The sequence below is a fragment of the Streptomyces sp. NPDC049687 genome, assembly GCF_044465285.1.
In the GTDB taxonomy this organism is placed as follows: Bacteria; Actinomycetota; Actinomycetes; order Streptomycetales; family Streptomycetaceae; genus Streptomyces.
On record NZ_JBITLN010000009.1, the window covers coordinates 286,867 to 343,931 of the forward strand.

General features: G+C 71.7%; 48 protein-coding genes and 1 tRNA gene (2 of these 49 only partly in view). 30 read left to right on the forward strand and 19 right to left on the reverse strand.

What is annotated here, in order from left to right; all coding sequences use genetic code 11:
• The 3 genes from ACIBVL_RS27585 to ACIBVL_RS27595 all read right to left on the reverse strand — a co-directional run.
• Positions 1-1,502, reverse strand: partial view of a hypothetical protein gene (locus ACIBVL_RS27585; protein WP_399100903.1) — the 5' portion only. Its footprint begins 913 nt before the window's first position; the window shows 1,502 of its 2,415 coding nt (coding positions 1-1,502); its start codon is at positions 1,500-1,502; its stop codon lies off the left edge, out of view.
• A 271-nt stretch (positions 1,503-1,773) separates the two neighbouring features.
• The gene (locus tag ACIBVL_RS27590) at positions 1,774-4,038 is read right to left on the reverse strand and encodes an MMPL family transporter (RefSeq protein WP_399100906.1); all 2,265 of its coding nucleotides are present in this window, start codon (positions 4,036-4,038) and stop codon (positions 1,774-1,776) included.
• A gap of 108 nt (positions 4,039-4,146) precedes the next feature.
• On the reverse strand, positions 4,147-4,776 hold the full coding sequence (locus tag ACIBVL_RS27595) for a TetR/AcrR family transcriptional regulator (protein ID WP_399100908.1): 630 nt from the start codon (positions 4,774-4,776) through the stop codon (positions 4,147-4,149).
• An 80-nt stretch (positions 4,777-4,856) separates the two neighbouring features.
• On the opposite strand from ACIBVL_RS27595, the gene ACIBVL_RS27600 reads away from it, so the two are divergent.
• The 3 genes from ACIBVL_RS27600 (at position 4,857) to ACIBVL_RS27610 (ending at position 8,121) form a co-directional block, all read left to right on the forward strand.
• Positions 4,857-6,056 carry an MFS transporter gene (locus ACIBVL_RS27600; protein WP_399100910.1) on the forward strand — a complete coding sequence of 400 codons (1,200 nt, stop codon included), beginning with the start codon at positions 4,857-4,859 and terminating at the stop codon, positions 6,054-6,056.
• 62 nt (positions 6,057-6,118) lie between these two features.
• Positions 6,119-6,889, forward strand: a complete 771-nt coding sequence (locus tag ACIBVL_RS27605; RefSeq protein WP_399100912.1) for a thioesterase family protein — start codon at positions 6,119-6,121, stop codon at positions 6,887-6,889.
• 2 nt (positions 6,890-6,891) lie between these two features.
• Positions 6,892-8,121, forward strand: a complete 1,230-nt coding sequence (locus ACIBVL_RS27610; protein ID WP_399100914.1) for a sugar ABC transporter permease — start codon at positions 6,892-6,894, stop codon at positions 8,119-8,121.
• 162 nt (positions 8,122-8,283) lie between these two features.
• On the opposite strand, the gene ACIBVL_RS27615 is transcribed toward ACIBVL_RS27610, so the two are convergent.
• The 4 genes from ACIBVL_RS27615 to ACIBVL_RS27630 all read right to left on the reverse strand — a co-directional run bounded on the left by ACIBVL_RS27615 (position 8,284) and on the right by ACIBVL_RS27630 (position 15,171).
• The gene (locus ACIBVL_RS27615; RefSeq protein WP_399100916.1) at positions 8,284-9,519 is read right to left on the reverse strand and encodes an acyl-CoA dehydrogenase family protein; all 1,236 of its coding nucleotides are present in this window, start codon (positions 9,517-9,519) and stop codon (positions 8,284-8,286) included.
• Between the two features lie 120 nt (positions 9,520-9,639).
• Complete coding sequence (locus tag ACIBVL_RS27620; protein WP_399100918.1) at positions 9,640-11,292, reverse strand: class I adenylate-forming enzyme family protein; 1,653 nt, start codon at positions 11,290-11,292, stop codon at positions 9,640-9,642.
• Complete coding sequence (locus ACIBVL_RS27625; protein ID WP_399100920.1) at positions 11,289-13,124, reverse strand: CoA transferase; 1,836 nt, start codon at positions 13,122-13,124, stop codon at positions 11,289-11,291. The genes ACIBVL_RS27620 and ACIBVL_RS27625 overlap by 4 nt, the downstream gene beginning before the upstream one ends.
• Positions 13,125-13,410: 286 nt before the next feature.
• Entirely contained in the window at positions 13,411-15,171 is a 1,761-nt protein-coding gene (locus tag ACIBVL_RS27630; protein WP_399100922.1) for an AMP-binding protein, read from the reverse strand.
• 277 nt (positions 15,172-15,448) lie between these two features.
• Here ACIBVL_RS27630 and ACIBVL_RS27635 point away from each other — a divergent pair, with 277 nt between their 5' ends.
• The 6 genes from ACIBVL_RS27635 to ACIBVL_RS27660 all read left to right on the forward strand — a co-directional run bounded on the left by ACIBVL_RS27635 (position 15,449) and on the right by ACIBVL_RS27660 (position 21,958).
• Positions 15,449-16,906 carry an MFS transporter gene (locus ACIBVL_RS27635; RefSeq protein ID WP_399100924.1) on the forward strand — a complete coding sequence of 486 codons (1,458 nt, stop codon included), beginning with the start codon at positions 15,449-15,451 and terminating at the stop codon, positions 16,904-16,906.
• 105 nt (positions 16,907-17,011) lie between these two features.
• Positions 17,012-18,040 carry an N-acetyl-gamma-glutamyl-phosphate reductase gene (gene argC, locus ACIBVL_RS27640; RefSeq protein ID WP_399100926.1) on the forward strand — a complete coding sequence of 343 codons (1,029 nt, stop codon included), beginning with the start codon at positions 17,012-17,014 and terminating at the stop codon, positions 18,038-18,040.
• Between the two features lie 88 nt (positions 18,041-18,128).
• The gene (gene argJ, locus ACIBVL_RS27645; protein ID WP_399100927.1) at positions 18,129-19,307 is read left to right on the forward strand and encodes a bifunctional glutamate N-acetyltransferase/amino-acid acetyltransferase ArgJ; all 1,179 of its coding nucleotides are present in this window, start codon (positions 18,129-18,131) and stop codon (positions 19,305-19,307) included.
• Complete coding sequence (argB, locus tag ACIBVL_RS27650) at positions 19,304-20,212, forward strand: acetylglutamate kinase (protein WP_399100929.1); 909 nt, start codon at positions 19,304-19,306, stop codon at positions 20,210-20,212. The genes argJ and argB overlap by 4 nt, the downstream gene beginning before the upstream one ends.
• Positions 20,212-21,405 carry an acetylornithine transaminase gene (locus ACIBVL_RS27655; protein WP_399100931.1) on the forward strand — a complete coding sequence of 398 codons (1,194 nt, stop codon included), beginning with the start codon at positions 20,212-20,214 and terminating at the stop codon, positions 21,403-21,405. The genes argB and ACIBVL_RS27655 overlap by 1 nt, the downstream gene beginning before the upstream one ends.
• Before the next feature lie 7 nt (positions 21,406-21,412).
• The gene (locus ACIBVL_RS27660) at positions 21,413-21,958 is read left to right on the forward strand and encodes an arginine repressor (protein ID WP_031114708.1); all 546 of its coding nucleotides are present in this window, start codon (positions 21,413-21,415) and stop codon (positions 21,956-21,958) included.
• Positions 21,959-22,161: 203 nt separating this feature from the next.
• On the opposite strand, the gene ACIBVL_RS27665 is transcribed toward ACIBVL_RS27660, so the two are convergent.
• Genes ACIBVL_RS27665 through ACIBVL_RS27685 form a run of 5 tightly spaced genes read right to left on the reverse strand, consistent with a single transcriptional unit; the run spans position 22,162 to position 27,379 of the window.
• Entirely contained in the window at positions 22,162-22,902 is a 741-nt protein-coding gene (locus tag ACIBVL_RS27665) for an FAD:protein FMN transferase (protein ID WP_399100934.1), read from the reverse strand.
• Positions 22,903-22,957: 55 nt separating this feature from the next.
• The gene (locus ACIBVL_RS27670; protein WP_399100936.1) at positions 22,958-24,061 is read right to left on the reverse strand and encodes an FMN-binding protein; all 1,104 of its coding nucleotides are present in this window, start codon (positions 24,059-24,061) and stop codon (positions 22,958-22,960) included.
• Positions 24,062-24,118: 57 nt separating this feature from the next.
• Positions 24,119-25,501: a ferric reductase-like transmembrane domain-containing protein gene (locus ACIBVL_RS27675; RefSeq protein ID WP_399100938.1), complete on the reverse strand. Its 1,383-nt coding sequence runs from the start codon at positions 25,499-25,501 to the stop codon at positions 24,119-24,121.
• A 59-nt stretch (positions 25,502-25,560) separates the two neighbouring features.
• Positions 25,561-26,016 (reverse strand): FMN-binding protein, encoded by a 456-nt coding sequence (locus tag ACIBVL_RS27680; protein WP_399100941.1) that lies wholly within the window; start codon positions 26,014-26,016, stop codon positions 25,561-25,563.
• A 10-nt stretch (positions 26,017-26,026) separates the two neighbouring features.
• Positions 26,027-27,379 carry a ferric reductase-like transmembrane domain-containing protein gene (locus ACIBVL_RS27685; RefSeq protein WP_399100943.1) on the reverse strand — a complete coding sequence of 451 codons (1,353 nt, stop codon included), beginning with the start codon at positions 27,377-27,379 and terminating at the stop codon, positions 26,027-26,029.
• Between the two features lie 158 nt (positions 27,380-27,537).
• Between ACIBVL_RS27685 and ACIBVL_RS27690 the strand changes: the two genes are divergently transcribed.
• The gene (locus ACIBVL_RS27690; protein ID WP_399100945.1) at positions 27,538-28,278 is read left to right on the forward strand and encodes a response regulator transcription factor; all 741 of its coding nucleotides are present in this window, start codon (positions 27,538-27,540) and stop codon (positions 28,276-28,278) included.
• Entirely contained in the window at positions 28,275-29,753 is a 1,479-nt protein-coding gene (locus ACIBVL_RS27695; protein ID WP_399100947.1) for a sensor histidine kinase, read from the forward strand. Before ACIBVL_RS27690 ends, ACIBVL_RS27695 begins: the two co-directional genes overlap by 4 nt.
• 52 nt (positions 29,754-29,805) lie before the next feature.
• On the opposite strand, the gene ACIBVL_RS27700 is transcribed toward ACIBVL_RS27695, so the two are convergent.
• On the reverse strand, positions 29,806-30,390 hold the full coding sequence (locus ACIBVL_RS27700; RefSeq protein WP_399100949.1) for a pyridoxamine 5'-phosphate oxidase family protein: 585 nt from the start codon (positions 30,388-30,390) through the stop codon (positions 29,806-29,808).
• 156 nt (positions 30,391-30,546) lie between these two features.
• Positions 30,547-31,437, reverse strand: coding sequence for a hypothetical protein (locus tag ACIBVL_RS27705; RefSeq protein ID WP_399100951.1), 891 nt, complete (start codon positions 31,435-31,437; stop codon positions 30,547-30,549).
• Between the two features lie 190 nt (positions 31,438-31,627).
• Between ACIBVL_RS27705 and argH the strand changes: the two genes are divergently transcribed.
• From argH to ACIBVL_RS27725, 4 genes are all read left to right on the forward strand, one after another.
• Positions 31,628-33,055, forward strand: a complete 1,428-nt coding sequence (argH, locus tag ACIBVL_RS27710; RefSeq protein ID WP_399100953.1) for an argininosuccinate lyase — start codon at positions 31,628-31,630, stop codon at positions 33,053-33,055.
• A gap of 145 nt (positions 33,056-33,200) precedes the next feature.
• Positions 33,201-34,172 carry an aldo/keto reductase gene (locus ACIBVL_RS27715; protein ID WP_399100955.1) on the forward strand — a complete coding sequence of 324 codons (972 nt, stop codon included), beginning with the start codon at positions 33,201-33,203 and terminating at the stop codon, positions 34,170-34,172.
• An 82-nt stretch (positions 34,173-34,254) separates the two neighbouring features.
• Complete coding sequence (locus ACIBVL_RS27720) at positions 34,255-34,806, forward strand: TetR/AcrR family transcriptional regulator (protein ID WP_399100956.1); 552 nt, start codon at positions 34,255-34,257, stop codon at positions 34,804-34,806.
• Positions 34,803-36,413 (forward strand): MFS transporter, encoded by a 1,611-nt coding sequence (locus tag ACIBVL_RS27725; protein WP_399100958.1) that lies wholly within the window; start codon positions 34,803-34,805, stop codon positions 36,411-36,413. The genes ACIBVL_RS27720 and ACIBVL_RS27725 overlap by 4 nt, the downstream gene beginning before the upstream one ends.
• Here ACIBVL_RS27725 and ACIBVL_RS27730 read toward each other — a convergent pair.
• Complete coding sequence (locus tag ACIBVL_RS27730; RefSeq protein ID WP_399101249.1) at positions 36,410-37,081, reverse strand: lysophospholipid acyltransferase family protein; 672 nt, start codon at positions 37,079-37,081, stop codon at positions 36,410-36,412. The two genes, ACIBVL_RS27725 and ACIBVL_RS27730, sit on opposite strands and share 4 nt — an antisense overlap.
• Before the next feature lie 523 nt (positions 37,082-37,604).
• Here ACIBVL_RS27730 and ACIBVL_RS27735 point away from each other — a divergent pair.
• The 3 genes from ACIBVL_RS27735 (at position 37,605) to ACIBVL_RS27745 (ending at position 39,907) form a co-directional block, all read left to right on the forward strand.
• Entirely contained in the window at positions 37,605-38,789 is a 1,185-nt protein-coding gene (locus ACIBVL_RS27735) for a glycerophosphodiester phosphodiesterase (RefSeq protein WP_399100961.1), read from the forward strand.
• A gap of 68 nt (positions 38,790-38,857) precedes the next feature.
• Positions 38,858-39,364, forward strand: coding sequence for a sigma-70 family RNA polymerase sigma factor (locus tag ACIBVL_RS27740; RefSeq protein WP_399100964.1), 507 nt, complete (start codon positions 38,858-38,860; stop codon positions 39,362-39,364).
• Between the two features lie 45 nt (positions 39,365-39,409).
• Positions 39,410-39,907, forward strand: a complete 498-nt coding sequence (locus ACIBVL_RS27745) for a GNAT family N-acetyltransferase (RefSeq protein WP_399100966.1) — start codon at positions 39,410-39,412, stop codon at positions 39,905-39,907.
• Between the two features lie 36 nt (positions 39,908-39,943).
• Here ACIBVL_RS27745 and ACIBVL_RS27750 read toward each other — a convergent pair whose 3' ends face one another.
• The gene (locus ACIBVL_RS27750; RefSeq protein ID WP_399100969.1) at positions 39,944-40,363 is read right to left on the reverse strand and encodes a hypothetical protein; all 420 of its coding nucleotides are present in this window, start codon (positions 40,361-40,363) and stop codon (positions 39,944-39,946) included.
• 1 nt (position 40,364) lies between these two features.
• Positions 40,365-40,724 carry a hypothetical protein gene (locus ACIBVL_RS27755; protein ID WP_399100971.1) on the reverse strand — a complete coding sequence of 120 codons (360 nt, stop codon included), beginning with the start codon at positions 40,722-40,724 and terminating at the stop codon, positions 40,365-40,367.
• Positions 40,725-41,154: 430 nt separating this feature from the next.
• Between ACIBVL_RS27755 and ACIBVL_RS27760 the strand changes: the two genes are divergently transcribed.
• The 8 genes from ACIBVL_RS27760 to ACIBVL_RS27795 all read left to right on the forward strand — a co-directional run bounded on the left by ACIBVL_RS27760 (position 41,155) and on the right by ACIBVL_RS27795 (position 52,949).
• The gene (locus ACIBVL_RS27760) at positions 41,155-42,189 is read left to right on the forward strand and encodes a methionine ABC transporter ATP-binding protein (protein WP_399100973.1); all 1,035 of its coding nucleotides are present in this window, start codon (positions 41,155-41,157) and stop codon (positions 42,187-42,189) included.
• Positions 42,186-42,923, forward strand: coding sequence for a methionine ABC transporter permease (locus tag ACIBVL_RS27765; protein ID WP_399100975.1), 738 nt, complete (start codon positions 42,186-42,188; stop codon positions 42,921-42,923). The genes ACIBVL_RS27760 and ACIBVL_RS27765 overlap by 4 nt, the downstream gene beginning before the upstream one ends.
• 66 nt (positions 42,924-42,989) lie before the next feature.
• Positions 42,990-43,826, forward strand: coding sequence for a MetQ/NlpA family ABC transporter substrate-binding protein (locus ACIBVL_RS27770; protein ID WP_399100977.1), 837 nt, complete (start codon positions 42,990-42,992; stop codon positions 43,824-43,826).
• A gap of 166 nt (positions 43,827-43,992) precedes the next feature.
• On the forward strand, positions 43,993-44,631 hold the full coding sequence (locus ACIBVL_RS27775; protein ID WP_399100979.1) for a GNAT family N-acetyltransferase: 639 nt from the start codon (positions 43,993-43,995) through the stop codon (positions 44,629-44,631).
• A gap of 150 nt (positions 44,632-44,781) precedes the next feature.
• A complete protein-coding gene (gene cbiE, locus ACIBVL_RS27780) occupies positions 44,782-45,996 on the forward strand; it encodes a precorrin-6y C5,15-methyltransferase (decarboxylating) subunit CbiE (protein ID WP_399100981.1) in 1,215 nt (404 codons plus the stop codon).
• A 368-nt stretch (positions 45,997-46,364) separates the two neighbouring features.
• Positions 46,365-50,675 (forward strand): nicotinate-nucleotide--dimethylbenzimidazole phosphoribosyltransferase, encoded by a 4,311-nt coding sequence (gene cobT, locus ACIBVL_RS27785; protein ID WP_399100983.1) that lies wholly within the window; start codon positions 46,365-46,367, stop codon positions 50,673-50,675.
• Positions 50,676-50,815: 140 nt separating this feature from the next.
• Entirely contained in the window at positions 50,816-52,048 is a 1,233-nt protein-coding gene (gene cobA / locus ACIBVL_RS27790) for a uroporphyrinogen-III C-methyltransferase (RefSeq protein ID WP_399100985.1), read from the forward strand.
• Positions 52,049-52,112: 64 nt separating this feature from the next.
• On the forward strand, positions 52,113-52,949 hold the full coding sequence (locus ACIBVL_RS27795) for a TrmH family RNA methyltransferase (protein ID WP_399100987.1): 837 nt from the start codon (positions 52,113-52,115) through the stop codon (positions 52,947-52,949).
• Between the two features lie 228 nt (positions 52,950-53,177).
• Here ACIBVL_RS27795 and ACIBVL_RS27800 read toward each other — a convergent pair whose 3' ends face one another.
• Positions 53,178-54,560, reverse strand: coding sequence for a protein kinase (locus tag ACIBVL_RS27800; protein WP_399101251.1), 1,383 nt, complete (start codon positions 54,558-54,560; stop codon positions 53,178-53,180).
• 196 nt (positions 54,561-54,756) lie between these two features.
• Here ACIBVL_RS27800 and ACIBVL_RS27805 point away from each other — a divergent pair, with 196 nt between their 5' ends.
• From ACIBVL_RS27805 to ACIBVL_RS27820, 4 genes are all read left to right on the forward strand, one after another.
• Positions 54,757-55,032: a hypothetical protein gene (locus ACIBVL_RS27805; RefSeq protein WP_399100989.1), complete on the forward strand. Its 276-nt coding sequence runs from the start codon at positions 54,757-54,759 to the stop codon at positions 55,030-55,032.
• Positions 55,033-55,229: 197 nt separating this feature from the next.
• Positions 55,230-55,409: a hypothetical protein gene (locus tag ACIBVL_RS27810; RefSeq protein ID WP_358994867.1), complete on the forward strand. Its 180-nt coding sequence runs from the start codon at positions 55,230-55,232 to the stop codon at positions 55,407-55,409.
• A gap of 264 nt (positions 55,410-55,673) precedes the next feature.
• Complete coding sequence (locus tag ACIBVL_RS27815; RefSeq protein WP_399100991.1) at positions 55,674-56,615, forward strand: phosphotransferase family protein; 942 nt, start codon at positions 55,674-55,676, stop codon at positions 56,613-56,615.
• Between the two features lie 81 nt (positions 56,616-56,696).
• A complete protein-coding gene (locus ACIBVL_RS27820) occupies positions 56,697-56,996 on the forward strand; it encodes a zf-TFIIB domain-containing protein (RefSeq protein ID WP_399100993.1) in 300 nt (99 codons plus the stop codon).
• A gap of 52 nt (positions 56,997-57,048) precedes the next feature.
• Here the strand turns inward: ACIBVL_RS27820 and ACIBVL_RS27825 are convergent.
• A tRNA-Val gene (locus tag ACIBVL_RS27825) sits at positions 57,049-57,065 on the reverse strand; it runs 55 nt beyond the window's last position.

The window sequence follows — 57,065 nt, forward strand, 5'->3', positions numbered from 1 at the left end:
CGGGGCGAGAACGGGGTCGCCGCCTCCGCGATGCGGCTCTTGAGGAAGAACACGGCCAGCTCGTCGCGCGGGCGCAGCCGTCCGCGCCGGTGCAGAAAAGTGTGGACGCGGGCCGAATAGCCGTACAGCCCCAGGCTGCCGAGGTACTCGTCCACTTTCTGGCCGTCCCGGTACGCGGCCACCGTGCCGGGGCGGGTCAGCGAGTCGGCGAGAGCGACGCCCGCGCGGGACGCTATCTCATGGACGAGGTCGGACTCCTCGCCGTCGAGCCACCCGCACTGCCACAGCAGCCTGGCGGGCCCGGAGTTGACGAGGTCGACGACGGGCGCGAGCTGATCCTCCTGGACGTGGAGCGCGGGGCGTGCGGGCTCAGTCGGCCGGGGGAACTCGATCGGAGCGGAGGACGAGAGAACCGAGGGAGTCGCCAGCAGCACGACGGGCCCGTTGCCCTCGTGGTAAGCGGCGTACGCGGCTGACAGGTCCTCCTGAAGCGCGGCGGGGTCCTCCAGGTACACATGAGGAATGCCGCGGGCGTCCAGTACCGCCCGCGAGTCCTCGGCCGCGTGGACCGTGCCCTGGAAGGGGAACCACGCCTCGCGCGGGGAGTCGGCGCAGACGATGAAGCCTCGCGCCCCTGCCTGCCGCAGATTGGCGAGGGTGCCCCGGAACTCGTCGACCATCCCGCTGGTGACGACGATCAGGAACGGTGCCTCGTCCAGCTGCCAGCGCGCCAACGCACCGCAGGCAAGGCTGTGTTCGCTCGGGCCGCGCAGCACGGGGTTGCCCTGCCCGGCGGCGAGGCGGTCGAGTTCGTCGATGAGCCCCGAGACGACTGAGCCGGTGTAGTAGTGCAAACCCCAGGCGGCGCCGGCCCGTTCGGTGAGGAAGTCGTACAGCGCCCGCGCCAGCGCCGGGGGCCCGGTGCGCGAGGCCGACCGCAGTGCCGAGTGGCCGTGGGCCTGCTGGACGTGGTCAGTGAACCGGCGAACCACGTCGGCCCTCAATACCCAGTCCTCATCAGGCAGTTGGAGCACCTCGTGCTCTTGGGCGACGCGGACGGACTGCGGTGGGCCTTCGGCGTACACGGCCATGTGGCGCACGGGCACGGCTTCGGTGACCGTGGTGTCGAGCGGGGCGGTGCCGAGGCCGGCCCCCGCCGCGTCGACGAGCAGGAGGGGCGGTGCGGTCATGGCGCTGTGCGACTGTTCGTTGAGCACCTCGGCGGCGCGGGGCAGCGTCTCGGTGGTGATCAGCCGGATCTCGGCCTGCGGCAGTGCCTCGGCCAGGAAGCGCCGTGCCTTGGCGAGCAGGTTCTGACAAGCGGGAGGCTGTGCCCGATCGGCGTCGGAATTGATCTCCGCGGGCAGTTCTCCCGCACATAACGTCGCGGACAGTGCGCGTTCGGAGCCGGCGGCCACGTCGGTCAGTGCCTGGCGCACCGTCGCGTGGAAACCAGGACGCTTGCCCACGGACATGACGAGGAGCTGGGGCGGACTTTCCATGCTGTGGACAGGATTCAACTTCTTGATCTCCGTTCCGGTCATGGAGCGAGCGCGCGAACGCACGCTACCTGCGGCTGACCAGCACGGATCCCCGTTGATTCCCCGTTGTCCCCCCGCAGCGCGGCGCACCGGACGATAGTCCGGGCCCCCGTTCGCGCGCCCTCACTATATGCATACTCTAGTTCTGGAATCTACCGAAAAAATAAAAGAAGAAAGCCCCTCCACCCGGTGAAGCGGAGGGGGTGAGGCGCGTGGGCAAGACGAGAACAGGTCAGCCGTCGCGCAGGCCGACTTTGTCGTGCAGACGGCGCAGCGGGGCCGGGGCCCACCAGTTGGCCCGCCCGCAGAGTTTCATCACGGCCGGTACGAGGATTCCGCGCACCAATGTGGCGTCGACCAGCACCGCGAGGGCGAGCCCCGCGCCGAGCAGCTTGAGCAGACTCAGCTCCGATGTCGCCAGGGCGCCCAGGACGGTCGCCACGACCAGGGCGGCGGCCGTGATCAGACGGCCGGTGTGGTCGATACCGAAGACGACGGCCCGGGTGTTGTCGCCGGTCGCGAGGTACTCCTCCCTGATCCGGGACAGCAGGAAGACGGTGTAGTCCATCGAGAGCCCGAAGGCCACGCAGAACATCAGCACCGGGACGGTGACCTCGAGCTGCCCGGTGTGGACGAAGTCGCCGACCAGCCACTTGAGGTGGCCGTCCTGGAACACGTACACCATCGCGCCGAAGGAGGCGGTGAGGCTGAGCGTGTTCAGCACCAGGGCCTGCAGCGGCACCATGAGGCTTCCGGTGAACAGGAAGAGCAGGATCAGCATGCTCAGGGCGATGACCAAGGTGGCGTACGGGATGCGCTCCATGAGCGAGGCCTTGGTGTCCACCAGCGAGGCGGCCTCGCCGCCCACCAGTGCCTCGGCGGGCGCCGGGACATCGCGAACTTCCCGGGTGTGCCGCTCGCCGGCGGCGGAGTTGGGGTTGGTGTCGGACACGACGTTCAGCCAGACACCCCGGGAGTCGGCGAACACCTCGGCGGTGGGGCCGGGTTCTGCGACCTGCCGTCCCTCCGCCCAGCTGCCGAGGGGGCCGTCCACCCGCACGGTGCCGTCGGTGCGGGACAACTCGGCCATGTAGTCGGCCAGTTTCGCATCCCGGCCGTCCTCGGCCAGGTCCGGCAGCACCACGGTGACCGGGGCCGTCCCCGCGCCGTCGAAGTCGGAACGGATGGTGTCGGCGGCCGTTTGTGCTGGGGCCCCCTGGGGGAGGATGCGGTCGTCCGTGAGGCCGAACCGGGCGTGCACGAAGGGGAGGGCGAGCGCGATCAGCAGCACGGCCACGCCGGCACCGGCGAGCACAGGGCGGCGCATCACCCTGGTGGCCAGCCAGTGCCAGGCACCTCCCCCCTCGCCGGCCGAGCCCGGCAGGCGCCGCCGCAGCCCGGCGAACACGTCGAGCCGGTCGATCCTGCGGCCGATGACGGCCAGCGTCGGCGGCAGGATCGCCAGCGAGGTGAGCGCGGCCAGGCTCACCACCGCGATCCCGGCGTAGGCGAGCGACTGGAGGAAGGTGATCGGGAACACCAGCAGGGCGGCCAGGGAGAGGACGACCGTGAGCGCGGAGAACAGGACGGTCCGCCCCGCCGTACGCAGGCTGTGGGCGATGGCCTCGACGACCTCGCTGCCCCGCGCCAGCTCCTCGCGGTAGCGGGTCACGATGAACAGGCTGTAGTCGACGGCGAGCCCGAAGCCGAGCGCCGTGGTGACGTTCATCGCGAAGAGGGAGACGTCGGTGAAGCCGGCCAGCACGCGCAGTACGGCCAGGGTGCAGACGACCGAGACGACGCCCACCAGCAGCGGCAGGAGAGCGGCGACCAGTGAGCCGAAGGCGGCCAGCAGGATGATCAGGGTGAGCGGCGCGCCGATGAGTTCGGCCTTGGTCAGGTCCTCCTCGCTCTGCTTCTCCAGCGCGTCGTTGATCGGTGCGCGTCCGGTGGCCGTCACCGTGAACTCGCCCTGCTTTCCGGAGAGTTCCTCGGTCAGTTCACCGGACCGGTGCGTGGCCTCGTTCTCGTCGCCGGACAGCCGTACCAGGATCAGCGCGGAGCGGCCGTCCTTCGAGCGAAGTGCGGGGTCCCGGGCCGTCCAGTACGACTCGGCGTAGGCCACTCCGTCCCGTTCTCGGATCCGGTCGGTCAGTTCCGTGCCGGCCGCCGCCGCGTCTTCCACCGGATTCTCTCCGGTGGCCAGCAGGACCATGTTGGGCGAGCCGGTCCCGAAGCGGTCGTTGAGCAGTTGTTCGGCCTTCGCCGACTCGGAGTTGCTTGCCGTGTAGCCGCCACTTGACAGGTCGTCCGCCGCCCCCGCTCCGAACAGTGCGGCGGCCAGCGAGAGGGCCGCGATCAGCAGGAAGACGGGGGTTCTGCGGCGTACCAGCCGCCGGGCGAGTCCGGCGAGTCCTCGCTCGGGCGGTGGTGCCGCGGGCTGCGGAGCTAAGTTCTCGGTGGCCGTCGCGCGGGTCGTCTGTTCCGAGTGTGTCAAGGGTGCCCCCAGGGCGTGTAGTGAGGTGGGTGACATGCCAGCGATCGCCTGCCGCGTGTTCGGGCAGACTCGTCGATGGGCAGCCGTGTCGTGCCGCCGTCGTGCGTGTCAGCTCTCGACGGTCAGAAGACGGCAGAGGCCGTCGTGTGCCCAGTCGGCCCATTCCTCGGGACTCCAGCCCCGCTCGGTGACCAGCAGGTGGTAGACCTCGGGGCCGAGCAGCGTGTAGCTGATGTCCGTAGCGCGGTCGGCGGTCAGACCGGGCGGGAACGGCCACTTCTCCGCCAGGGCCTTCATCAGCTGCGCCTGGACCTCGAAGCGCTGCTCCTTGTTCCGCTCCCAGAGCGGGGCGATCTCCTCGTTGTTCAGGGCCGCGTTGCGCAGCACTTCGAGCATCCCGCCGACCCGTTCGTAGATCTCCCGGGCCCCGGCCACCTGGTGGCGCAGCTGTTCACGTGGGTCCTCGGCCGCGACCGCTGCCCGGAACCACTCGCGCTCCATGGTCGGTACGGGCCGGTCGTCGCCCGCGATCCGGACGTCCAGGACCTCTTTGAGGATCGTGAACTTGGTGCCGAACTTGAAGTACACCGTCTGCACCGCGACCCCGGCCTCCCGGGCGATCGCCTCGATCGTCGTGCCGTCGTATCCGTACTCGACGAACAGCTTCAGGGACGCGTCGAGGAGCCGGGCCCTTGTCTCGTTGGCGCGTTGGCGCCTGACGCCTGGTTTGGCTGCCATATTTCCGACTACCGTTCAGTTGCTAGAGTTGCAATCTAGAGTGGAACAATAAATAGCGCTCTCTGATGATGGAGGCAAGCGTGGACACACAGGAACGCGCCAAGGACACCCGGCTCGGCGGGCAGGGTTTACCGCGCGCTCTGCTACCCCTGCTCACGGCGAGCATGGGGCTGTCGATGTTCGTGCTCTTCGCACTGGGCGCTCTGGGGCCCACACTCCTGTCCGATCTCGGCATATCGCGCTCGCAACTGGGCTCGCTGACCGCCGTGGCGTTCGGTACCGCATCGTTGCTCTCCCTGTTCAGCGGGCACCTCACCGATCTGATCGGAGGCCGGCGCGCTCTGCTGATCCTGCTGGTGACGGTGGCGGTGGTCTTCGCCGTACTGTCCGCGGGCGACGGTTACGGCTGGTTGCTGGCAGGGCTCGTGCTGGCCGGCGGGGCGCAGGCGTTCGCCAATCCCGCCACCAACCGTCTCATCGCAGCACATCTGCCACCCGAGCGGCGGGCGGGCGCCGTGGGTGTCAAGCAGTCCGGGGTGCAGTTCGGCGCCTTCGCCGCCGGTGTGCTGGTGCCGTCTCTGGCCGCGGCCACGTCCTGGCGTACCACCCTCGCCCTGGTTGTTCCGGTGGCGCTCGCGGCCGCGGCCGTCGCCTTCGTCCTGCCGCGCGACCAGCCGCCGGAGATTGCGGCAGCGCGCCTGAAGCTGCCCGAACGTCCCAACAGGGCCGCGAGTTGGCTCATCCTCTACTCCCTCGGCGTCGGCACCGCCCTCGCCGCCCTCAACACGTACCTGCCGCTCTACGCCCACGAGGAACTCGGCATGGGGGAGCGGGCTTCGGGTGCCCTCATCGCGGCGGTCGGCGGCTCGGGCATCATCGCCCGGGTGGTGTGGACCCGGGTGAGCGGTCGGCTGCCGGACATCGGTGTGCCGCTGCTGGTGCTGGCGGCCGTGGCCGTCTGTTTCGTGCCGCTGATGCCCGCCGCCACCCGGCTGACCTGGCTGGTCTGGGTCGGCGCCATCGGGCTGGGCGGCTCCGCCGTAGCGGCCAACGCCGTCTCGATGGTTGCTGTCGTGCGCAGCCCGGCCTTCGGCGCCACCGGGCATGCCTCCGCCCTGGTCTCGATGGGCTTCTTCGGCGGTTTCGTGGTCGGGCCGCTGGGCTTCGGTCTCCTGGCCGACACCTCGGCCGGCTACCCGGCGGGCTGGGCCATGGCGGGCCTGGCCTTCCTCGTCTCCGTCGTCAGCGCCTTCCAGGTGCGCCGGGCGGTGGCGCGGTGACGGGGGCGGTGACCACTGAGGAAGGACCTACGGGGGAGAGGCGGGCAGCCGGTCCACTCGCCGTGTCGGAGCCGCTGTTCCGCGCGGCGGACGGCCTCTGGGTCCCGTCGCCCGTGGCCACCGGCCCATGGCGTCCCGATCTTCTGCACGGCGGCGCGGTCGCCGCCCTGCTGGCGTTCCTCGCCCAGCGGGAGCTCGGCGAGGAACAGCCACCGGCCCGGGTCTCGGTCGACTTCCTGGGGCCGCTGCCCACCCGGCCCCTCGCTGCCGGTACCCGTACGGTGCGAGCGGGCCGCAGCTTCGGTCTGGTCGATGTGCGGTTGACCGCCGACGGCGCCGAGATCGCCAGGGCGGGCGCTCTCGGCGTACGCGACGCGGCCACATCCCTGCCACAACTCGCGCGGGAGCCCGCAATGCCGCCCCTCACCAGCGGACTGCTCACGCACGCCCCCCATGGCGACGCGCCCTCCTTCAACCGCGACGCGGTGGAGGTCGTCATGGTGGACGACCCGGCCAATCCGTACGGCGGGAGCGCCTGGACCCGGCTGCTCACCGGCGTCGCCGGGACCGCCGCCGCGCCGCCATGGCTCGCCGCCGTCGCGCTGGCCGATCTCACGCACGGGATCGGAGCGGTCCTGCCCCCGGACCGGTACCGCTGCGTCAATCTCGATCTCACCGTCCATCTCGTGCGTTCCCCGACCGGGGAGTGGATCGCCCTGCGCGCCCGCACGCGCCCGGGTCCCGGGGGACGGGGTGTCGCCGAGACCGTACTGATGGACGACGCGGGCGCCTTCGGTATGGCCGTGCAGACCCTGCTGATCACCGAGGAGTGACGATGACGCCGATGACGCGCGGCAAGGCGACCGAGAACGCGGTTGCCCTGATGCTTCAGCGGATCAGCACCACTGCCGAGGAGGTCCAGGACCGCTTCCCGCTCTACGCGGATCCCGCCGACGGCCGATGGACGACCACCCGGCGAGGCTCGTGGACCGGAGGCTTCTGGGCGGGACTGCTCTGGCTCGCCGCCGAAACGGAGGCCACCGACGGCTGCCGCACTTTCCCGCAGACCGCGGACGGCCTCCCCGTTCGGCGACAGCGGCCCGCGGACAGCCTCCGGCGGGCACAGGAGGTGACCGGGAGGCTCCGGGACCGGGCCCGCGACGACACGGACACGCGGGCCCTCACCTTCTGGTACGGCGCGGCCCAGGGCCATCTGCGCTGCGCTGACTCAGCCGCGGCGAGCGTCGCCGCAGAGGGTGCCGCGGCCTTGGCCGACGCCGCGCACCCCCGCTACGGCGTCGTTCCGGCGGGTGCCGCCCTGGGGCGCGGCGCCCGTGGGGCAGAGGAGCTCACCGTGGACTCCGCCGCTGCCGTGATCGCCCTGCTCGCCTGGGCAGGCCGGGAGTTCGGGCAGGCGTCCTGGGAGGACATCGCCCGCCGCCACGCGGCCGCCGTGCGCGACCTCTGCCTGGCAACGGACGGAGGGGTACGCGCGGGCGTGAGGCTGGACGACGCTCCAGGCGAGGCTCCCGCAGGGGAGTGGGCACGCGGCCAGGCCTGGGGCATGCTCGCGCTCACCACAGCTGCGCGGACCGTGGACCGAGACGGCCCGGCTCAGGACGGCGGATACCGGGAAGCGGCCCTGCTGGCAGCGGACTTCTGGCTGGAGCGCACGGGAGGTGTCGTTCCACCGTGGAGCTTTCGCGACCGCGACGGCGTACGCGACACCTCCGCGGCGGCGATCGCGGCCGAGGCACTGCTGGGGCTGGCCGACGTCGTACCGGGCCCGCGAGGCAGCGCCCTTCGGGGTGCGGCGATCCGGCTGCTGGGCCTGCTGGTCTCCGGACACCTGACGACCGGTGGCACCGGGTCGCCGGACGGCCCGCCGGCCGGGATGCTGCTGGACGGCTGCTACGACATGGCGTCCGGCACAGCCGTCGCCCACGAACTGATCTGGGGCGACTACTTCCTGCTCTCGGCCCTCAAACGGCTCGACGCAAGCGGCGGAACCCAGAGCGGCGCGGCGGAGGGCTTCCAGGAGGGCACCCGGAAAGACACCCGCTGAACCAGCAGACGGCGGGTCGGCGGAGCGTTCCTCCGGCCCCCGCCCGGCCCTGAGGACACGCGGCTTCGCCGACCACCAGGCGGGTGCCGGCCAGTGGTCGGCGCCCACAGAACGGCGAAGCCGCGTGCCGGGCCCGGCCGGACGGCCGAGGGTCCGCAGTGCTCAGAAGACGTCCGGCTCCGCCGCGGGGTCCGGCTCGTACGCCCTCAGCAGCCGTTTGGCCACCGTATGGACGTGCAGTTCGTCGGGCCCGTCGTAGATCCGGGTGGCCCGGGCCTTGCGGTACATACGGCTGAGCGGAGTGTCGTCGATGAGCCCCTCGGCGCCGTGGACCTGCACCGCGCGGTCCAGCACCTGGCACAGGGCGCGCGACGCCAGCACCTTGGCGGTGGCCACGTCCGCATAGGCGCGACGGCCTGACTGCACCGCCGCGGCGGCCCGCAGCACCTGGGACCGGGCCGCCTGGATGTCGGTGTACGAGTCGAACACGTGCTGCTGCATGAGCTGTTTCGCGGCCAACGGCTCCCGGAACGCGGTGCGCTGGTGGAGCCGTCGGCACATCAGGTCGAAGGCCCGCCGTGACTGCCCGAGCCACTGGATCGCCCGCAGCGTGCGCCCGAGGTCGAGCCTTTCCCCCGCCACGGCGAAACCGGCTCCGCGCTCCCCGATCATGCAGTCGTCCGGCACCCGCACATCATCGAGGCGCACTTCACGGTGGTCACCTTCCGTTCCCAGGACCGACAGCTCCCGTACCGCGCGGAATCCGGGGGTCTCGGTGGGCACCAGGAACATGGTGAACGCCTGTGAGTTGGGTACGCCCATGGGTTCCGTACGGCACATGACGGTGATGAAGTCGGCGTGTGCGGCCCGGCTGAACCACTTGCTGCCCCGGATCACCCAGCCGTCGCTCGTCTGCTGCGCCCGGGTCGTCATGAGGGAGGGGTCGGATCCCGAGCGGCCGGGCTCGGACATGCCGTAGCAGGGGGTCACCAGGCCGTCCAGGAGGCCGGGCAGATAGCGCTGGCGGACCGTGGGCCGAGCGTGACGGCTGAGCATGAGCGCGTCCAGCAGATGCTCCGAGCCCAGAACCGTCGGGCCGAACTCCGATTCGCCCTCGGCTTCACCGAGGTGCACGTAGTCGGTCAGCGGCATGTCCCGGCCGCCGAGTTCGGAGGGATGGGACAGTCCCCACAGCCCGTTGGCACGGGCCTTGTCCTGCAGAGCGCGCAGGGCGGTCTGTGCGGTGGAGCCGCCGGAGATGAGCGCGGGCTCGGCGGGGATCACCTCGCTGCGGATGAACTGCCGTACACGGTCGCGCAGTTCCTGGAGGCGGCCCGGGAGGCTGAAGGGGTCGTCGAGGGTCGGCTGGTGCGGTATCTCGATCGTGGGTGTGTTCATGCTGAGTGGGTCCTTCGGCGGAGGGTCCGCGGCGCCCATGAGGCGGCCGGGGCAGCAGACGGGCGGCGTGAGGAGGGTGGTGCCGGGCCCCGACGGGGGAATTCAAGGCCCGGCACCGGCTCAGGGGGTGGGGGGCGCTGAGGTGACCGAGGCCCGCAGGGCGTGTTTGTCGACCTTGCCCGCCGGGCTGATCGGCAGCTCGTCGATGACGTAGAAGAGCTCGGGGAGTTTGGCCCGCTCCAGCCCCTGCTCCTCGTACAGATAGCGCCGTATCTCCGCCAGGTCCGGGGCCTCCTGCCCCGGCAGCGGCACGATCCACACGCAGACCCGCTCGCCGAGCGCGCGGTCCGGGACGCCGAGGCAGACGGCGCTCTTGACGGCGGAGTGGGTGTTGACCAGCTGCTCGACTTCCGCGGGGCTGATGTTCAGCCCGGCACGGATGATGATCTCCTTCTTGCGGCCGGTGATGTTCAGCCGTCCCGACGGGTCGATCCGGCCCAGGTCACCGGTGCGGACCCAGCCATCCGTCGTGCGGTACTGGCTGTCCAGCTCGGGCGCGTTGACGTAGCACAGCGGGCTCATCGGCCCCCTGGACCAGATCTCCCCGATCTCACCTGGTGCGGTCTCCTCCCCGTCGTCCCTGGTGATCCGGATGGTGGTCACGTCCGGGTTGGGGCGTCCCGCCGTGGTCTTCACGGTGGTGAGGTCGTCCTCGATCTGGGTGTGGCAGTTGACGCCGTCGGCGGATCCGTACAGGTTCACAAAGGCACAGCCGAAGGCACGCACGCAGTCCTCGACGGTCTGGGGGTCCACGCCCGCGCCGCCGCAGACCAGGGCGGTCAGCGAGGAGGTGTCGATACGGTCGGAGGCGCCGGGCCGCAGCCGCGGATCGGCCAGCATCTCCTGGAACATCGTCGGTACGCCCATGAGGTGGGTGGGCCGGTGCCGCTCGATCGCGGTGACCGCCTCCGCGGCATCGAAGCGCGGCAGTACCACGAGCGTGCCGCCGAGCACCGCGAGGGTGACCGAGGTGCCGGTCGATCCGAACGACGAGGCCAGCGGGACCAGAAACATGATGCGGGGTGGTGCCTCCCCGCGGACCAGCGAGCGCAGGAACTCCCCGCGTCCGCCCGCCAGGGCGTTGTGCGAGTAGGCGACCATCTTGGGTTCGGCCTCCGAGCCGGAGGAGACCAGGATGCGCGCCGCGGTATCGGGGTCGGGGCGGGTCACCGGCTCCCATGGCCCGGACGGACCGCTCAGCGCCGCGTCCAGCGAGCGCATCCCGGCCGGCGGTTCGCCCAGCACGAACACCTCGCGCAGATCCGGGAGTTGGGGCCGCAGCTCGTCCAGCATGGCACCGTAGTCGGTGCCGCCGATGTGCCGGGTGACGACGGCCGTGGTGGCGCTGGAACGGCGCAGCATGGCGAGGGTGTCCTGGCGCCGCCGGCCCACCGGGTACGGCAGGCAGACCGCGCCCAGAGCGGCCACGGCCAGGTCCACGGCGCAGGCCAGCCGCCCGTTCGCCAGGTTGACCGCGACCACGTCTCCGGGGCGGGTACCGGCGTCGGCGAGGGCGCGGGCCAGCCGGAGGGCGGTGCGGTGCAGTTCGGCGTAGCTGATCGCGCCCTCACCGTCGAGGACCGCGGGCGCCTCGGGGTGCGCCCCGACCTGCTCCTCGAACAGCTCGAACAGCGCCTTTCCGGGGTAGCGTCCCGCCTTGGCCCACTCGGTGCGCAGCTCGGCGGGGACCAGGTCGTGGAACGTGGTGCTCATGCCTCGAACCTCCAAGGGGCGGTGACGAAGGTGCATTCGGCGTGGGTGAGCGCATGGCGGGCGACCGGGGAGCGGTCGAGGTCGCGCAGGTCGGTGAGAACCTCGGAGGCGCCGACACCGGCATCCGCCAGCAGGGCGGTCCAGTCCCCGGCGGAACGTTCTGCCAGCCGGTCGGCCACCACGGTGCCCAGTTCGTTGTGGGGAAGCTCCGGGTCGAGGCCGAGCGCCCCGCACAGCCGGCCGACCGCCGTGTGCGAGTCGGCCGACAGCGCCAGCAGACCGTCGGCGGTGGGCCAGGGGCCGGTCAGGTCCGGCAGCGCGGGGTTCGCGCAGCCTGTGACACGCCGCTCGGAGCTCCGCTCCAGGGCCTCGTACTGCACGACGGTCGAGGCCGAGAGCAGGGACGAGTCGACGCGCACGCCTCGGCCGGTGCGTTCGCGCAGCAGAAGTCCGGCGAGCACTCCCTCGGCCGCGACGAGTCCGCCCAGGACGTCGATCAGGGTCATGAGGGAGGGGCGGGGAGCACCGTCGGCGCTCATCATGTGCGCGAGTCCCGAGTGCGCCTGGGCCATGAAGTCGGTGCCCAGCGGCGGCCGTTCGCCCAGCGCGTCGCCCCAGCCGGAGGCGTACGCGTAGACCAGACGGGAGTTGAGGGCGGACAGGTCGTCGGAGTCGAGACCGAAGACGGCCGCTTTGCCCGGTGCCCAGTTGTGCAGGAAGGCATCGGCCCCGCGCGCCACATCCAGCACGTCGTCCCGCCCCTCCGGCGACTTCAGGTCGGCGTGCAGGACGCGCTTGCCCCGGTTCAGTGCGAGGAAGCGTGCCGAGCAGTCACCGGCCATCGGGGGCATGCCGCGCAAGGGGTCACCGCCCGGCGGCTCGACGCGTATCACGTCGGCGCCCAGCAGGCCCAGAACATGGGTCGCCAGCGGGGCCTGGATCCGGCGGCCTGCCTCCACCACACTGATCCCCTCCAGCGGGCGGTCCACGGCCGGAGCGCGGAACGCGGGGGCAGGAAGGTCCTGGACCTCGCCGTACGGTGTGAGGCGCCAGGGGCCGGATACCGTACCGTCGACCAGGACGCCCGGGTCGGCGCGGCGTTCGGCCACGGAGCGGACCCGGCACAGGCTGATGCCGGTGCGCGCCGCCACCTCGGAGATCTCCGTGAAGTCCCGGGCGGCGACGGCTCCGGACAGGGAGCGCGGCAGCGGTGAGACGGCCTTGGGGTAGCGCAGGACGAAAGGCTGCCAGCCACGGCTGATGTCCTCGCGGGGAACGCCTAGTTCAGACCAGAAGGACCGCCACGGCTGCGGGTCGAGCGCCTCGGCCTCGAACCAGACACCGTCGCGGCTGCGGAATGGCGGGCCCGCCTCGATGTCGTCCTTGGGCACGACCTCGTCCTCGTCCGCCGTGGCGGCCGCCAGGTACTGGGAGACCGTCAGCAGAGCGGCATGGGTGACCGAGGTGCCGGTGCGGGTCAGTGGAGTGCCGCGCTCGTGGGCGATGAGGGCGGCCAGTACACCGTGGACCGCGAGCACCCCCGCGCAGGCGGAGGCGTATTCCAGGGGCAGCCGGGCGGGCGCGCCGACACGCCGCCCGTGGACCGCCATCACTCCGGTCGTGGCCTGTACGGCGACCTCGTCGGCGACATTCGGAGCCTCGCCGCACGACCATCCGATGTGACAGCTGAGCGCGGGCGCGGAGCGGCCAGGGGGAACGATGTCCAGGCTCCCGTTCTCGACACCGCCCGGACGCCGGAGCGTCCGGGCGCCGAGACAGGACAGATGCCGCAGGGCCACGTCCAGCGCTCGGGAGCGATCGCTGTACAGCACGGTGAAGCCGGCAAGGGGCCCGGCCTCCTGCCCGGTACGAAGCTGGGGAATCTTGATACCGGATGCTTGCGCAAATGTTTGCTGTCCGCTGATACTTGTCTGCAAGGAAATACCCTTCGCCTGGTTTCCCGCACGCCTCGACGCATGAGTGAATGAGCGGGAAACATTCCCGGGAGTACCGTGAAAATGGACGTGTGGAGCGGGAGGTGAGTTCACCCGACAAGTGCGTGCCGAAATATCCGGTTCCGCTTACGACTCGGGAGACGGTGTGGAATTCGGGCGGCGTTCAACCACTGGGAACGTCGTCGGCCGACTCCAGCGAGCCGTCCATCCGCAGCTGCCCCAGCCGTCCGGAACGCAGGAGGTGGTCGGTCAGTGTCCGCACCAGCACGCCGTCGCGAATCAGGAGTTCGTACGGCAGCGCGCCGCCCTCGGCGCAGATCTCGCCGACGAGACCGGGGGGCAGGGAACGCCCCACCTCGTCGAGGATCCGGACCTGGACGTTCGGCGAAGGCCGGCCCAGGTTCGGCAGCAGCCTGCACTCCGCGTCGGCCGGTCCCAGTTCGCGCGCGGTCCACGGCAGTGGTCCGCCGTCACCGCTGAACTCGGAGATCAACCGGGTGCCTTCGACCAGGGCGAAGTGCTGCTTGACCAGATCCGCGGTGCACGGAGCTCCGCTCACGACCACGGTGCCTAGGCCCGCCCGCGAACCCGAACTCGCGACGGATGTCGTGCCCAGTGTTTCGAGCAGTTCCTGGTAGCCCTCCGTGGAGAGCAGGGCGTCCGCCGGACGAGCTCCCGCGGCCCGCGGCGTGACGCCGGTCGCGGCGTACGGCCTGTCGGCGCCGAGCCAGGTCAGTCTCGCCCCGCAGGCGAACGCCCACCACATCGCCGACAGGGCGGCGGCGTCGGCGAGGTCACCGCCCGAGACGACCTCGGTCGACACGTGGCCGACTCGTTGCACGCGGGAGGCGGCCGCGGAGGTCCATGCCGTGTGGGCTGACAGCCGGGCCTCGGCTGGACGCCTGGCGTGGCGGTCGACGAGGAGGTAGGCGGCCTCGGAGAAATCCGAGCGGGGCAGGGAGTCCTCCACAGGGGCCTCACCGGACCTGGCCCGGCCGACGAGCCCGGCGAGGACCGTTTCCTGTGGGCTCAGGGCACGGCAGTATCGCTCCCAGGACAGACGCGAGTCGGTCCCGCACAACGCCCAGCGCGCTCCGCTGAGCGCGGCGATGTCCCGGGCCTGTTCGGCGGGGACCCGGCCGACGGGAACACAGACCGCTCCGGCCTTGAACACCGCGAGCTGGTCGACGACCGCACGTATCGGGTCGTCGCACACGACCACGACGGGTTCGCCGAGTTGCACGCCCGAGCGCACCAAGGCGGAGGCGAGGCGCACTGCCCGCGCTTCAGCCGCGCCGTACGTGAGCCGCCGAACACCCGGTGGCCCGTCCGGTCCGGGCGGTACGTGAACGGCGGTTCTGCCGGGGTGCGCCCGCGCGATCCTGCTGAAGACGCGGTCGAGGGTGGTGGCCGGGATGGGAGCGAGGTTCTGTGCCCACGCCCGCACATCCTCGTCGTCGGCGGGACAGGCGACCGGGACATCGCGCACCGCCGACGCCGGCCGGTATGCGTGGCGGAGCGCGTGGATCAGGCGGTCCATCTGCCGCTCGGCGCACGTCCCGCTCAGGGTGAGGACGCCGTCCCCCCGCTCCACGATCTCCAGTTCGATCCGTTCGGGAAGGTCGGACTCGGCGTTGGGTGTGTCGATCGAGATCGTGCTGGCTTCCGCAACGAGGCGGGCGATGCCGAGAGCGGCCTCGCGCAGCGGCAGTTCGGGCGGGAACGCCATCCGGACGGGCGTCGAACCCCGGACGCCGACCCGTGTGACGCCGTCCGCAGTCTGGCGGGAGAGAACCGTGAGGGCCACGGCCATCGCCACATGGGTCTGTGTCGTGCTCCAGCGCGCGGCGAGGGTGCCGAGGCGCTGCGTGCAGTCGTCGAATAAGTTCCTACAGTGGCCAGATATTTCCGTGTCCTGGCTCATCTAGACGGCCCCCCGCTGTGTCGCCTCGCATGATTTCCCGTGCGTGGTACGCAGTGCGTGTAGCTCATCGGCACTGCGGTCAACGTTCTGCCCACTAGCGCGAATAAATCTCTACTCTAGTGTTCGAGTCTAGTCAAGAGATTTGCGATTGCGAGCGTTTTTCCGAGTTGGTGTCGATCCGCTGCCACCTTCGCGGCGTTCAATAGTTGCTCACTCTAGTGAGATTCTCTAGTGTCTGACTTGCCTGCACAGTGGATTCTCGAGAGAGGGGACGGCCATGCCTGGGCCACTCCAGGGCAAGAGGGGTGTGCTGTTCCTGCTCACCTCGGTGGAACTCGTGGTGTTCCTCGACGTGTCGATCGTCAACGTGGCGTTACCCGCCATCGGGGCGGCACTGGGGCTGACCGTGGTGGGACTCGCCTGGGTCGGCACCGCCTACCAGGTGACCTTCGGCGGCTTCCAACTGGGGGCCGGCCGGGCGACGGATGTACTCGGGCGGCGTCGGCTGTTCCGGGTGGGGCTCGCGGTCTTCACCCTCGCCTCACTGCTGGCCGGAGTCGCCGAGTGGTCGTGGCTGCTCATCGCCGCGCGTGCCCTGCAGGGCGTGGGCGCCGCGATCCTGGTGCCGGCCGAGCTCTCCCTGCTCACCGCGATCTTCGTCGAACCGGCTGCCAACCGGCGGGCGTTCGGATGGTGGAGCGCGATGGGCGCGGTCGGCGCCGCCGGCGGAGTCGTGCTGGGCGGCCTGATCGTCGAACTGCTCAGCTGGCACTGGATCTTCCTCATCAATGTGCCGATCGGCGTCATCGGCCTGCTGCTGAGCGGCCGCATGCTGCCTGCCGACGCCCCGATCTCGGACTTCCGCACACGACTGGACCTGCCCGGCATCATCACCGGAACGAGCGCTCTGCTGCTGGTGGTGTATGCAGTCACGGTCGCCGCCGAAGGAGACCTCGACGCGCTCACCGTCCTGCTCGGCATGGCCGGACTGGCGCTCGGTGCCACCTTCGTACGGATCGAGATGCGATCACCGGACCCGCTGCTGCCCTTCCGGTTCTTCCGTGATCCCGACGTCACCGGTTCGACCCTGGCCAGTGTCATCGTCGGCGCCGCGCACGTGCCGGCCTTCGTCTTCCTCGCGCTGTACTTCCAGGAAGTGCACCGCTACAGCGCCCTGGAGAGCGGCCTCGCGGTGCTGCCGATCGCGGCGGTGAACCTGCTGGTGTCCCGTACCGTCGTCCCGCCGGCGTTGGCCAAGTGGGGGCCCAGGGTCGTCCTGACGGCAGGGATGGCGCTGCTGGCGGCCGGGCTGCTGCTCCTTGGTCGGCTCCCGGTGGACGGCTCCTTCGTCACCGACTACCTGCCGGGTGCCCTGATCTTCGCGGCCGGCCTCCCCGCCGTGTTCGTCGGTTCGACGATGCCCGCCGTGAAGGCGGTGGCCGAGCATGAGACGGGCGTCATATCCGCGGTCGTCAACACCGCCCAGCGCATCGGCGCCGGCCTCGGCGTCGCCCTGCTCGCCGCCGTGGCCGCCGCCCGCACGGAGGCTGCGGACGGCCCGTACCGGGCCGCGCTCAACGAGGGCTACCGGCTCACCTTCCTCGGCGCCTCGGGACTCGCAGCTCTCGGCGTCCTCATCGGCCTGTGGCTGGTCCGCCGGAGCCGGCCGGCCGAGTCCGATGCCGAGCCGGCGAGCGAGCACACCACCGGCTCCGCCGACTCCGCTCGTACCTGAAAACCAAAAGTCGCAGTCACAGTGGCGGGGCCCGCTCCGACGGTGAACGGATTGTATAAACGTGCATAGGCACGTATAGTCATGCCATCCAAGAGGAGGGTGGACATGGCGGTACGTGCGGCAGTGGCCGGAGCGAGCGGGTATGCGGGTGGCGAGGTGCTGCGCCTGCTCCTCGCGCACCCCGAGGTCGAGATCGGCGCCCTGACCGGCAACTCCAACGCCGGCCAGAAGCTGGGCGCACTCCAGCCGCACCTGCTGCCGCTGGCCGACCGGGTGCTCGAGGAGACCACCGCCGAGGTCCTTTCCGGACACGACGTCGTCTTCCTCGCCCTCCCGCACGGCCAGTCCGCCGCCGTCGCCGAGCAGCTCGGCCCGGACGTCCTCGTCGTCGACATGGGTGCCGACTTCCGGCTCAAGGACGCGGCCGACTGGGAGAAGTTCTACGGCTCCGCGCACGCCGGGACCTGGCCCTACGGCCTCCCCGAACTGCCGGGCGGCCGCGCCGCGCTGGAGGGGTCCAAGCGCATCGCGGTCCCCGGTTGCTACCCCACCGCCGTCTCGCTGGCCCTGTTCCCCGCGTATGCCGCCGGACTCGCCGAGAACGAGGCCGTGATCGTCGCCGCCTCCGGCACCTCCGGCGCGGGCAAGGCACCCAAGCCGCACCTGCTGGGCTCCGAGGTCATGGGCTCCATGTCGCCGTACGGCGTGGGCGGCGGCCACCGGCACACCCCGGAGATCATCCAGAACCTCGGCGCGGCGGCCGGGGAGCCGGTCTCCGTCTCCTTCACGCCGACCCTCGCGCCGATGCCCCGCGGGATCCTCGCCACGTGCAGCGCCAAGGCGAAGCCCGGCGTCACCGCCGAGTCCGTCCGCGCCGCCTACGAGAAGGCCCTCGCCGACGAGCCCTTCGTTCACCTCCTCCCCGAGGGCCGGTGGCCCGCGACGGCGTCCGTCCACGGTTCCAACGCTGTTCAGGTGCAGGTCGCGTACGACGAGGCCGCGGGGCGGATCATCGCGATCAGCGCCATCGACAACCTGACCAAGGGCACGGCGGGCGGTGCCCTCCAGAGCATGAACATCGCCCTCGGGTTTCCCGAGGAGCTGGGACTTTCCACGATCGGAGTCGCACCGTGAGCGACGCACGTGCAGCCACCCGGCCGCAGACGACGACGATGGCCGCACCGGTGCGCCGCACGGGCGGAGAAACGAACCAGGAGACGCAGTGAGTGTCACGGCAGCCAAGGGATTCACGGCGGCGGGCATCGCCGCCGGGATCAAGGAGAACGGCAACCCGGACCTGGCCCTCGTGGTCAACAACGGGCCCCGGCTGTCCGCCGCGGGCGTCTTCACCTCCAACCGCGTCAAGGCCGCGCCGGTCCTGTGGTCCGAGCAGGTGCTGAAGAGCGGGGAACTGACCGCGGTCGTCCTCAACTCCGGTGGAGCCAACGCCTGCACGGGACCGAAGGGGTTCCAGGACACGCACGCCACCGCGGAGAAGGCGGCCGAGTCCCTCAACAGTGCCGGGCTCGACGAGACGGGCGGCCACGCCGCCGGCATGATCGCCGTGTGCTCGACCGGTCTCATCGGCGTGCTGCTGCCGATGGACAAGCTGTTGCCGGGCATCGACAAGGCCGTCGCCCAACTCAGCCCGCACGGTGGCGAGAAGGCCGCCATCGCCATCAAGACCACCGACACCGTCCACAAGACGTCCGTGGTCCAGGGCGACGGATGGACCGTCGGCGGCATGGCCAAGGGCGCGGGCATGCTCGCCCCGGGCCTGGCCACCATGCTGGTCGTGCTGACCACGGACGCCGACCTCGACAGCGAGACCCTGGACAAGGCGCTGCGCGCCGCCACCGAGGTCACCTTCGACCGGGTCGACTCCGACGGCTGCATGTCCACCAACGACACGGTCCTGCTGCTCGCCTCCGGCGCTTCCGGGGTCGCCCCGGCGTACGAGGAGTTCGCGGCGGCCGTACGGACCGTCTGCGACGACCTCGGCCAGCAGCTGATCCGGGACGCCGAGGGCGCCAGCAAGGACATCAAGATCGAGGTCGTCAACGCGGCGACCGAGGAGGACGCCGTCGAGGTGGGCCGCTCCATCGCCCGCAACAACCTCCTCAAGTGCGCCATCCACGGCGAGGACCCCAACTGGGGCCGCGTCCTCTCCGCGATCGGCACGACGAAGGCCGCCTTCGAACCCGACCGGCTGAACGTCGCCATCAACGGTGTGTGGGTGTGCAAGAACGGCGGCGTCGGCGAGGACCGCGACAAGGTCGACATGCGCTACCGCGAGGTGCACATCGTCGCCGACCTGGCGGCCGGCACCGAGACGGCCACCATCTGGACCAACGACCTCACCGCGGACTACGTCCACGAGAACAGCGCCTACTCGTCATGAGCAACCCCACGCGGAAGCACACCGCGCTCCCCAAGGCCCAGATCCTCATCGAGGCCCTGCCCTGGCTGACCCGGCACAACGGCAAGACCGTCGTCATCAAGTTCGGCGGGAACGCCATGGTGAACGAGGAGCTGAAGGCCGCCTTCGCCCAGGACGTCGTCTTCCTCAGGCACGCCGGCCTCAACGTCGTCGTCGTGCACGGCGGCGGCCCGCAGATCAGCGCCGCCCTCGACAAGCACGGCATCGTCAGCGAGTTCAAGGCCGGGCTCAGGGTCACCACCGAGGACGCCATGGACGTCGTACGGATGGTGCTCGCCGGGCAGGTCCAGCGCGAGCTGGTCGGACTGCTCAACCAGCACGGACCGCTCGCCGTCGGTCTGACCGGCGAGGACGCGCACACCATCACCGCCACCAAGCACCAGCCCGAGATCGACGGGGAGTTGGTCGACATCGGGCGGGTGGGCGAGATCACCGCGATCGACACGGGCGCGATCGAGGCCCTGCTCGCCGACGGCCGTGTCCCGGTCGTCTCCTCGATCGCCCGCTCCCAGGACGACGGACATGTCTACAACGTCAATGCTGATACGGCGGCTGCGGCACTCGCTGCGGCACTTGGGGCCGAAACCCTCATGGTCCTCACGGACGTCGAGGGCCTCTACGAGGACTGGCCCCACAGCGACGAGGTGATCAGCCGCCTCACCGCTTCCCAACTGGAGAAGCTGCTGCCGGAGTTGAGCTCCGGCATGGTCCCGAAGATGGAGGGCTGTCTGCACGCCGTGCGCAACGGCGTCACCACCGCCCGGGTCATCGACGGGCGGGTCCAGCACTCGATCCTGCTGGAGATCTTCACCGACGAGGGCATCGGCACGATGGTCGTGGCCGACGAGCGACAGGGGGAGTCGTGATGAGCAACCAGGAACTGACCGCGCGGTGGCAGGGCGCGCTCATGAACAACTACGGCACCCCGAGGCTCCCCCTGGTCCGCGGTGAGGGCACCCGGCTCTGGGACGCCGACGGCAAGGAGTACCTGGACTTCGTCGGCGGGATCGCCGTCAACGCGCTCGGCCACGCCCATCCGGCGATCGTCGAGGCGGTCAGCAAGCAGGTCGCGTCGCTGGGCCACGTCTCCAACCTCTTCATCGCCGAACCGCCCGTCGCCCTCGCCGAGCGGCTGCTGCGCCACTTCGGCCGGGACGGCAAGGTCTACTTCTGCAACTCCGGCGCCGAGGCCACCGAGGGCGCGTTCAAGATCGGCCGGCTCACCGGACGCGGCCACATGGTCGCCACCCAGGGCGGCTTCCACGGCCGCACCATGGGCGCCCTGGCGCTGACCGGCCAGCCCGGCAAGCAGGCTCCCTTCCTGCCGCTGCCCGGCGACGTCACGCACGTCCCGTACGGCGACCCGCAGGCGCTGGCGGCCGCGGTGACCGAGGAGACGGCGCTCGTCCTCATCGAGCCGATCCAGGGCGAGAACGGTGTGGTCGTGCCGCCGGCCGGCTACCTGAAGGCGGCGCGGGCGATCACCGCCGCCACGGGCTCTCTGCTGGTCCTGGACGAGGTGCAGACCGGCGTCGGGCGGACCGGGCAGTGGTTCGAGTACCAGGCCCACGAGGGCGTCCTCCCGGACGTCGTGACGCTGGCCAAGGGGCTCGGCGGTGGGCTGCCGCTCGGCGCGACGGTCGCCTTCGGGCGGGCGGCGGAGCTGCTCCAGCCCGGCCAGCACGGGACGACCTTCGGCGGCAACCCGATCGCCTGCGCGGCCGGTCTGGCGGTCCTCGAGACGATCGAGAACGAGGGGTTGCTGCAGAACGTCAAGCGGCAGAGCGAGAAGTTGCGGGACGGAATCGAGGGTCTGGGCCACCCGTTGATCGATTATGTCCGGGGCGCGGGTCTCCTCCTGGGTATCGTGCTCTCCGAGTCGCTGGCGCCCCAGGTGCAGCAGGCGGCTCAGGAGGCCGGATTCCTCGTGAACGCGCCCGCCCCCGACGTCGTCCGGCTGATGCCGCCGCTGAATGTCGGCGACGACGCGGTGGAGGCGTTCCTCGGGGCGCTGCCCGGCATCCTCGACACGGCCAACGGGGACGGATCCGGAGAATGAGACGACGATGAGCCAGGCGCAGGACCACGAGCAGCCGGGGGCCAACGGGCCCGCCGTGCCGCAGACCCGCACCGCCCGCCACCGCCGGATCGTGGACATCCTCAACCGGCAACCCGTGCGCTCGCAGAGCCAGTTGGCGAAGCTGCTCGCCGACGACGGGCTGAGCGTCACCCAGGCGACGCTGTCGCGGGACCTGGACGAGCTGAACGCGGTGAAGATCCGCAACACGGACGGCGACCTGATCTACGCGGTGCCGAGCGAGGGGGGTTTCCGGACCCCCCGGGCACCGCTGGGGGGGTCGGCGAAGGAGGAGCGGATGCGGCGGCTCTCGCAGGAGCTGCTGATCTCCGCGGAGGCCTCGGCGAATCTCGTGGTCCTGCGCACTCCGCCGGGGGCGGCGCAGTTCCTCGCCTCGGCGATCGACCAGGCGGAGCTGCACGACATCCTGGGCACGATCGCGGGTGACGACACCTTGCTGCTGATCAGCCGGGAGCCGACAGGGGGTCAGGCGCTCGCCGATCACCTGCTGAGGTTGGCGCAGAACGGCCACTGAGAGGGTGGGCGTCTGCCGTACGCCGACGGCGGGTGCGCGGTGGCTGATCGCGCGGTTCCGCACCTCGGGGACGTCCACGCCTCGTCGGCCGCACGGTCGAGCCGCCCAGCCGCGGGCAGCCGTGCCGTGCCGCGCGGCACGGGCGGGTGCGGCGGCACCCCGTCAGCGCCGGGCCGGGCGATCCGTCCCCGGCCGGCCCCCGCTCACCCGAGCCGTGCCGCCAACCCGCCCGTGCAGCGCACCTCGTCGCCCGCCGTGATCAGCAGTGCCTCCACGTCCGGCAGCGACTCCAGCCACGCCAGCGCCTCCCGCGACCCCATCGCGAACGCCGCGGTCGCCCAGCAGTCGGCCCAGGTCAACTGAGGCGCCACCACGGTCACGGCCACCAGATCCGTCACCGCGGACCGACCCGTACGCGGGTCGACGATATGCGTCCCCCGCTCCGCCGTGCCCGACGTGGCCACCGCCAGCTCCGACGCGCCCGCCGCCGACACGACCGCCGCCAGCCCGCCCGGCCGCAGGGGGTCGGACACACCCACCCGCCACGGCCGCTCCGGCCCGGGTACGCCCAGCAGTTGCACATCGCCGCCGCCGTTGACGCTGACCCCGCTCACCCCGGCGACCCGGGCGATCAAGTGGGCCGCGCGCTCCGCGGCCCAGCCCTTGACGATCCCGGTCGGGTCGAGCCGGCCCTCGTAGCGCATGCTGAACCAGCCGTCGCTGACCCGCTCCGCCTCGGCGCCCAGCTCCAGCACCTCGGCCACCATGGGGTCGCACTCCCCGACGGTCAGCTCGCCGCGCACCAGCCGGGATACCTGGCTGTCCTCGCGGTAGGTGCTGAACACCTCGTTCACCCGGTGCAGGGAGCCCACCGCCTCGTCGAGCGCCGCGCGCACCGCCCCGGGTTCCCCGCCGCGGACGTCGAAGGAGAAGACGGTCCCCATGACCTCCTCCGCATGACGTACCGCGGCGGGAGCCGCTGCCGATTCGGCCACCGTGTCAGCCACCGGCCTGATCCAGTGCCGACTGCAGGGACTTCTTGTAGCCCTCGCTGGTGTAGGTGGCGCCGGAGACGGAGTCGATGTCGGCGCTGCCGGCGGCCACCGCCTCCTGGTTGAGCTTGGGGACGGAGAGTTCGGTCTTCTGGGTGCTGGTGCCGCCCGAGGGTGCCTGGACGGCCTCCGCCTTGGTGATCTTGCCGTTGGCGACCGTGATCCGCACCTGCACCGGCCCGTACTGCGTCTGCGTCACCGTGCCGGTGAAGGTGCCGGAGGCCTGGGCGGCACCCGAAGCGGCCCCCGAGCCGGAGGAACCGGAACCGGCGTCGGACGACGACCCGGCGCTCGCCTTCGCCTTGTCCAGCGCCGACTGGAGGGACTTCTTGTAGCCCTCGCTGGTGTAGGTGGCGCCGGAGACGGAGTCGATGTCGGCGCTGCCGGCGGCCACCGCCTCCTGGTTGAGCTTGGGGACGGAGAGTTCGGTCTTCTGGGTGCTGGTGCCGCCCGAGGGTGCCTGGACGGCCTCCGCCTTGGTGATCTTGCCGTTGGCGACGGTGATCCGGACCTGGACGTTGCCGTACTGCGTCTGCGCCGCGTCACCGGTGAAGGTGCCGGAGGCCTGCGCGCTGCCGGACCCGGACCCCTGGGAGGACCCCGCGCTCGCGTTCGCCTTGTCGATCGCGGACTGCAGGGACTTCTTGTAGCCCTCGCTGGTGTAGGTCGCGCCGGAGACGGTGTCGATGTCCGCGCTCTGCTTGGCGACCACGTCGGCGTTGAGCTTGGGGACGGCCAGCTCCGTCTTCTGGGTGCTGGTGCCGCCCTTGGGCGCCTGGACGGCCTCCGCCTTGGTGATCTTGTTGCTGACGACCGTGATGCGGACCTGGACGTTGCCGTACTGCGTCTGGACCGCGTCACCGGTCATCGTCCCGGTCACGGGTGCCCCGGCCCCGCCCTGCGCCGCCTCCTGGGCCGCCGTGCCGCCGGTGCCCGCCGCCTGGGCGGAGGTCGGGTCGGTGGACGGCTTCAGCGACAGCAGCAGCACGATCCCGGACACGGTGGCGGCACTGGCCAGCACGACGCGCCGAAGAGGGTGGCTCTTCCTCATCTGTTTCTGAGCTCCTGATTCACATGGGGGCCGAGGGTTTTGTGGAGGTTCCGTCGCTCACATCTCGAACGACTCGTGATGGATACGGCGAGCCGGAACCCCGGCGCCGCGCAGTGCCTCGTACACGCCCTGGGCGAAGCCGTTCGGCCCGCACATGAACACGTCGTGGTCGTCGATGTCGGGGATCTTGCGCTGGAGGGACTCCGCCGAGATGTCGGGGCGTTCCCCGTCGGGGCTGTTGACCGCGTACATCAGCCGCGCCCCGCGCTCGTCGGCGATCTTCGCCAGCTCGTCCCAGAGGGCCAGGTCCTGGGTGCTGTTGGCCCGGTAGAGGAGCGTGATGTCACCGGGCGCGCCCGGCAGCGTCTCGAACAGCGTGCGCATCGGTGTGATGCCCACACCGCCGGCCACCAGCAGCACCTTGCCGCGGCTGCGCCGGGACGCGGTCATCGCGCCGTACGGTCCCTCGGCCCACACCTTCGTGCCGGGCCGCAGCTCCCGCAGCGCCGCGGTGTGGTCGCCGATCGCCTTGACCGTGATCCGCAGCAGCTCGGGGCGGGGGTTGGCCGACAGCGAGTACGGGTGGGAGCTGAAGCGCATCCCCGGCGCCAGGAACCGCCACCGGAAGAACTGCCCGGCCTCCGCGCCGATCCGGTGCAGCTTGCGCCCGCCGATCAGCACCGACACGATGCCGGGCGTCTCCTCGATGACCGCCTCGACGTACATGCGGTGGCGCAGGTTCAGCCGGATGGGGGTGAGGATCCGGTACCAGATCACCAGCGCCGTGACCGAGCCGTACAGGCCGTACCAGACGGTCTTGGCGGCCGGTTCGATCGCGAAGTCGTTGCCGGTGGTGATCTGGTGCCAGAAGGTCAGGAAGACGGCCGCGTACGTCATGAGGTGGATGTGGTACCAGGTGTCGTACGGCATCCGCTTGCGCACGCCGCCGATCGACACCAGGCCGATGACCACCAGCAGACCGGTGCCGATCGCCGCCTTGCCCATGTCCGGCAGCTGGTTGATGGAGTCGATCGTCTGCTGGACGATGTCGCCGAGCGACTTGCCGGCCTGCAGCGCGTACCCCCACATGATGAGGAACACGTGCGCGAAGGTCAGACTGAGCGTGTACCGGCCGCTCATCGCGTGCCAGCGTGCCACCCGGTCCGAGCCCACCCGCCGCTCCAGGGCCGGCACCCGCGCCATCTGCAGGACGACGAGCGCCATCATGTAGCCGGCGAGCAGACCGGTGATCCGTCCCGCGTTGAGTATCTTGCTGTTGTCGTCCGCGATGTTCGGCGTGTTGGCCCACCACAGCCACAGCACGCCCGCCGCGCCCGCCCATACGGCGAGCAGCAACGGGACGGCCGGGGATCGGCGCGGGCGGATGCGGCGCATCGTCTGGCGGCGGGCGGCACGTCCGCCTGCGATCGTGGTGGTCACGGTTCCTCCGTGGGGACTTGACCCTTGACCCACAGATACGCGCGACGACCGCAGAGTGTTCAGAGTCCCGCGGAGTCCAGTGCGGACTGGAGTGACTGCCGGTAACCGTCACTCGTGTACGTCGCTCCCGAGACGGTGTCGATGTCCGCGCTCTGGGCCGTCAGCGCCTCGCTGCGCAGCCGGGGGATGGCATACGCGTTGATCTGCTGGTCGCGTGGGTTTTCCTGGGGGTACGTCACCGCGGTGACGTCCGTGATCCTGCCGTCGGCGACGGTGATCCGCACCTGGACCGGACCCCAGCGGGTCTGCACGGACTCACCGGTGACGGCCTTGCCGCCCTCGACGGTGCCCGAGCCGGATCCGCTCGAGCTGCTGGACGGCGCCGGTGCCGTGACCGACACCGACTCGGGCGCCGTGTGCGGTTTCAGCGTCAGCAGCATCACCACACCGGACACGGTGGCGGCACTGGCCAGCACGATCCTGCGGAAGGGCCGGTTCTTCTTCAGCGCGTGCACGGGGACGACCTCACAGTTCGAACGACTCGTGGTGGATGCGCCGGTCCGGGACCCCGGCCGCGTGCAGCGCCTCGTACACGTCCCGGGCGAAGCCGTGCGGACCGCAGACGTAGACGTCGTGGCCGGCCAGGTCCGGCACCGCCGTGCGCAGCGACCCGGCGCTCAGGTCGGGCCGTTGCCCCCGCGGCCCGTTGAGCGCGTACAGCACCCGCGCGCCCCGCCAGTGCGCGATCGCCTCCAACTCCGCGCCCAGCGCGAGGTCCTCGGCCGTGCGCGCCCGGTACAGCACGGTCACCTCGCCGGGCAGCGTCTCGAACAGCGCCCGCAGCGGGGTGATGCCCACGCCCGCCCCGATGAGCAGCGACTTGGGCGCGGTGCGCCGGTCGGCGGTCAGCGCGCCGTACGGCCCCTCCGCCCACACGCGCGTGCCGGGCCGCAGCAGGGCGACGCGCGCACTGTGCGCGCCGAGCGCCTTGACGGTGATCCGCATCAGGTCCGGGCGGGGCGGCGCAGAGAGCGAGTACGGCGTCGAGGTCCGGGCCAGACCCGCCCCGAGAAACCGCCAGCGGAAGAACTGCCCGGCCCGCGCCCCGAGTTCGTCCAGTCGCTCGCCGCGTACGACGACGGAGTACACCCCCGGCGCCTCCCGCTGCACGGACTCCACCCGCAGCCGGTGCCGCAGGTTCAGCCGTACGGGAACCAGGACCCGGAACCAGAGCACCCCTCCCGCGACCCCGAGATACAGGGCGTACCAGGCGGCCGTGGTCACCGGATGGCCGTTGAAGTCGTCGCCCAGGGCCAGCTGGTGGCCGAAGGCGAGGAACACGGCGGCATAGGTGAGGAGGTGGACGTAGTACCAGAACTCGTAACTGGTACGGCGGCGCACGGCCCGCGCGGAGGTGACACCGACCGCGAGGAGGATCACCGTGCCGGCGGTGGCCTTCAGCATCTCGGGGTAGTCGAGGATCACGGACAGGGTCTCGTCGACGAGCGACCGGCGGTCCTGGGCGGCGTACCCGGCGAGGATCAGCACGACGTGCGCGAGCAGCAGACAGATCGTGTAGCGGCCGGCCATCGCGTGCCAGCGGGCCACCCGGTCGGATCCGATCCCCCGTTCGAGAACCGGCACGCGCGCCATCAGGCCGACCAGCACCGCGCAGGAGTAGCCGCTCAGCAGCCCGGCGATCCGCCCGGCCCCGGTCAGCCAGCCCGCCGCACCGACCACGGACCCCGTGTCGGACCACCACAGGGCGAGCACGGCAGCGGCCCCCGCCCAGAGCACGGCGAGCACGAGGCCCGCGGGGGAGCGCCGACGAGCCGGCGCCAGGGCGGGTGCGGTCCGTTGCTCGTACAGGGTGGCCATGTCGCGGGTCCTTCCGAAGCGGTGCCGGGTCGACGCCACTGTGCGCGGCGAACCTCTGAGACCGCTCTGAGCGGCCGCCCCGCACGGCGGACTCAGAGGAAACTCAGAGCGTTCGCAGACCCCGGTCGGGCCGGCCAGGGGCGATCCTGGACGCAGCCATGAACACCACCCGCTCCGGCCGCCCCGCCCTCACCCGCCCCGACGGCACCCCACTGCGCGTCCTGGTCGTCGACGACGACCCCGACCTCGCGGAGGTGCTCTCGGGCGCGCTGCGCTATGAGGGCTGGCGGATCCGCACCGCGGGCGACGGCGCGTCCGCGGTGGCGGCGGCCCGGGAGCTGATGCCGGACGCGGTCGTGCTGGACGTGATGCTTCCCGACACCGACGGCTTCGCCGTCCTGCGCTCCCTGCACGCGGTGAAACCGGACGTCTGCGTGCTCTTCCTCACCGCGCGGGACGCGGTGGAGGACCGGATCGCCGGCATCACGGCGGGCGGCGACGACTACGTCACCAAGCCCTTCAGCCTGGAGGAGGTCGTCGCCCGGCTGCGCGGACTGCTGCGCCGCGCGGGCATGGCCCGCCAGCAGGAGGAGGGTCCCCGGATGGTCGTCGGCGATCTGGTGATGGACGAGGAGGCCCGCGAGGTGACCCGTGCGGGCGAGCTGATCGAACTCTCCCCGACCGAGTTCGAACTCCTTCGCTTCCTCATGCGCAACCCGCGCAGGGTGCTGAGCAAGACACAGATCCTCGACCGGGTGTGGTCGTACGACTTCGGCGGCCGCGCCCATGTCGTCGAGCTGTACATCTCCTACCTGCGCAAGAAGGTGGACGCGGGCCGGGAGCCGATGATCCACACCGTGCGCGGGGCGGGGTACGTGCTGAAGCCGACGGTGTCATGAGGATCCCGCTGCCCCGCACCCTGCTGCCCCGTACCTTGCGGGCCCGCCTGACCGCCGGCCTGCTGGTGCTGCTCGCGGTCAGCTGCGCGGCGGTGGGCGTGGCCGCGGTGGTGGAGCTGGACGGCTTCCTCACAACCCGTCTCGACGAGCAGCTGAGCGAGGTCGGCAACCGTTTCCCGGCCAGCCTGGAGCACGGCGGCCTGCCGCCGGACGACCACGACGGGGACGAGTTCGGCGACACCAGGCGGCAGGCGGTGGGCACCTTCGGCGCGCGGCTCGTGAACAGCACCGTGACCAACGCCGCCGTGGTCCCCTCGGCGGGCGCCGAGACGACGGACCTGACGGTCGACCTGAGCAAGGCCGACCAGCACGCGCTCGCCGCGCTTCCGGCCGACGGCCGGGCCCGCACCCTGCACCTCTCCGCCCTCGACGAGTACCGGGTCCGGGCGACCGCGGGACTGGACGGAGACGTGCTGGTCACCGGTCTCCCGCTGGAGCCGGTGGAGGCGACGGTCCACCGCCTCGAACTCGTCGCCGCGATCGTGTTCGGCGTGGCCCTGGCGGTCGCGGGCGTCGCGGGAGCCCTCTGGGTGCGCTGGTCCCTGCGTCCGCTGAGCCGGGTGGCGGCGACGGCCACGCGGGTGAGCGAACTGCCGTTGGCGAGCGGGGAGGTGGCCCTGCCGCCGCGGGCCCCCGCGGCGGACCCGCGCAGCGAGGTGGGCCGGATGGCGGGGGCCTTCAACCGCATGCTGGGCCATGTCGAGGACGCCCTCACCAAACGCCACGCCAGCGAGGAGCGCCTGCGCAGCTTCGCGGCCGACGCCAGCCACGAACTGCGTACCCCGGTCGCCTCGGTACGCGGCCACGCCGAGCTGGCCCTGCTCCACCCGGGCCCGGTCCCTCCGGAGGTGACCCGCGCCCTGGAACGCATCGCCGCGGAGTCCTCCCGCATGGGCGAGATGGTCGACGACCTGCTTCTGCTCGCCCGCCTGGACGCCGGCCGCCCCCTGGAGAGCCTCCCCGTCGACCTCACCCGGCTGGTCCTGGACGCGGTGACGGACGCGAGGGCCTCGGGCCCCGGCCATCCCTGGACCCTGGACCTCCCCGAGGACCCGGTCACGGTTCCGGGCGACGCCCACCGCCTCCACCAGGTGCTGGCCAACCTCCTGGCCAACGCCCGTTCGCACACACCCGCGGGCACAACGGTCACGGTGATCCTGGAGACGGACGGCACGACGGCGACCCTCAGGGTCCACGACGACGGACCGGGTGTGCCGGCCGACATCCAGCCCGGCGTCTTCGAACGCTTCACCCGGGCCGACCGCCGCCGCACCACCGAGAACACGGGCACCGGGGCCGGCCTGGGCCTCTCGATCGTGGCGGCGGTGGTGGAGGCACATGGAGGAAGCGTGGGGCTGGAGAGCCGCCCGGGCACCACCACGTTCACGGTCCGGTTGCCCCACGCCGCGAACTGAGCCGCGCCGCCCGGTGAGGTACAGCAACAGGATCCCGCTACCGACACCCGGACTACGGAGCGGGAGGCAACGGCAACGGCAGCCCCGGCAGGCCGTCCAGGCTGGTGGCGACGTGCTCCTTCTTGTGGAAGTACGCGTCCAGCGACGCGTCGTCCTCCCGGGCGAACCGCTTCCCGTGCAGGTCGCGATCCTCGTCGTAGGACATGAAGGGCACCGCGTACCCGCAGGTGTCCCGGACGAGTTCGGCGTGGACGACGATGATCGCGCGGAGTCCGTGCGGGGCGGGGTCGATGTCGGTGAAGCGGGCGAGGAGTTCGGCGAAGCGGGGGTCGTCCCGGAAGACCGGTTCCCCCTTGCCGTGCACCCGCACGATGTTCGGCGGTCCCTGGAACGCGCACCACATCAGCGTGATCCGCCCGTTCTCCCGCAGATGCGCGACGGTCTCCGCGTTGGAGCCGGCGAAGTCGAGGTAGGCGACGGTGTGTTCGTCGAGGACCGCGAGCGAGCCCTTGAGGCCCTTGGGGGAGAGGTTGACCGTGCCGTCGCCGGACAGCGGCGCGGTCGCGGTGAAGAAGAGGGGCTGCTCCTCGATGAACGTACGGAGCCTGCCGTCTATGCGCTCATAGGTCTTTCCCATGGCTAACGATTATCCGGGAAAGCATTTCGGGCGTCTGAGGAAATGCGGTCGCCGCCCGGAACGGGATTCTGCTGGTGGGCGCACGCCAAGGTGCGCGTACGCCGCAGTGGCCGCCCCGGCCGGCGCTTCCTCGGGGCGGCCACTGGGCCTGTCACGTCACTGGTTCAACGTGCAGGCGGCCAGGGCCTCCAGGCCCGTCGGCTTGGTTCCGGTGCGGCCGATGGAGATGGCGATGCGGTCGATCGTGGAGACGCGCTTGTCCTTCAGCGGGCCGAGGATCGCGTTCTGCACGAAGTTGGGGCCACCCTGGCCGACGGTGTTCTGCAGGCGCGTGTTGGCCTCGTCGATCTGGGTCTGGAGCAGGGCCAGGTTGCGGTCGACCTCGGCCTGGGCGGAGGCGGGGATCTCCGGGAGCTGCGAGGCCACGTCCGGGCACGTGATGGCGCCGACGGCGCTCGCGTCCTCGCCGGCGTCGCCCGCGGCGTCGCCCGCGCCTTCGGCACCTTCGGCGGCGGTCTCCGTCGCGCTGGGGGTGGCCTCGGCCTCGTCGTCCGCGCCGTTCTCCGCGCCGGCCTCTTCACCGGCGCCCGCCGCGCCGTCCGCGTCGAGGGCGCACGGCGCGAGCGCCTCGAGGCCCTGCGGCTTGTCCGCGGTGCGGCCGATGGCGGTGGCGATGCGGTTGACGGTCGCGATCCGCTTGTCCTCCAGCGGGCCGAGGATCGCGTTCTGCACGAAGTTGGGGCCACCCTGGCCCACGGTGTCGACCAGTCGCTTGTTGGCCTCGTCGATCTGGGTCTGGAGCAGGGCCAGGTTGCGGTCGATCTCGGCCTGGGCGGAGGCGGGGATCTCCGGGAGCTGCGAGGCCACGTCCGGGCACGTGATGGTTCCGGGGCCGGCGGCGAGCGTGTTGGCGTTGGTGGTGCTGCTCTTGGACGACTCACCGGCGAGGGCCTGGTTCACGACGACCGCACCGGTCAGGGCCAGAGCGGCGGCGCCGCCGATGATCGCCACACGACGCTTGTTGTACTTGGGAAGAGCCCTGGACATGCGGATGCCTCACTTGGGTCAGGACGGTGGGTTTACAAACGCGGCGCCGGCGTTCGGCAGTGAGTACGGGTAAGCGGTTGCGGTTGTTCAAGGCGACTTCAAAACTCTTGTGGATCTCCCTAAATTGACGAATCATGCAGAGCGCTGCATACTCATGCATGACGTTGAGTGCAGCGGTGAGGAGCAGCAAGTGAGCAGCAACAGCGGTGACGTCCGGCTCTGGGGCGGCCGGTTCGCCGACGGTCCCGCCGAGGCCCTGGCGAAGCTGTCCGCGTCCGTCCACTTCGACTGGCGGCTCGCGCCGTACGACATCGCCGGTTCGCGTGCCCACGCGCGCGTGCTGCACAAGGCGGGCCTGCTCACCGAGGACGAGCTGACCCGGATGATCGCCGGACTCGACCGGTTGGAGGCGGACGTCGCCGACGGCTCCTTCGTGGGCACCATCGCCGACGAGGACGTCCACACGGCACTCGAGCGCGGCCTTCTGGAGCGCCTCGGCCCCGACCTCGGCGGCAAGCTGCGGGCCGGCCGCTCCCGCAACGACCAGGTCGCCACCCTCTTCCGGATGTACCTGCGCGACCACGCCCGGATCATCGGCGGCCTGATCGCCGAGCTCCAGGACGCCCTGATCGGCCTGGCCGAGGCCCACCCGGACGTGGCGATGCCCGGCCGCACCCACCTCCAGCACGCCCAGCCGGTGCTCTTCGCCCACCACGTCCTGGCGCACGTCCAGTCCCTGTCCCGGGACGCCGAGCGGCTGCGCCAGTGGGACGAGCGCACGGCCGTCTCGCCGTACGGCTCCGGAGCGCTCGCGGGCAGCAGCCTCGGTCTGGACCCGGAGGCGGTAGCCGAGGACCTCGGCTTCGAGCACGGCAGCGTCGGCAACTCCATCGACGGCACGGCCTCCCGCGACTTCGTCGCCGAGTTCGCCTTCATCACCGCGATGATCGGTGTCAACCTGTCCCGGATCTCCGAGGAGATCATCATCTGGAACACGAAGGAGTTCTCCTTCGTGACCCTGCACGACGCGTTCTCCACGGGCTCGTCGATCATGCCGCAGAAGAAGAACCCGGACATCGCGGAGCTGGCGCGCGGCAAGTCCGGCCGCCTGATCGGCAACCTGACCGGTCTCATGGCCACCCTCAAGGCCCTCCCGCTCGCCTACAACCGGGACCTCCAGGAGGACAAGGAGCCGGTTTTCGACTCCTGCGACCAGCTGGAGGTCCTCCTCCCCGCCTTCACCGGCATGATCGCCACCCTCACCGTCAACCGCGAGCGCATGGAGGAACTGGCCCCGGCCGGCTTCTCCCTCGCCACCGACATCGCCGAGTGGCTGGTCAAGCAGGGCGTCCCCTTCCGAGTCGCCCACGAGGTCGCCGGCGAGTGCGTGAAGGCCGCCGAGGCCGAGGGCAAGGAACTCGACGAGCTGACGGACGAACAGTTCGCGAAGATCAGCGCCCACCTGACGCCCGAGGTGCGGACGGTCCTGAACGTACCGGGCGCCCTGGCCTCCCGCGACGGACGTGGCGGTACGGCCCCCAGTGCGGTCGCGGTCCAGCTGGCGGAGGTCAAGGCGAACGTGCGGACGCAGCACGACTGGGCCACGGCCAAGCGGTGACCCCCGGGGGTGCGGGGAACGGCGCGACAGGCCACCCGCAACCCGTGCTCGTCGACGCACCGCACGCACCGAACGCCGAGGCGAAGGTCGTCACGGGTTACGTTGGTCGGAAAGCCGCACCGGAGCCGACCGAACGGAGCCCGCGATGCCCTTCGCCCGACTGGCCACCGCGACGACCCCCACCTGCCACCTCGGACTGGGCCTCGCCGCCGTCGGCCGCCCCGGCTACATCAACCTCGGCCGGGACGACGACCTCGGCGAGGACCGCAGCGTCGAGACGCTGCGCACCCGCACCCACGAACTCCTCGACGCCGCCTACGCCCAGGGCGTCCGCTACTTCGACGCGGCCCGCTCCTACGGCCGCAGCGAGGAGTTCCTCGCGGACTGGCTCCGCACCCGCCCCGGCGTCGACGACGTGGTCATCGGCAGCAAGTGGGGCTACACCTACACCGCCGGCTGGACCACCGACGCCGAGCCGCACGAGGTCAAGGACCACAGCGTCCAGGCGTACGAGCGGCAGCGCGCCGAGACCGCCGAGCTGCTCGGTGACCGGCTCGACCTCTACCAGATCCACTCGGTGACCCCGGACAGCCCGGCCCTCACCGACAAGGAACTCCACGCCAGGCTGGCGGAAGCCGCCGCCGAGGGCGTCACCATCGGCTTTTCCACCAGTGGCCCCGCCCAGGCCGACGCCGTCCGCGCCGCCCTCGCCGTGACGGTCGACGGCGAGCCCCTCTTCCGTACCGTCCAGTCGACGTACAACGTCCTGGAGACCTCGGCCGCCCCCGCCCTCGCCGAGGCCCATGACGCCGGCCTCACGGTGATCGTGAAGGAGGGCATGGCCAACGGCCGCCTCGCCGACCCGTATGCCCCGGACGCCCTGAAGGCCGTGGCCGCGGCGACCTCCCTCGGCTGTGACGCGGTGGCCCTGGCCCTGATCCTCCGTCAGCCCTGGGCGGGAGTCGTCCTCTCCGGCGCCGCCACGGCCACCCAGCTCGCCTCCAACCTGCATGCCGCGGTGGTCGACCTGGACGAGGAGCAGCTGGCGAGCCTGTCCGGGCTGGCCGAGGAACCGCAGGCGTACTGGGAGCGGCGGGCCGGCCTGCCCTGGCACTGAGAAAGCAGTGCGCGAGCCTCCTTGGTGAGTCGCGCATGCTCACAGTGAGACATCAATGTCTCATGTGGGCTATAGTTGTCTCATGGCTGTCGACCGTGACCACGTCCTCCGCAGCGCCGCCGCCCTGCTGACCCGTAAATCCACCGCGACCATGGACGAGGTCGCCAAGGCCGCCGGCATCAGCCGCGCCACCCTGCACCGGCACTTCGCCGGCCGTGACGCGCTCGTCCGCGCCCTGGAAGCCCTCGGCATCGCGGAGTGCGAGGCGGCACTCGACCGGGCCCGGCTCGACGAAGGGCCCGCGGACGAGGCCGTACGCAGGCTGGCGCGTGAGATCCAGTCCGCGGCAGGGCTGCTCGCCTTCCTGTACGGCGAGAACCAACTGTGGGAGGGCGACGGCCAGCACGAGGGCTGGCGGCGGCTGGACGCCCGCATCGGCGCGGTGTTCCAGCGCGGACAGCGAAGCGGCGAGTTCCGCATCGACCTCACGCCCGCCTGGCTCACCGAGGCGCTGTACGGACTGATCGCGTCGGCCGCCTGGGCCACCCTGGACGGCCGCGTGGCCTCCCGGGACTTCCCCCACATGATCGCCGAGTTGCTGCTCGGCGGCGCACTACGGAGACAGCAATCATGACCAGCACCCTGCGGCCGGCGATCACGACCGAGGCGGTGCGGCGCCCGGACCGCTGGCTCGCGCTCTCCGTCCTCGTACTCGCCGTGCTGCTGGTGGCCGTCGACGCGACCGTCCTCGGCCTCGCGACCCCCTACATCAGCGAGGACCTCGGGCCCACGGGCACTCAGCTCCTCTGGATCGGCGACGTCTACTCCTTCGTCATCGCAGGCCTCCTGGTGTCCATGGGCAGTCTGGGCGACCGCGTCGGCCGCAAGCGGATCCTGCTCGGCGGCGCGACGGCCTTCGGACTGCTGTCCGTCCTCAACGCCTACGCGACGAGCCCGGAGATGATGATCGCGGCCCGGGCCCTGCTCGGCGTCGCCGGCGCGACCCTCATGCCCGCCACCCTCGCCCTGATCCGCAACCTCTTCCACGACCCGCGCGAACGCAGTGCGGCGGTCGGCATCTGGGGCGCGACGGCCTCCGCGGGCACCGCGGTCGGCCCCGTCGCGGGCGGCTTCCTCCTCGAACACTTCTGGTGGGGCTCGGTCTTCCTCATCAACCTGCCCGTGATGGTGGTGCTCGTCCTGGTCGGCGTGAAGACGCTGCCGGAGTCGAAGAACCCGAACCCCGGCCCCTGGGACCTGCTCAGCGTGCTCCTGTCCCTGGTCGGCATGATCGCCGTCGTGTACGCGGTCAAGGAAGCCGTCGGGCACGGCTTGACCTGGGAGCCGCTGACGGCGGGCCTGCTCGGAGTGGCCGCTCTCCACGGGTTCGTACGCCGTCAGCTCACGCTCCCCGCCCCGCTGCTGGACATGCGTCTGTTCCGCCGACGCGGCTTCGGCGGCGCCGTGCTGGCCGACCTGCTGACCGTGCTCGGCATGTCCGGCCTGGTGTTCTTCCTCTCCCAGTACCTGCAGTTGGTGCAGGGCAGGAGGCCGCTGGAAGCCGGCCTGGCCGAACTGCCCGCGGCCGTGGGCGCGGTGGTGGCCGGCCTGCTCGCGGGCCGCGCGGCCCGCCGCTTCTCGGTACGGGCGGTCGTCTCCGGCGGCCTCGCGGCCATCGGCCTCGCCCTGGCCGCCCTGACCACCCTCACACAGACCACCGGCTACCCGGTGCTGGGAGCCGCCCTGCTGGTGGTCGGCGTGGGCGCCGGCTTCTCCTTCACGGTCACCGCCGACGTCATCCTCTCCTCGGTCCCCAGGGGCCAGGCGGGAGCGGCCTCCGCGGTCTCCGAGACGGCGTACGAACTGGGCGCGGCCCTCGGCATCGCCGCACTCGGCTCGATCGTGACGGGCGTCTACCGCGGCTTCCCGGCTCCCGCCGGCACACCGGGGAGCGCCCATGAGTCCCTGGGCGGCGCGGTGGAGGCGGCGGGCCGGCTGCCGACGGCCGCGGGCGAGGAGATGCTGTCGTCGGCCCGGGAGGCTTTCGTCAACGGCCTGAGCGTGGCGTCGGGGGTGGGCGCGGCAGTCCTGCTCGCGGCAGCAGTCGCGGCATGGTTCCTGCTCAGGGAACAGCGCCTCGAAAACGCCGGACAAGGGTCGTTGCCCCAGGGGGCGCGGGGAACCGCGGGCACAACCCCCACACACCCGCACCCGGGGGACGGCCGACCGCGGAGCTCTTAGGCGGCCTTGGCCTTCGTCGCATACATGTCCACGTACTCCTGCCCCGACAACCGCATGACCTCGGCCATCACGGAATCGGTCACAGCCCGCAGCACATACCGATCCCGGTCCATGCCGTCGTACCGGGAGAACTCCATCGCCTCACCGAACCGAACCGTCACCCGCCCGGGACGGGGCATCCCCGCACCCCCCGGCTGCAGCTTGTCCGTACCGATCATCGCGAAGGGAACCACCGGCGCCCCGGTCATCAGCGTCAGCCGCGCGATCCCGGTGCGCCCCCGGTACAGCCGGCCGTCGGGGGAGCGGGTCCCCTCTGGGTAGATCCCGAAGACCTTCCCCTCCTCCAGTACCCGCCGCCCGGTCATCAGCGCGGCCACACCCCCGCGCCCGCCGTCCCGGTCCACCGGAATCATGCCGACGCCGGTGAAGAACCAGGCCATCAACCGGCCCTTGAGGTTCTTGCCGGTGACGTACTCGTCCTTGCCGATGAAGAAGACCTGCCGGTCGCACACGAGCGGCAGGATCATCGAGTCGATGAACGTGAGGTGGTTGCCTGCCAGGATGACGGGTCCGTCGCCCGGGATGTGCTCCGCGCCCTCGACCCGGGGGCGGAACATCAGGCGCATGACCGGTCCGAGCACTGCCTTGATGAGCGCGAAGCGGGACAACGAGCCCTCCGATGCCAAGGGAAAACGGTATGAGTCTGTGCAGGTGAGGACGATACTCGCGCCTCAGGGGATGGCGCACATCGGGTCACCCAGGTCTTACGCACTGTTGACGTACGTTTACCTGTACGGGCGTACCTTTGCCCGCCCGTCATCCGGGCGGAACGACGAGAACAACGCCGCGAAACGGGGGAGCCGGGGGAATCGCCATGGCCTTCGCCGCACCGCTGTTCGTGCTCGCCGCCGTGACGTTCCTCGCACGCAGGACCGCCGCCGCATCTCGGAAAACCCCGACAACAGCCGGTACTGAGCGCGTTCCCCGCCCGGGGGCGCCCAATCCGCCGCGTCCGACGACCCGTCACCTCACCGTACGGCGCAGGCCACATCGCCGTACGGCACCCGCCGCACCGCCGTTCGGCACACGCCATCCACCGTCACCCGCGTGTTGGGGCCGACGTCTCCCGGCAGTCATGTCCACGCCCCTACGATCGGCCCGCACGGACGAGCCGACGGCAGGAGGCCCCTCATGGGAACGCAGGACACGCAGGAGTCGAACGAGCAGGCGAGCGCGGGCGGCACCGGACGCCGGGCGCTCCTCGGAGCCGCCGTGCTCGGCGCCACCGGAAGCCTCCTGGGCCTGTCGGCCACGGCGAGCGCCGCCGAGGCGGGGCGCTCCGGCAAGGGCGGCCTGAAGAGCCTGCCGGTCCCCACGGTCATCGGCCACCGCGGCGCCAGCGGCTACCGCCCCGAGCACACCTTCGGCTCCTACCAGCTCGCCCTGGACCTGGGCGCCGACATCGTCGAGGCCGGCGACCTCGTCCCCACCAGGGACGGCCACCTCGTCTGCCGCCACGAGCCGGAGATCGGCGGGACCACGGACGTCGCCGACCATCCCGAGTTCGCCGACCGGAAGACGACCAAGGTCCTCGACGGCGTCTCCACCACCGGCTGGTTCACGGAGGACTTCACGCTCGCCGAACTGAAGACCCTGCGCGCGGTCGAGCGCATCCCGGCCAACCGCCCGCACAACACCCTCTACAACGGCCGCTGGGAGATCCCCACCTTCGAGGAAGTCCTCACGTGGCAGGACGAGCAGACCCGCAAGCGCGGCAAGCAGGTCTGGATCTACCCGGAGACCAAGCACCCCACCTACTTCCGCAAGCTGGGCCTGGGCCTGGAGGAGCGGGTCGCCAAGCTGCTGCACAAGTACGGCAAGGACAAGAAGAACTCGCCGGTCATCCTGCAGTCCTTCGAGCCGAGCAGCATCCAGCGCCTGAACAAGCTGGTCGACAACCCCCTCGTGGTCCTGCTGTCCGCCGCGAACACCCGCCCCTGGGACTTCGTCGAGGCGGGCGACCCGCGCACGGTCGCCGACCTGATCACCCGGGCCGGCCTGCGCGAGATCGCCGGCTACGCCCAGGGCATCGGTCCCACCCTGGACCTGGTCATCCCGAAGGACGCGAGCGGCAACCTCACCACCCCCACCACCCTGGTGCGGGACGCCCACGCGGTCGGCCTGATCCTGCACCCGTACACCATGCGCAACGAGAACCCCTTCCTGCCCGCGAACTTCCGCAAGGGCACCGACGCGGACGCCTACGGGGACGTCTTCGGCGCCTACCGCACCTACTTCGCGACCGGCATCGACGGCGTCTTCACCGACAACGCGGACACCGGCCTCCTCGCCCGCGAGGACTTCGTCAACGGCTGAGTCCCCAGTTGGAGTGACATCCGGCCGCCCGGGCAACCAGCCGCCCGGGCGGCCGCATCGTGTGGCACATGACGCACGACCTGCTCACCGAGCTGCGCCCCCTTCTCACCGCCGAGGCCTCCGCCGAGGCGCATGCCACCGGCACCGAACCCGCCGACCTGGAGCAGGCGGTCTGGCTTCGTCTCCTGGAGCACCTCGCCGCCGACGGCCCGCCGCTGGACCCCGAGGGCTGGCTGCGCCGGGCCGTGCGCGCCGAGGTCCGCCGCACCCGCCGTACCACCCGCCGCGAACGACCGTACGAGAAGGAACCGGTCGACGACCGCGACCACGGCCCCGAGCAGATCGCGCTCACCTCCGCACGGCACCGCGCCCTGCGCGAGGCCGTGCGCCGACTGCCCGGCCGCTGCTCCCGCCTCCTTCAGGCGTTCCTGTCGCCCGAGGACCTCACCTACCGTGAGATCGCGGGTGAGTTGGGTATCTCACAGGGCAGTCTCGGGCCGGAACGTTCCAGATGTCTGGGATGTCTGCGTCGTTTGCTCACGCCGGAGGTTGCGGCCCGCGAAGTGCGGGGATAGGAGTGAGGGACCACAGGCGATCAGGTGAGCGGGAGGCGTGCGCACATGGGCATGAGCGTGACCATCTCGGTGGCGACCGAGCAGGATGCCGAGCAGATCTTCAGGCTGCAGTACCTCTGCTTCCAGAGCGAAGCCGCGCTGTACGGCAACTACCGCATCGCCCCGCTCGTCCAGACACTGGACTCGGTCAGGGAGGAACTCGCCACCGACTGTGTCTTCGTGGCCCGGCTGGGTGACGAGGTCGTCGGCTCGGTCCGCGGCCATGTCACCGAGGACGGCGCCGCCTCGATCGGCAAGCTCTGCGTCCACCCCCGCCTCCAGGGCCACGGCATCGGCGCGCGGCTGCTCCGCGCCGCCGAGTCCGCCCTGGCCGGGGAGCGCGGCGCCAAGAAGTTCCGCCTCCACACCGGCCACCGCAGCGAGGGCAACCTCCGCCTGTACCGCCGCGTCGGCTACGAGACGGTGGGCACCTCGCAGGGCACGGACGGCGTACCGATGATCGTCCTGGAGAAGCAGGCGGGGGAGTACGCGAAAACGGCGTGACCGCGGTGCCCTCGGGGGCGCGGCCGCCGACGCCCCTCAAGCACCCCGCTGCGACCGCGTCTTACGCAACCACCACAGCGCGGACAGGGGCAGGAGCACCGGAATGAACACGTACCCCATCCCGTAGTCCGACCACACGGTCGCGTCCGGGAACGCGCCACGGTCGACCAACGTCCACGTACCCACCACCAGCACCCCGACGAGCTCGGCGGCACAGCACACCTGTGCCGCCCGCCGCGCCGTCTCCCCGCCCCGCACCAGCGAGTACGTGATGAACCCGTACACGATCCCCGCCACCGCCGACAGCGAGTACGCCAACGGCGCCCGGTCGAACTCCGTGGCGATCTGGTACGCCGAGCGCGACACGGCTCCGACGACCATCACGCCGTAGAACCACACCAGCACCATGCCGGGCCCGCCGATCAGCCGGGCGGGCTTCTCCCGAACGGCCGTCATCTCAGCCTCCCCAGATGTCGTAGAGCCGTACCTCGAGGACGGCGAGCACGATCGCGCCGGCCGCGACCGTGACCGAACCCCAGCGCGTCCGCTCGGCCAGCGACATGAACCCGGCCGCGGGGACGCACGCGAAGGCGCCCAGCAGATAGGCCACGAAGATCGTCGTGCCCTGCTCCGGCTTCTCGCCCCGCGCCAGCTGCACGATCCCGATCACCAGCTGGACCACGGCCAGCAGCGAGACCACTGCCATCCCGATGAAGTGCCAGTCCTTGGTCGGCTGGTCACGGTAGGCGGCCCAGCCGCACCATGCGGCGAGCAGCAACGCGGCGACGCCGGTCACCAGCGTCAGGGCATCAAGCATGGAGCGACCCTATTACGCCGTAATCGGCCCCCGGCGGTCGCCCCCGTGCCGCAGCGGACTGTCCACGGGTGTCCAGCATCCGGACGGCCGGTCCATGTCAGGACCGTACGTCTGGTTTACTGATGCTCATGACCACGACGAGCAGCCGCACCCTTGCGACCGAGGCGACCATGACGCCCGGTGCTCGTTGTCTGTGTCGAATGTGCGCCTTCTAGAGGGCCCCCGCACCACCCCTGAGCCTCGCGCCCCGAAGCGAGACGCCCTGGAATGTCCGCACGCCGTGCGCTGTGTGACATCGCCGCCCCGCGCACATGTTCTCCCCCGGTTCCACGCCATCACCGCGAGAACCGTGTCGCGTCCCTGACAGCTTTGCATCCGTGCGCCCGGGCACACCCACGCCCGCGCACTCGACAGTGACGGAAAACCCCCAGTGATCACGACAACAGGCCTCACCAAGGTCTACCGCTCGCGCGGCGGCCGTGAGGTCACCGCCCTGGACGGCGTCGACCTGCACGTCCGCGAAGGCGAGGTGTACGGCGTCATCGGCCAGTCCGGCGCCGGCAAGTCCTCGCTGATCCGCTGCGTCAACCTCCTGGAACGCCCCACCTCCGGCACGGTCACCGTCGCCGGTCAGGACCTCACCGCCCTCGGCGGCCGCGGCCCCCGCGCAGGCAAGGAGCTGCGGCGGGCGCGCAGCCGTATCGGCATGGTCTTCCAGCACTTCAACCTGCTCTCCTCGCGGACCGTGCAGGACAACGTCGAACTGCCCCTGGAGATCCTCGGCGTCTCCGGGAGGGAACGTTCCCGCAAGGCGCTGGACCTGCTCGACCTCGTCGGACTCGCCGACAAGGCGAAGGCGTACCCCGCTCAGCTCTCCGGCGGCCAGAAGCAGCGTGTCGGCATTGCCCGCGCCCTCGCCGGCGACCCCAAGGTGCTGCTCTCCGACGAGGCGACCAGCGCCCTCGACCCGGAGACCACCCGCTCCGTCCTGCAGCTGCTGCGCGACCTGAACCGGCAGCTCGGGCTGACCGTCCTGCTCATCACGCACGAGATGGACGTGGTGAAGTCGATCTGCGACTCCGCCGCGCTCATGGAGCGGGGCCGCATCGTGGAGTCCGGCACGGTCAGCGAACTGCTCGCCACCCCCGGCTCCGAACTGGCCGACGCGCTCTTCCCGGTCGACGGCGAGGCCACCGGCGACGACCGCACCGTCGTCGACGTCACCTTCCACGGCGAGGCCGCGACCCAGCCGGTCATCTCCCAGCTGTCGCGCACCTACAACATCGACATATCGATCCTCGGTGCCGCCATCGACACCGTCGGGGGCCTCCAGGTCGGCCGGATGCGCATCGAACTGCCCGGTCGCTACGAGGACAACGTCGTACCGATCGGCTTCCTGCGCGAACAGGGCCTTCGGATCGACGTCGTGGGTGAGTCCCTGCTGGTGAAGGACGGTGTCAAGTGACCTGGTCGGACATGCTGCCGCTCCTGTCGCAGGCCTGTGGGGACACCCTCTACATGGTCGGCTGGTCCACCCTCGTCGCGGTCGCCGGAGGCCTCCCGCTCGGCGTCCTGCTGGTCCTCACCGACCGGGGCGGACTGCTGCAGAACATCGTCGCCAACAAGGTGATCGGGCAGATCGTGAACGTCGCCCGCTCGATGCCGTTCATCATCCTGATCGTCGCGCTGATGAACTTCACGCGCACGATCACGGGGACGACCATCGGCCGCGAGGCCGCCATCGTGCCACTGGCGATCGGCGCCGTCCCGTTCTTCGCCCGACTCGTCGAGACGGCGGTCCGCGAAGTGGACGGCGGGCTCGTCGAGGCCGTCCAGGCGATGGGCGGCAACACCTGGACCGTCGTCCGCAAGGTCCTCGTCCCCGAGTCGCTGCCTTCGCTGATCTCCTCCACGACCACCACGATCGTCGCCCTCATCGGCTACTCCGCCATGGCCGGCACGGTCGGCGCCGGCGGCCTCGGCGACATCGCCATCCGCTACGGCTACCAGCGCTTCGAGACCGAGCTGATGTGGATCACCGTCGCGATCCTCGCCGTCGTCATCTCGCTCATCCAGTTCGCCGGCGACTGGGCGGCCCGCTCCCTGCACCGCCGCGTCGGCCGCTCCGGCCCGGCGCCGAAACTGCGGCTGCTGAAGGCCAGGGAGCCGGCCACCGCCGACGTCCACAAGGCCGCCTGACCACACCCCCTGATCTCCCCGCACACCCATCGCGGGGTCGCACCACCGCCAGGAAAGGCACTTTTCGTGCGTAACACCACCACGTTCACCACCGCCGTCCTCGCCGCCGGAGCCCTCACCCTCGGGCTCACCGCATGCGGCTCGGACAAGGACTCCGGCAGCGGCGACGCGAACGCCACGCTCACCGTCGCCGCCACGCCCACCCCGCAGGGCGAGATCCTCACCTACATCAAGGACAACCTCGCGGCGAAGGCCGGCCTCAAGCTCGAGGTCAAGGAGTTCACGGACTACGTGACCCCCAACACGGCCGTCCAGCAGGGCGAGGTCGACGCCAACTACTTCCAGCACCAGCCGTACCTGGACGACTTCAACAAGAAGAACGGCACCGACGTCGTCGCCGTGCCGAACGCCACGGTGCACCTGGAGCCGCTCGGCCTGTACTCCCAGGACGTCAGGAAGCTCGACGACCTCAAGAAGGGCGCCACCGTCGCCCTGCCGAACGACACCACCAACGAGGCCCGCGCGCTGAAGCTCCTGGAGGCCAACGGGCTCATCGAGCTGAAGTCCGGCGCCGGCTACTCCGCGACCCCGAAGGACGTCACCTCCAACCCGAAGAACATCGAGTTCAAGGAGCTGGAGGCGGCCCAGCTGCCGCGTTCCCTCGCCGACGTCGACGCCGCGGTGATCAACGGCAACTACGCGCTGGAGGCCGAGCTCAGCCCCGCCGAGGACGCCCTGGCCGCGGAGTCCGCGCAGGACAACCCGTACGCCAACTTCCTCGCCGTGAAGAAGGGCGACGAGGACGACCCGCGCGTGCGGAAGCTGGCGAAGCTGCTCACCTCGCCCGAGGTGAAGAAGTTCATCGAGGACAAGTACGAGGGCGCGGTCGTCGCCGCCTTCTGAGCCTGGATGCGCCGGAAGCCCGGGTACGCACGGGGTTCACTCCCTCACCGGGGGTGGACCCCGTGGTGCCCTTCCGTGCCTCCATGCTGCATGCTGGGCAGTTCAGAGGGCCCTGACGGTCCAGCAGGTCGGGCCCCGACGGTTTCGAAGGCTACGGAGCGGCTTCATGACGAGCACCTTCCCCACCATCTCCATCAGCACGGAGCGGTTGGTGCTGCGTCCCCTCGACGAGGACGACGTGCCCGCCCTGGCAGAGATGATGAACGACGAGCAGATCGCGGCCTGGACGGACGTACCCCAGCCGTTCACCGAGGATTCCGCCCGCGCCTGGATCACCGAGTACGCCCCCTCAGAACGCACGGCCGGACACGGCCTCGACCTCGCCGTCACCGAGTTCCTCACCCAGCGGCTCGTCGGCGTCATCCAGCTCGGCAAGACCAACTGGCACGTCCGCTCCACCGAACTGGCGTACATCGTCGCCTCCTGGGCCCGCGGCGAGGGGTACGCCTCCGAGGCCGCGCTGGCCACCGCCCAGTGGCTGTTCACCGACCAGAAGTTCGAGCGCATCGAACTGCGCACGGCCGCCGACAACACCGCCTCCCAGCAGGTCGCGCAGAAGATCGGCTGTATCAGCGAGGGCGTCCTGCGCAACGCCTGCATAGCGCGCGCCCGCGCCGAGGACGGCACCTGGACCGAGGTGCGCACCGACTTCATCGTGTGGAGCCTGCTGCCCGAGGACCTGGAGGGCGCCGGCGAGCAGCTCGCGGACAGCGGCGGTTTCACGTCGTACACCGACTGGAACTGAGCCGGACACCGCCTGGAACTGAGTCGAACACCGACTGGAACTGAGCCGTACGGCGACGGGACCCGACGGCGGCCGCCGCCCTCCGGCCCCGCCGACCAGGTACCCTCACGGAGCCCGCTACCTGCGTGAACCCCCGGGAGACTGACGACGATGGCCGACCGCGTCACGGTGATCGGCTGGGACGGCTCGCCGCTGACCGCCGCGGCCCGCTCCGCGCTGGGTGCCGCCACGCTGGTGGCCGGCGCCGCCCACCATCTGACGCTGCCCGAGGTGCCGCCCGCCGCGGAGCGCATCCGCCTCGGCAGCGTGGCGCTCGCCGCCCGCCGTATCGCCGGCCACCGGGGCACGGCGGTCGTCCTCGCCGACGGCGACCCGGGCTTCTTCGGTGTCGTACGGACCCTGCGCGCACCCGAGTTCGGCCTCGAGGTCGAGGTGGTCCCGGCCGTCTCCGCCGTCGCCGCCGCCTTCGCCCGTGCCGGGATGCCCTGGGACGACGCGCAGGTCGTCGTCGCCCACCGGCGCACCCTGCGCCGCGCGGTCAACGTCTGCCGCGCCCACACCAAGGTCGCCGTCCTCACCTCGCCCGGCGCCGGACCCGCCGAGCTGGGCCTGCTCCTGGAGGGCGTGCACCGCACCTTCGTCGTCTGCGAGGAACTCGGCACCGACCGCGAACGGGTCAGCGTCCTCACCTCCGACAAGGCCATCGACCACACCTGGCGCGACCCCAACGTGGTGATCGTCATCGGCGGCCCGGCGGGCGCCCCCGCGGGCGACAGCGGCTGGATATCCGGGCGCGACCCGGGCACCGGACCGCGCGGCTGGGCCCTGCCCGCCCAGGCCTACGGCGGCGGACTCGGCGAAGGTGAGACGGAGTTGCTGCGCGCGGCCCAGCTCGCCCGGCTCGGACCGCGCGTGGGCGACCTCGTCTGGGACATCGGCTGCGGCAGCGGCGCCTTCGCGACCGAGGCCGCGCGGGCCGGCGCGGCCGTCCTCGCCGTCGACCGCGATCTGGAGGCGTGCGCCCGCACCGACGCCTCCGCCCGCCACCACGGCGTCCACCTGCAGATCGTCCGCGGCACCGCCCCGCACGTCCTGGAGAACCTGCCCGAACCGGACGTCGTCCGGGTCGGCGGCGGGGGAGTGGCCGTGGTCTCCGCGGTCGCCGACCGCCGCCCGCAGCGCATCGTCACCCACGCGGCGACCCGCGACACCGCCGAACTCGTCGGCCGCGATCTGACCGAACACGGCTACCGCGTCGAGTGCGCCCTCCTGCAGTCCGTCCAACTCGACACGCGCGCCTGGACGGAGACTGAACGGAGTGTCGCGTTCCTGCTCAGCGGGGTTCTGCCGGACCGCCGGCCGTGACCTGGTTCGCCCTCCCCGTGATCCTGTTGTCGTACCGCGCGCGGTAGGCTGGCCGATCGTCGTACCGCTTCCGTTCGCCCGGCACTTCGTCGGTCAATGTCCGGAAAACACATCCCTTTTGGGGGGCGTGTGGTACGGCAGAACCGGAGGGCGCGCAACGTGGCGCAGTCCACAGCGGAGCGGCGCGGATCATGCTGTCGCGACGCGACGACGGCCGGGACAATGCCACTGAATGGCTTTGTCGCTTTTTCGGGCGGGTCGGTCGTGCCGCTGGGCACGGACGCTCGTTCTTCACTGCGGAGCGGTCGGTGGCGCCGTTCCGGGTGAGCTGGTCGTAGGGAGCACTAACCGATGGGCGAGGGGTACGCATGACCGACACCGGCCAGGTCCCGGGCGAGGGGCTGCCGGAGAACGCAGGCATGGTGGAGCAGCCGGGCGCCCCCGGGCACGGCGCGTACACCTACCTCTCCGAGACGACCGCCGAGGACGAAGACCTGCTGCTGCTGCCGGGCGCACAGAGCGCCTGGGGCAACGAGGTGGCGCCGCCCGCGCCCGAGCCGGTCGTCGAGACGGTGCACGAGCCGGGACCGCACGAGCTCTCCGGCCGCGACAGCGGTTCCGTCGACCTCAGCGCCGTACGCCTGCCCGGTCCGGCCGCCCCGCCCCAGCAGGCCCCGCGCCGCCCGCTCCACCTCGGTCCGCCGATCCCCGACACCTCCGCCAGCCCGGTCCGCTCCCTCGCCGACCGCGGCCCCGCGGGCGCCCCGGTACGGCCCGGCTCCGGCCCCGAGTACCTGGACGTCCCGCCGCTGCGCGAGACGCCTCCGCAGGGCGCGGCGCCCTGGGGAGCCCCGGCCGCCCAGACCACTGCCCCGGCCCCGGCCCGAGCGCAGGCCACCCCCGCCCAGGCCGCCGCTCCGGCCGCTGCTCCGGTCCAGGGGCCGGTCCCTTCCGGGCCGATGACCGCGGAAACGGTTGTTCCTGCGCCGACGGCGGTTCCGGGAACACCGGAGCCCGAGCCGGTGGGCGCCGCCGAGGCCGTCGTGGCCCGCGTGGCGACCGAGGCCAACGAGGCGATCTCCGTGGCCGCCCCGCAGGGCCACGAGGGTCAGGAGGGTGCCGAGGCGTCGTACGCCGAGGGCGACGGCATGGCGCCCACGACTCCTGCGGCGCAGGTTCCCGCAACCGTGCCCGGTGAGCCCGCTCAGGGCCTGGGACCGGCGGTGAACGCCGAGCCCGAGCACGTGTCCGTGTCGTCCGGGGTCGTCGATCCCGGACAGTTGCTCGGAGCGGCGCTGATCGCCGAGCGCGAGCAGGACGTCGCCGACGAGGCCGCCGAGGCGGAGGTCGGCGGCCCGTCCGGGGGCGAACAGCCCGCGGAATCCGCCGGGGTCGCTGAGTCCCTTGCCGTTCCGCCCGTCGACCCGGTGCCTGCGCCGGCGACCCCGTGGGTTCCCGAGGGCGGGTACGTGGGGCAGGCCGCCGCCACTGCCGCCGCGCTGGGCGTGCAGGCCGTCCAGGCCGCCGAGGCCGGTGCTGCCGAGACGCCGTCGGCCGCTGAGGCGGGCCCGGTCGAGGCGGCCCGAATCCCCGCCTCGGGACCTGCCGCTGTGGACCGGGCCGTCGAGGTGCCGCAGGCTTCCGAGACGGCCGCAGCCGAGGCGGTCCAGGCCCCCGAGGCGCCGGCGTCCGAAGGGGCGCAGGTCGCCGAGGTCCCCGCACCCGACGCGGTGGAGGCTTCCGAGGCACCGGCGCCCTGGGCGGAGCAGCCGGCCGAGCCGGGCTCTGCGGAGGTGGCCGACATGCCGGACCCGACGCAGCACTTCGAGGCCCCCGCGCCCGACACCGTGACCGAGGCCCCGGCTCCGGACGCGGACGCAGCCCTGGGCGCGGCCGCGGCTCCGGCAGAAGCCCAGGTCCAGGACACGGCCCAGGAGCAGGACGCGTCCTTGATCCAGGACGCGGCCCAGAGCGTCGACCCCGCCCCCGAGCCCGTCCCCGGCGTCACCTCCCAGGACCCCGAGCCCGCGGTGCCCGTGACGGCTGAAGCGCCCGAGCCGGTCGCACCCGTGCAGGAGGTGCCGGCGCCCGCCCAGGGAGCGCCCGTGGCCGGGCCCGAGCCCATCGCCGCGCCGGAGGTCCCGGTCGCCCAGGCTCCCGCGGCCACCGCTGCTCCCGACGGCCCGCAGCCTGCCCAGATCCCTGCCGCCCCCGACGCCCCGCTGCTCGTGGAGGCCCAGGTCGCCCCCACCGTCGTCCCGCCTGCCGAGGCCGGCGCCGTCTCACCCACCGAGCCGGCCGCCCGGCAGCCGGAACCCGAGCCCGCCCCCCAGGCTCACCCCGCCCCCGAGCAGACGACGCGGCCGACCCCGGACGCCCAGCCGGAACCGGAGGCGCAGCCCGAGGCCCTGGCAGCCCCCGCCATCCACCAGGCGGACGCCACGTCTCACCTGCCGGACACTCCGACCCCGGTGACGGCCCCGCAGGCGGAGGTGCCGGCCGAAGGGCCTGCCGCCGAAGCCCCGGCAGAGGCCGCCCCGGAGCCCGACCCGACCGCCGCCACGGCCGTCACCGACGCACAACCCGCCCCCGAGCAGGACCAACCCCTCCAGCCCGTGGGCGAGTTCGTCCCTGTCGAAGGCACGGTGCCGACCACCCCGCACCTCGCCCCGACCCCACCGCACGCCGTGGCGTTCCCCACGGAGGACCAGCAGCCCGCCGTACCCCCGGCGGAACACCCGGAAGCCTCGGCCCCGGACCCCACCCCCACCGTCCCCGCCCCCCGGGCGGCCGACCCCGCTCCCGCCCCGGCGACCCCGGACCCGGAGCCCGACGCCCATGCCGGCCCCGACCCGGAGGTCGCACAGAGCCCGGAGGACCTGGAAACCAGGGTCGCCGACCAGGAAGAGAGCACGGCCTCCGTGGAAGAAGCCAGAGAGTCCACCGGCCCCGCCGCGCCCGCGTACGACGACGCCGAGCGCGAGGCCGTCCTGAAGGTCATGCGCGAGCGCCGCGACATCCGCAACGGCTTCCGCGGCGACCCGATCCCGCACGAGGTGCTGCTGCGCGTCCTGGAGGCCGCCCACACCGCGCCCTCCGTCGGCCACTCGCAGCCCTGGGACTTCGTCGTCATCCGCTCCGCCGAGACCCGGCGCGCGATGCACGAGCTGGCGATGCGTCAGCGGGACGCGTACGCCAAGTCCTTGCCCAAGGGCCGGGCGAAGCAGTTCAAGGAACTGAAGATCGAGGCCATCCTCGAAACGCCGGTGAACATCGTGGTCACCGCCGACCCGACCCGCGGCGGCCGCCACACCCTGGGCCGTCACACCCAGCCGCAGATGGCGCCGTACTCCTCCGCGCTCGCGGTCGAGAACCTCTGGCTCGCCGCGCGCGCCGAGGGCCTCGGCGTCGGCTGGGTCAGCTTCTTCGACGAGCGCGAGATGGTCCGCGCCCTCGGCCTGCCCGAACACCTCGAAGTGGTCGCCTACCTCTGCGTCGGCTACGTCGACGAGTTCCCGGACGAGCCCGAGCTGATGCAGGTCGGCTGGGCCAAGCGACGCCCCCTGTCGTGGGTCGTCCACGAGGAGACGTACGGCCGTCGCGCGCTGCCCGGCGAGGACCCGCACGACCTGCTCGCCGAGACGGTCGCCGGGATCCGCCCGCTGGACGCGAAGGCGCTCGGCGAGGCGTGGGAGCGGCAGAAGCGCATGACCAAGCCGGCCGGCGCGCTGGGCATGCTGGAGATCATCTCCGCGCAGCTGTGCGGCCTGTCCCGGCAGTGCCCCCCGCCGATCCCCGAGCCCGCCGCCGTCGCGATCTTCGCGGGCGACCACGGGGTGCACGCGCAGGGCGTCACCCCCTGGCCCCAGGAGGTGACGGCCCAGATGGTCGCCAACTTCCTCGGCGGCGGCGCGGTCTGCAACGCTTTCGCGACCCAGGTGGGCGCCGAGGTCTGTGTGGTGGACGTCGGCGTCGCGGCCGACCTCCCGGCCACCCCGGGTCTCCTCCCGCGCAAGGTCCGCGCCGGCACGTCCGACATGACCACCGGCCCCGCGATGACCCGCGAGGAGGCCAAGCAGGCCATCGAGGTCGGTATCGAGACGGCCCGCGACCTGGTGGCGGCCGGCAACAAGGCCCTGCTGACGGGCGAGATGGGTATCGCGAACACGACGGCGTCCGCGGCCCTGATCTCCGTCTTCACCGGCGCCGACCCGGCCGAGGTGACGGGCCGGGGCACCGGCATCAACGACGAGACCCTCGCCCGCAAGACCGAGGTGGTCCGCCGTGCCCTGGAGCTCCACCAGCCGGACCCGGCCGACCCCATCGGCGTGCTGGCCGCCATCGGCGGATTCGAACACGCGGCGATGGTCGGTCTCCTCCTGGGCGGCGCTTCCCTGCGGACGCCCGTGATCCTGGACGGCGTCAGCGCCGGCGCAGCCGCCCTGGTCGCCCGCGCGATCGCTCCCGAGGTCCTCGCGGCCTGCATCGCGGGCCACCGCAGCGCGGAACCCGGCCACGTGGCCGCCCTCAACAAGCTCGGCCTCCGTCCCCTGGTCGACCTCGACCTCCGCCTCGGCGAGGGCACCGGCGCCCTCCTGGCGCTTCCCCTGGTCCAGAGCACGGCCAGGGCCATGCACGAGGTGGCGACGTTCGACTCGGCGGGAGTGACGGAGAAGTAGGACCGTCCCGGGGTCGGCGGGTGTGCGCTCCTGCACGCCCCCGACCCCGCCTTACGCTGAAGCCACCTCTAAAATCCGCACGTCAGGGCCGCTCCAGAGCCGCAGCGCCCACTCCCTGCCCGTTCGAGGAGCCGCCCCTCATGGCCGAACACCCCCCCTACCCCGTAGGTCTCCGCCTCACCGGCCGCAGGGTCGTCGTCCTCGGCGGCGGCCAGGTCGCCCAGCGCCGCCTCCCCGCACTGATCGCGGCAGGCGCCGACATCCACCTCGTGTCCCCCGGGGCGACCCCCTCCGTGGAGGCGATGGCAGACGCGGGTGAGCTCACCTGGCACCGGCGCCCCTACGCCGACGGCGACCTCGCGAACGCCTGGTACGCCCTCATCGCCACCAGTGACCCGGCCGCGAACCAGCGGGCCTCCGCCGAAGCGGAAGCGCACCGCGTCTGGTGCGTCCGTTCCGACGACGCCGACCAGGCGACCGCCTGGACCCCGGCCACCGGCACCAGCGAGGGCGTCACGGTCGCCGTCCTCACCACGAAGGCCGAGGGCCGCGACCCCCGCCACACCGCCGCCATCCGTGACGCGGTGGTGGAGGGACTGCGCGACGGCACCCTCGTGGCCCCCCATCACCGCACCCGCACCCCCGGTGTCGCCCTGGTCGGCGGCGGCCCCGGTGACCCCGACCTGATCACCGTTCGCGGCCGCCGCCTCCTCGCCGAGGCCGACGTCGTCATCGCCGACCGCCTCGGTCCCCGCGACCTCCTCGCCGAACTCCCCCCGCACGTCGAGGTGATCGACGCGGCGAAGATCCCGTACGGCCGTTACATGGCGCAGGAGGCCATCAACAACGCGCTGATCGAGCACGCCAAGCAGGGCAGGTCGGTGGTCCGCCTCAAGGGCGGCGACCCGTATGTCTTCGGCCGCGGCATGGAGGAACTCCAGGCCCTCGCCGAGGCAGGCATCCCCTGCACGGTGGTCCCCGGCATCTCCAGTTCCATCTCGGTCCCGGGCGCGGCCGGTATCCCGGTCACCCACCGCGGTGTCGCCCACGAGTTCACGGTCGTCAGTGGCCATGTGGCCCCCGACGACGAGCGCTCCCTGGTCGACTGGCCGTCGCTCGCGAAGCTCACCGGCACCCTCGTGATCCTCATGGGCGTCGACAAGATCGGAAAGATCGCCGAGACGCTCGTGGCGCACGGCAAGCCGGCCGACACCCCGGTCGCCCTCGTCCAGGAGGGCACGACGGCCGCCCAGCGCCGAGTCGACGCGACGCTGGCGACGGTCGCGGAGACGGTCCGGACGCAGGAGGTCAAACCCCCGGCCGTCATCGTCATCGGCGAGGTCGTCACCGTCGGCCCGCAGACGTCGGCGTAACCCCGGGTAACACAACCCGTTCACAGCCGTTGGCACCGCACCCAGGACAAGGCAGTATCACCCTGTGGCCGATCTCATCACCGTTGAGGACCCCGACGACCCGCGCCTGCGCGACTACACCGGCCTGACCGACGTCGAGCTGCGCCGCAAGCGCGAGCCCGCCGAGGGCCTGTTCATCGCGGAGGGCGAGAAGGTCATCCGACGGGCCAAGGACGCCGGGTACGAGATGCGCTCGATGCTGCTCTCCGCGAAGTGGGTCGACGTCATGCGCGATGTGATCGACGAACTCCCGGCACCGGTCTACGCCGTCAGCCCGGAGCTCGCCGAACGCGTCACCGGCTACCACGTGCACCGCGGCGCCCTCGCCTCGATGCAGCGCAAGCCGCTCCCGACGGCGGCCGAACTCCTGCAGACCGCGCGCCGGGTGGTGGTCATGGAATCGGTCAACGATCACACCAACATCGGCGCGATCTTCCGCTCCGCCGCGGCCCTCGGCATGGACGCGGTCCTGCTCTCCCCGGACTGCGCCGACCCCCTCTACCGCCGCAGCGTCAAGGTCTCGATGGGCGCGGTCTTCTCGGTGCCGTACGCCCGTCTGGACACCTGGCCCAAGGGCCTGGACTCGGTCCGCGAGGCCGGCTTCACCCTCCTCGCCCTCACCCCGGACGAGAAGGCCCGTTCCCTCGACGAGGCCGCCCCGCACAAGATGGCCCGCGTGGCCCTCATGCTCGGCGCCGAGGGCGACGGCCTGTCCACCCAGGCCCTGGTCGCCGCCGACGAATGGGTCCGCATCCCCATGTCCCACGGCGTCGACTCCCTCAACGTGGGTGCGGCAGCCGCGGTCGCCTTCTACGCGGTGGCCACGGGCCGACCTCAGGTCGAAGGTGTGTTCCGAAAGTAGCGCCGTCCGCCCGGCGGGCCGGACCGGGCTTTCGCCCCCCGTCCCAGGTGGCTAGGGCGTGTTTCGAAAATCCCGTCTGGCCCGCGACGCCTGGCACGGCGCCTCGCCGCGTTGTCGGGATCGCCCGCGTACGCCCAGTACGCGGACGACCCTCCGCCTTGCGATGCACCGCACCAGACGCCGCGAGCCCCGCCCTCCGGGCGGACGACGCTACTTTCGAAACACGCCCTAGTCGTCGGCCGGCACGTATGCGTGCGACAGCCGCTGGACTTGCTGATCCCGTACGACGCCGTCGCCGCCGCCGAGCCCACGGGCCGGCCCCTGGCAGCCCTGGACGATGCCGATGCCCAGGGCGACGAGCAGCGTCACGACGACGAAGACGAACAGCCGCTGCCGCAGCAGACGGGGGTTGGCGGGCCGACGCCCGGTCCCGGTGGTCCTGGGCCCCGGACGCCCCGCCCCACTGCGAGGCGCGGGCCGACTCCCGCTGCCGCCGGGCCGGGTGTTGCGCCCGGCGGGCGTGGGCCGGGATCCGGACCGCGAGGACGAAGCGCCACCTCGTGAGCCGCTGCCCCCGCGCGAGGGAACCCCGCCCCGCGCGGGCGCCGGCCCCCGTGAGGACGGCACGCCGCCGCGGGGCGAAGAAGTACCCGACCCCGCGCCCGGTCCCGCCCCGCCCGGGTGGCGCAGGGTGCGCTCCGGGTAGCTGGAGTCGGTGAGGCGCCCGGTGGGCCGGTCCGCTTCCGCGGCCCTCGGCACGGGCGGCCGCGCATCGCCCATCCCCTGGGCCTCACGGGCGGCGATCTCCTTGAGCCGCAGCGAGAGGTCGAGCGTGCTGGGCCGCTCCTCGGGGTCCTTCGCGAGGCAGGCCCGGATCAGCGGGGCGAGGGCGTCGGGTACGCCGTGCAGCTGGGGCTCCTCGTGCACCACGCGGTACAGCATCACCTCGGAACTGCCGTGCCCGAAGGGCGAGTCGGCCGTCGAGGCGTACGCGAGCGTGGCGCCGAGCGAGAACACGTCGGTGGCCGGAGTGACCACGGCCCCCCGCACCTGCTCGGGCGCGAGGAAGCCGGGCGACCCGACGGCCGTACCGACGTGAGTGAGCGTCGACGCCCCCGTCGCCCAGGCGATGCCGAAGTCGATGATCCGCGGCCCCTTCGGGGACAGCAGGATGTTGGACGGCTTCAGGTCCCGGTGCACGACCCCGGCCTCGTGGACTGCGACGAGCCCCTCCGACAGCGCGGCGCCGATCGACGCGAGCTCGGCCGCCCCGAGCGGCCCCTCGTCGTTGACCTTGTCGTGCAGCGAGGGGCCGGGCACGTACTGCGTGGCGAACCAGGGCCGGTCGGCATCGAGATCGGCCGCGACCAGCCGCGCCGTGCACCCGCCCCGGATCCGCCGGGCGGCGGACACCTCACGCGCGAACCGCGACCGGAACTCCTGGTCCTCCGCCAGATCGGGCCGGATCACCTTGAGCGCGACCCGCTGCCCCTTCTTGTCGGAGCCCAGATAGACGACGCCCATTCCGCCCGCGCCGAGCCGTCGGTGAAGCCTGAACGAGCCGACGACGCGCGGGTCCTCGCGCCTCAGGCGCATCATCGCCATGTTCATCCCCGCTGCCCGGTCCGTGTGACGTGGCACAGCTTACGTTTCCACGGCCGTTCGCGCGCAGAGGCCGCGCCCTCCGGTCCCGATCGATTGTCAGTGCCGGGTGGGAGACTTGAGGAGTGGTCAGAGTGCCTGCGGGCAGGCGGACTTTGACGACCCTGTGATCTCAACCACCCGTCGTAGAAGGGGGATTGAATCCGTGAAGGGTGACCGAGTGGAGATAGTCGTGGACGCCGGCGACACGACGCGAACGTACGAGGTGGTGGCCGGCCGGGCGGGCCGCCGGGTGGAGACGGCGGTCCGACGGGGGGTGGTGGAAGTGAGCGAAGTCACGCGGAACGGTACGGTGGTGCGCACCGCCCGCTTCATGGCGAACCGGGTCCTCGCCCTGGTCGAGCAGCCCGTCCCCCGCGAGGACGGCTCGGAAAAACCGTCCCGCACCGGACACTCCCTCCGGGAAGACCCCGAGACCTAGGTCCGCGTCTCCACCCAGGGGAGTACATCGCAGCTCATGGCTCATCCTCCGGGAGGCCCGGCAATCGGTACGAGGGCATGACGTCCACCGTCCGCCCCGCGCCTAGATTTGAGGTCAAGCGGCGGGTGCAGCACTCGTCCCCCGAGGTCAGACACCCGCCGCTGCCAACGACAACCGACACGGTCAGGAGAGGGACCATGGCCCACACGGCACCGCGGACACAGTTCCGCACCCGAACCCGCCGCACGGGCCGCCGCCACCCCCTGGTGGCGACACTCATGGCCCTTCCCCTGGCGGCCCTTCTCCTCCTCGTCTTCGACGGCTGGGAGACGGTGGCCACACAAGCGTCGTCCGTGGGCGTGATGCTGGGGCGCTGAGCGGCGACCCCAGGCCCGGAAGAGCGGTCCGGGCGGGGACATCCACCCATGAAACCCCGTGGGGACGGGGGTGCGGCGGACGGCAAGAGATGCCGGCGCAGCTGGGGAGCTGCGCCGGCATTGCCTTGCCCCCATCCGTCACGGAAAGGGCAGGGCGGGCGAGGGCGGGACAGCCCCGGGGCCGTGGCGACGCCGGTCGCCCGACGGCCCCGGGAGTCGTCCCCGTACCCTCGCCCCCAGAGCCCGCACCACCCAGGGAGCCCCGTGACCCCCAGCCCCTTGCTCCTCGAGCTCACCGCCCGAGTCAAGGCCAAGGCCCACACCAGCCCCTTCTCGCCCTGCCCCTGCCCCGCGGGCACCCTCGCCGACCGCCCCGACGCCACCGTCGTACGTCATGCGGACACCGTCGCGAAGGCCCACGCCCCCCAGACGGCCCCCGCCGACCTCCTCCCACGCCTCACCACGGCCACTCGCCACCCCGACCTCCTCCTCCCCCCGCTCATCCCCACCCCCGTGCCCCTGCACGGCCGCCTCGTCACGTTCTGGCCCTACGGCACCCCCGTGGACCCGGACGACCCGGACGCGGCCCCCTGGGAAGAGGCCGCCACCCTCCTCGCCCGCCTCCACCGCACGCCCGTCCAGGCTCCCGGCCTCCCCCCGATGCGAGGCCCCGCCAAAGCCGCCCACGCCGTCGCACGGCTCCGGGCAGCCGGCCCGCACCCCGCGACCGCCCCCGTCCTGCGCGCCTGGAGCACGCTCCCGGCCTGGGCCCGGGCCGAGGCCCCCATGCCGGACACCAGCACCCTCTGTCACGGCGACCTCCACCTCGGCCAACTGGTCCGCCACCCCGCCCCCGACGGCCCCTGGCGCCTGATCGACGTGGACGATCTCGGCGTCGGCGTCCCCGCCTGGGATCTCGCCCGCCCCGCCGCCTGGTACGCCTGTGGCCTGCTCCCGCCCGACGAGTGGACCCGCTTCCTGCATGCCTACCGCACCGCCGGCGGCCCGGCCGTCCCCGCCGAGGGCGACCCCTGGCCTTCCCTCGACGTCCCCGCCCGCGCCCTCACCGTCCAGACCGCCGCCCGTGCCGTGACCAAGGCGGTCGCCCAGGAAAGACCCCTCGACGAGGTCGAGCAGGCCCTCGCCGACGCCTGCGCCCGCATGGGTTCCGTCCCTCCGGGGCTGGCGCCAGGTTCCGGCAAGTAGGGTGCAACCGACCGCAGCCGGACAGAGTCTGTCCTGGCGGTACGCGAAACAGGACCGACCGGCGAGGAGTTGAGCCGAACCATGCAGTGCCCCAAGTGTCACGGCCAGATGCACACGTACAACCGCAACGGCGTCCAGATCGAACAGTGCACCAACTGCCGGGGGATCTTCCTCGACTACGGCGAGCTGGAGGCGCTGACCCGCCTGGAGTCCCAGTGGACCCAGCCGGCGCCCCCGCCGCCCGCCCCGCAGGCCTACCCGGCCGGTCCCGCCGCTCCCGCCTGGGGCGCCCCGCACGGAGGACACCACGGTGGCCACGGCGGGCACTACGGCGGCCACCAGCGCCACAAGAGCTTCGGCCACATGCTGTTCTCCAGCTGACCGACACCACGAAGAAGCCCCCGGCCGTACGGCCGGGGGCTTCTTCGACGTGTGGACGATACTGGGATT

What these genes read in the sequence shown, in the direction of transcription:
- argC (WP_399100926.1), top strand. Translation starts at nt 17,012, where the DNA reads ATGGCGGTACGTGCGGCAGTGGCCGGAGCGAGCGGGTATGCGGGTGGC.
- ACIBVL_RS27690 (WP_399100945.1), top strand. Translation starts at nt 27,538, where the DNA reads ATGAACACCACCCGCTCCGGCCGCCCCGCCCTCACCCGCCCCGACGGC.
- ACIBVL_RS27725 (WP_399100958.1), top strand. Translation starts at nt 34,803, where the DNA reads ATGACCAGCACCCTGCGGCCGGCGATCACGACCGAGGCGGTGCGGCGC.
- ACIBVL_RS27750 (WP_399100969.1), bottom strand. Translation starts at nt 40,363, where the DNA reads ATGACGGCCGTTCGGGAGAAGCCCGCCCGGCTGATCGGCGGGCCCGGC.
- ACIBVL_RS27800 (WP_399101251.1), bottom strand. Translation starts at nt 54,560, where the DNA reads ATGAACATGGCGATGATGCGCCTGAGGCGCGAGGACCCGCGCGTCGTC.
- ACIBVL_RS27670 (WP_399100936.1), bottom strand. Translation starts at nt 24,061, where the DNA reads ATGAGGAAGAGCCACCCTCTTCGGCGCGTCGTGCTGGCCAGTGCCGCC.
- ACIBVL_RS27735 (WP_399100961.1), top strand. Translation starts at nt 37,605, where the DNA reads ATGGGAACGCAGGACACGCAGGAGTCGAACGAGCAGGCGAGCGCGGGC.
- ACIBVL_RS27810 (WP_358994867.1), top strand. Translation starts at nt 55,230, where the DNA reads ATGGCCCACACGGCACCGCGGACACAGTTCCGCACCCGAACCCGCCGC.
- ACIBVL_RS27610 (WP_399100914.1), top strand. Translation starts at nt 6,892, where the DNA reads ATGACGCCGATGACGCGCGGCAAGGCGACCGAGAACGCGGTTGCCCTG.
- ACIBVL_RS27740 (WP_399100964.1), top strand. Translation starts at nt 38,858, where the DNA reads ATGACGCACGACCTGCTCACCGAGCTGCGCCCCCTTCTCACCGCCGAG.
- cobA (WP_399100985.1), top strand. Translation starts at nt 50,816, where the DNA reads ATGGCCGAACACCCCCCCTACCCCGTAGGTCTCCGCCTCACCGGCCGC.
- ACIBVL_RS27820 (WP_399100993.1), top strand. Translation starts at nt 56,697, where the DNA reads ATGCAGTGCCCCAAGTGTCACGGCCAGATGCACACGTACAACCGCAAC.
- argB (WP_399100929.1), top strand. Translation starts at nt 19,304, where the DNA reads ATGAGCAACCCCACGCGGAAGCACACCGCGCTCCCCAAGGCCCAGATC.
- ACIBVL_RS27715 (WP_399100955.1), top strand. Translation starts at nt 33,201, where the DNA reads ATGCCCTTCGCCCGACTGGCCACCGCGACGACCCCCACCTGCCACCTC.
- cobT (WP_399100983.1), top strand. Translation starts at nt 46,365, where the DNA reads ATGACCGACACCGGCCAGGTCCCGGGCGAGGGGCTGCCGGAGAACGCA.
- ACIBVL_RS27595 (WP_399100908.1), bottom strand. Translation starts at nt 4,776, where the DNA reads ATGGCAGCCAAACCAGGCGTCAGGCGCCAACGCGCCAACGAGACAAGG.
- ACIBVL_RS27685 (WP_399100943.1), bottom strand. Translation starts at nt 27,379, where the DNA reads ATGGCCACCCTGTACGAGCAACGGACCGCACCCGCCCTGGCGCCGGCT.
- ACIBVL_RS27620 (WP_399100918.1), bottom strand. Translation starts at nt 11,292, where the DNA reads ATGAGCACCACGTTCCACGACCTGGTCCCCGCCGAGCTGCGCACCGAG.
- cbiE (WP_399100981.1), top strand. Translation starts at nt 44,782, where the DNA reads ATGGCCGACCGCGTCACGGTGATCGGCTGGGACGGCTCGCCGCTGACC.
- ACIBVL_RS27755 (WP_399100971.1), bottom strand. Translation starts at nt 40,724, where the DNA reads ATGCTTGATGCCCTGACGCTGGTGACCGGCGTCGCCGCGTTGCTGCTC.
- ACIBVL_RS27615 (WP_399100916.1), bottom strand. Translation starts at nt 9,519, where the DNA reads ATGAACACACCCACGATCGAGATACCGCACCAGCCGACCCTCGACGAC.
- ACIBVL_RS27635 (WP_399100924.1), top strand. Translation starts at nt 15,449, where the DNA reads ATGCCTGGGCCACTCCAGGGCAAGAGGGGTGTGCTGTTCCTGCTCACC.
- ACIBVL_RS27720 (WP_399100956.1), top strand. Translation starts at nt 34,255, where the DNA reads ATGGCTGTCGACCGTGACCACGTCCTCCGCAGCGCCGCCGCCCTGCTG.
- ACIBVL_RS27660 (WP_031114708.1), top strand. Translation starts at nt 21,413, where the DNA reads ATGAGCCAGGCGCAGGACCACGAGCAGCCGGGGGCCAACGGGCCCGCC.
- ACIBVL_RS27700 (WP_399100949.1), bottom strand. Translation starts at nt 30,390, where the DNA reads ATGGGAAAGACCTATGAGCGCATAGACGGCAGGCTCCGTACGTTCATC.
- ACIBVL_RS27665 (WP_399100934.1), bottom strand. Translation starts at nt 22,902, where the DNA reads ATGGGGACCGTCTTCTCCTTCGACGTCCGCGGCGGGGAACCCGGGGCG.
- ACIBVL_RS27630 (WP_399100922.1), bottom strand. Translation starts at nt 15,171, where the DNA reads ATGAGCCAGGACACGGAAATATCTGGCCACTGTAGGAACTTATTCGAC.
- ACIBVL_RS27655 (WP_399100931.1), top strand. Translation starts at nt 20,212, where the DNA reads ATGAGCAACCAGGAACTGACCGCGCGGTGGCAGGGCGCGCTCATGAAC.
- ACIBVL_RS27775 (WP_399100979.1), top strand. Translation starts at nt 43,993, where the DNA reads ATGACGAGCACCTTCCCCACCATCTCCATCAGCACGGAGCGGTTGGTG.
- ACIBVL_RS27745 (WP_399100966.1), top strand. Translation starts at nt 39,410, where the DNA reads ATGGGCATGAGCGTGACCATCTCGGTGGCGACCGAGCAGGATGCCGAG.
- ACIBVL_RS27705 (WP_399100951.1), bottom strand. Translation starts at nt 31,437, where the DNA reads ATGTCCAGGGCTCTTCCCAAGTACAACAAGCGTCGTGTGGCGATCATC.
- ACIBVL_RS27695 (WP_399100947.1), top strand. Translation starts at nt 28,275, where the DNA reads ATGAGGATCCCGCTGCCCCGCACCCTGCTGCCCCGTACCTTGCGGGCC.